The sequence below is a fragment of the Phocaeicola abscessus CCUG 55929 genome, from assembly GCF_000312445.1.
In the GTDB taxonomy this organism is placed as follows: domain Bacteria; phylum Bacteroidota; class Bacteroidia; order Bacteroidales; family Bacteroidaceae; genus Phocaeicola; species Phocaeicola abscessus.
Genome location: NZ_HE997186.1, coordinates 135042 through 192712, shown reverse-complemented (window position 1 = coordinate 192712; position 57671 = coordinate 135042). Strand labels below are relative to the sequence as shown.

Below are 57671 nucleotides of genomic sequence, written 5' to 3'. Positions count from 1 at the left end.
CAAGTTTGCTCTGGAAAGAGGGGCGTAGTGTGCCGATGTCGCCGAAGTCCACAATGTCGCCGTTCTCTACATGCTTCTTGGCGATTTCGGCTGCGAGTCGCATCACCGCTTCCACTTCCGCACCCGTGAAGGTTGTCGCCCTGGCCACCTCTTCGCAGAATGCTCGGTGGTCGATACGTTTGCGCCCCGTGGGATTCGCCTGAATCACGGTCTTGCCGGCCAGTGCGCCGACGGTTGCCTTACGCTCGCTGAGCGTGTAGGCCAATGGTCTGTTTGCCATAATGCTTGATTTTTATAATTTGTAATGTTATTGAACACTCCGTCTGATTTCTCGAAAAACCGCCCTCTTTCTGCCTTCCTTCCCAAACCCGCGAGGGTTTTCCCGAAAATGGTCGAGGGTTTTAGCCGAAACCCTCGTGGGTTTTGAAAGGGTGGTTGGGCAGCGGTGACGCTGCGTTTGCCGATGTTATTTTGAAGAGGTAATAGTCCAGCGATACCCCACCGTGGGTGACACCCATTCGTACAGCACAGTTACCTTTCCGTTGTCCGGTACCGTAAGGTTATGGGTTGTAGAGACTGTTGCATTTTGGGGTTTCAGTTCCAGATTATACGTTCCGGGCTTTACCTTTATCGTGTAGGCAGGGCCTCCGGTGATGATTTTTTCTTCGTAGTAGTGAAGTTCGGCTGTCTTGCTGCGGTCGTACAGGCGCAGATAGGTGATGTAGTCGTATGCGTGCGTGTCGTTGACTTTTACCTCGATGGTGCCGTTTCCGCCCAACTGGTCGAACGGATTGACGTATCCCAATGTCTGCACCGTTCCGTCGGTTTTCAGGATAAGGCTGTGCGTGCGACCGACACTTACGGATTTCACACCCGAGGCGATTTTGATGAACTTCGGACAATTATCGTCGCTGCCTGCCACGAGCTGCCTGTAACTGTTGTCGCCCGCCGCCCAGAGTGTTCCGTCGGTTTTAAGGGCGAAACTTCGGGAGTATCCAGCGAAAATCTCCGCCACATCACGGAGAGGTGTCCCGGAATTCTCGACCGCCTGCGTGAAAGCCTTGACTTGACCTGTACTGCCGGTTCCCGTCTGTCCGTAGCCACTGCCGCCGGAAGCATACACCGTTCCGTCGGTTTTCAGGATAAGGCTGTGTTCGGCTCCTGCGGCGATGGCTTTCGCTCCCGAGAAGATTTGTACGAATGAAGGATTTTCTGCGCTCGGGGCATCAGCTCCGAGCGCACCCACGTAACCGTAACCGGCGCCCCATACGGTGCCGTCTTTCTTCAAGGCAAGGGAATGGCTTCCGCCGGCGGCAATGGCGGAGACATCGGCCGTCAGGTTCGTGGCGGTAAATTGGTCTCTGGCAGTCATATCACCCACGCCGAGTTGTCCGTAAGCATTCCAGCCCGTCGCCCATACCGAACCGTTGTTTTTCAGGATAAGCGTAAATGAATTGCTCGTAGCTACCGAACGGACATCGTTCATAGGTATGGGCGTGAAGGCGTGATAGTTTTTCTTGTCTCTGAGACCGAGTGCGCCGTCTAAATTACTGCCGCTGCCTAAGAGGCTTCCGTCCGTCTTGAGAATGACCGAAGTATAGATGCCTGCAAATACGGCAGATACACCTGAGGCGACTTGTGTCGGCGACCACACATCGTTCGTGTTGCCGGTGCCGAGTTGTCCGGTGCTGTTGTGTCCCAAAGCGAACAGCGTCCCATCCTGATTCAGGATGAAATAACCGTGATAACCCGATGCAATGGCTTTTGTGCCCGTCTGGGGCTGGGAGCCTTTCTCTTTCCACTTCGCATACAGCGTAAAGTTCGCCGTTACGTCGCTTACGTCGTAGGGGAAATCTACCTTATTGGTAAGAGCTGCTTCCTTGTACCATCCCTCAAAAGTATGGTTCGCCTTTGTCGGCGGAGCGGGTTCTGCCAACGTGCCGCCCTTGAGCACCTGCGTAGCGTGGTTGTCGCCCTCGGCGGGCCATGCGCCACCGTTCAGATCCCACGCCACCTGCCAGTATTCGGCAACGGCTTCCGCCTGCCACTTGGCACGCAGGGTGAGGTCGCGCGTTACGGGTGTCTGGAAATTGTAGGCATTTGTGCCGTCGGTTGTCCACGCTACGAACACAAATCCGGTTTTCACCGGTGCGGGAGACGGAGCGACAGCCGTCTTTCCTTCTTCTACCCGCTGTGCCTCCGGCACGGGTGTTCCGCCGTCGGCGTCGAACGTTACGGTAAAGTACGTTTTCACCTCTTCCTTGTCTCCGCAGGAAGCAAGCCCCATTGCAACGATGCCCATCAGGGCGATAAACAGAATCTTTTTCATCGTCTTGTATTTTAATATGTGTTATGTAATTCAATATACTGTTGCAAAATTACAGCCTCTTCACAAGCGTCAATACCCCACTTGTGGGAGTTTTTACCGTCGGAAGACAAAAAATGCACCTGAAAGCGGGAAATCGGAGAAAAGTTTCTCGGTTACGGACGAAAAACAGTATCTTTGTAACAAAATAATTGGTTGTGGACGAAAGATTGCCATTATGATAGACAATAAGCATATTCTTCATTACAGCAAAAGCATCGACTTGCTTTCGGATGCCAGACAGATCATCGATGAGGCAAGAACCGTCGCATACTCTGCGATCAACCTCACTCTTGTCCAAAGGAACTGGCTTCTGGGGAAAAGAATATCCGAAGAGTCATTGAAAGGAGAGGATAGGGCTAAGTATGGTGCGGAAATCATCAAGAAGCTAGCAAAGCAGCTTACCGCCGAGTACGGCAACGGTTTTACCAAAACCAATCTATACAGTTTCATGGACTTCTACCGTGCCTTTCCTGACATTTTCCACACGCATGTGGAAAATTCCCTCCATTGGTCGCATTACAGGACGCTGCTTCAAGTGACCGACCCCGTTGCAAGGGAATGGTACATGAATGAAGCCATCCGGGAGACTTGGAGCGTGCGGACGCTCCAGAGAAATATCTCCTCGCAGTATTATCACCGCCTCCTACAATCGCAACACAAGGAGTTGGTCGAGAAAGAGATGCTGCAAATCACCGCTCCGCTACAGAAGACCGATAAACTGGAGTTTGTCAAGAATCCGGTTGTGGCGGAGTTTCTCGGACTTGCTTCCCTGCCCGACTTTACCGAGACAGAACTTGAAACGGCTATTATCAATAACCTCCAGAAGTTTCTGATGGAACTCGGCAAGGGGTTTGCCTTTGTCGCCAGACAGCAGCACATCCATACCGGGAAAGATGACTACTACATAGACCTTGTGTTTTATAACTATATCCTTAAATGCTTCTGCCTGTTCGATTTAAAAACGACAAAAGTAAGTCATCAGGACATCGGACAGATGGATATGTATGTCAGGATGTATGACGAACTGAAAAGAAACGAGGGAGATAACCCCACGATGGGGATTATACTCTGTGCCGACACTGACGAAGACATCGCACGGTATTCCATCCTTCATGGGAACGAACAGTTGTTTGCCTCCAAGTACAAACTTTATCTGCCCTCAGAGGAGGAACTCCGTGCGGAAATAGAAACCCAGAAGCAGTTGTTCTACCTTCAGCAGGAAGAGAGGAAGAAATTTTCCGGAATAAAATAATCGGTTATGGACGAAAAATTGCAAACGCTCAGGAAATACAACCTGTGGGATTCCGCCCCGTTTGACTTCGGATACGAGCGAAGCGGATATACGGACAAAATTGCGGCTTACACGGGCAACCGCCTCATCAAAGTGCTCGTGGGACAGCGGCGTGCAGGCAAGAGCTACCTGCTGCGCCAAGTGGCGCGGCGACTCGTGGAGGACGGCGTGAAGGCGGAAAACACGCTCATCATCAACCGCGAGTTGTCGGACTTCGACTTCCTTGTCACCCATCAAGACCTCGAAGAGTTGCTCAGGCTCTATAAGTCGGAGCTGAAACCGGAAGGGAAAGTCTATGTCTTCATCGACGAGGTGCAGATGATCGAGGGATGGGAGAAAACCGTAAATTCCTGTTCGCAGGACTATGCCGAGGAGTACGAGGTGTTCGTCAGCGGTTCCAACTCCCGCCTGCTCTCGGGCGAACTCGCCACGCTGCTCTCGGGTCGCTATGTCTGTTTCGAAATACTCCCTTTCAGCTTTTCGGAATACGCCGGCATCAGTGGCAAGGTGGCGGACAAGGCATGCTACACGGAATACATGAACGGCGGCGGACTACCCGAACTCTTCGCCCTGCCGCACCCCGAACTGAAACGCAACTACGTCGCTGCCGTCAAGGATACGGTGCTGCTGCGCGACATCATCCAACGCCGCAGCATCCGCGACCCGAAGCTGCTCGAAGACATTTTCGTGTTCCTGGTGAACAACGCCTCGAACCTTGTATCGGTGAGCGGCATCGTAAACTATTTCAAGAGTCAGGGACGCAAGACGAGCTACGATGCCGTGTCGAACTACATCGGCTACATCGAGGACACATTTCTGGTACATCGCTGCGACCGCTACGACATACGGGGTAAGGACACCATCGCGGGCAATGCGAAATACTATGTCAACGATCTCGCCTACCGGAACTATCTCTATCCGGGCTATGGCTACGGTTTCGGCTACCTGCTCGAAACCCTTGTTTACTTGGAGTTGCGCCGTGCGGGATACGATGTCTATACGGGCGTGGCGAAAGGGAAGGAGGTTGATTTCGTCGCCCGTAAAGCCGACAGGATCGTCTATCTGCAATGCGCCTACCTGCTTGCCGACGAGGCGACGGTGGAGCGGGAATATTCTGCGCTCGAAGCCATAGCCGACAATTTTGAGAAAGTCGTCGTTTCGCTCGACGACCTGACGCTCCCGCTGCGTGAGGGCATCCGCCATGTGCAGGCGTGGAAATTGGCGGAACTGTTATAAGGAAAACGGCAATTGTAACGCAAAAACTCCCACAAGTGGGGTATTGCGTTTCGGACGAGGAACATAATTTTGCAAAACATTAAACATCAAATTCCCTGCAAGATGAAGAGAACAGCCGCCATCCTCCTGCTCGCGCTCGTCGCTCTCTCTGCTTTTGCGGAAGAGAAGAACCGCTATGCCGACTCGCTGCTGCACATCGTGCAGACGAAACGGATGACCGACCTCGAACGGGCGAAACTATATGCCGACATCACCGAGTCGTACTGTGCCCACGACATGCCCAACACCTTCAAATACGGCACGATGGGCTTGGAGGCGGCCCTGCGGTGCGATGACAAGGCACTGATATTCCGTTTCTACAACTACATCGGCTCGACCTACACCTACCGTTGCTCCTACGACACCGCCAAGGTATATCTCGACCTGCAAGTCGCCGCAGCAGAATCCTCCGGTAACAAAAAACTCGTGCAGAAAGCATGGCAGGCGGCGGGCAACTTCTACGCACGCCAAGGGCAATTCATCCTCGCCGTGGAGAGTTATATTAACATATTGAAATATTTCGACGGCGACGAGAGCAGCCGCGACTACATCATTGCCCATGGCAATATCGGCGAGTGCTACCGCCGTATGGGCAATCCCAAGCGGGCATTGCACTATTTAGAACGGGAACGTGTACTGGCGGAGCAATACGGTGAACCGACCGGCATCGGGCAGTCGTACCGCGAACTGGGCTATGTGTATCTGGCATTGGGCGATGCGGACAAGGCGCTGGAATGCATGCTGAAAGTGAAGCCGAAAGAACGGTCTGCACCGGTCAATTATGCAGACCTCTGCGAAGCCCTTGTCAAGGCCTATCTGATGAAAGGAAAGTATCAGGAAGCCCTCGCGTGTGCGGCCGAATGCAAGTATGCTGCCCAGTGGTTGGGCGACCCGTATATCCATACGCTCACATGGAACATCTATGCCGACATCTACCGTGCGCAGGGTCGTTACGACGAATGTCGTACTGCCGCACTGAAAGCGTGGAGCATCGACTCGGTGTCGATCAATACGGCACCCGTTTCGGCGTTTAACATCGCCTTCGCCTCAGCAATGCTCGGCAGACGGGACGAGACTGCCCGTTTCTTCGGCTTGTATGACCGCATGATGAACGAGCGAACGGACAGGAACTACCACGAGGCACTCTCACAAATGGAGGTCGTGTATGAAACCGAAAAGAAACAGCAGCAAATAGCCTCTCTCGAGAAGGAAAGGGACTTCTATATAGTAATGGGAGTGTCGGGCGCGCTCATCTTCCTGCTTGTCTTCGGGTTGCTTTTCTACCGCCATCGCCTCAACCGCGGGAAGCGTGAACTTGCCGAACGGAAGGTGAAGCAACTGGAACAGGAAAAACAGCTTGTCGCCACACTCGCCCTCTTGGACGGCGAGACGGCCGAGCGTACCCGCTTGGCACGCGACCTGCACGACGGATTGGGCAGCATGCTCTCGGTCATCAAGTTACACCTGCATGGCATCCGGAATTTCTCCACACTGACGGAAGCGGATACCGAACGACTTGCCAAAGCTCGTGTGATGCTCGACGAACTGGCGGTAGAACTTCGCCGCGTGGCGCACAACCTGATGCCCGAATCGCTCTCACATTGCAGTCTCAAGGCTGCATTGGAGGATTTTTGCCGCTCCATTCCGATAGCAGACTTCAGGTTCTTCGGAGAGGATACGCACCTCGACAACCGCCTCGAAGTACTCATCTACCGTTGCGCCTACGAACTTGTCAACAATGCAATGAAACATGCCGAAGCTTCACGTATCAATGTGCAACTGACCGTCGATGCACGCCTCGTGTCGCTTTCCGTGCAGGACGACGGCAGGGGTTTCGACCCCGATACGGTAACCTATGGGGCAGGCTTTACCAACATACGCAACCGCATCTCAGCCTACAACGGCAAAATCAGCGTCTATTCCTCGCCCGGCGCAGGCACGGAAGTAACCATCGAAATAGAACTCGCATCATGATACGGATACACATCGCGGACGACCACCGCATGCTGGTCGAGGGGTTGCAGACAGCCATCGAGGGGTCGGGCATAGCCAAAGTCATCGACACATCGCATACATTCGACTCCTGCCGCAAAACGCTCCTGTTCAGACGTCCCGACGTGCTACTTCTGGACATTTCCATGCCCGACGGCAGCGGTATCGATTTCTGCAAGGAGATGCACGAGGCATATCCCGACATGAAGATTCTGATGCTCACCTCCTACGATGAATACACGATGGTGAGTCGCGCCGTCGCCGCCGGAGCATCAGGCTACATCCAGAAGAACGCCCTCTCGGAAGAAGTGGTGAAAGGCATCGAGACCGTCATGACGGGCGACACCTATTTCAGCCGCGACATCGACCGCATGATGAAGAAGCGCATCAATCATTCCGTGTGGCTCACCGCTCGCGAGCAGGAGCTGCTGCGCCACATCGTGGACGGCTGCACCAATCAGCAGATTGCCGACCGGATGTTTCTCAGTGTCGAGACCATCAAGACCTACCGCAAGAACCTCATTTTCAAACTCGGCACCAAGAATGCAGCGGAACTGGTGCAAATCGCCATACACGACAAATGGGTGTGAAAAACGGTTCTCCTTTTTCAAGCGAATGGGATATGCATAAAACAGCATATCCCATTCGCTTTTCTTTCTTTCCGAAACGCCACTTCTATCCATATCGAAGCCACAAGTACGCAGTCAATTCAGAATTCTAACAATCTCTGTTTCTTTGGTTTACTTTTGTTCTTACACCCGCTGTTGGTGTTTTAAATGTAAGTGATAAAAGAAAGAAGAAGACAGGCTTAGGAAAAGTTATTAAAAACTACTACCAGCCTATTTTCAAATTCAGTTGTACCATCTTTCTTTCTTATAATACACAAATAGTGGTGGACTTGTTTTCTTCTTCTCGGTCAGTCTTCTGATTATCCATTTACGGAAACTCTTGGCTTGTAGGGAAGCAAAGCGAAACGACAGCATCGTTATCATTTCAATGTTGTATAAATCCACTGCACCGCCCTTGAACGATAGCGTTTGCATCACCTCATCTTCTCTGAGCAAGCCCTCTTTGAGGATAGACTTGATGTGGCTGCTTACCTTGCCGGAGAATACACCGAACAAGGTGGCTATTTCGCAAGCCGACATCCAAACGGGAGTTGTCGGGATATGTACTTTTCCGTTCTCTCCAATGGTTATGATTTCTCCTTTCATAGTATATTTCAATATTCATTGTTTTTTCTTCTTTCGATTAACCTATCCATATCCTCTGCAATCTTCTTCTCGGAAATCTTCGCATAGGTCTGCGTACTGGTGATGGAGGCATGTCCCATCATCTTGGCGATACTCTCCGTACAAATCCCCTCGGAAATCAAAAACGAGCCGAAGCTGTGTCGGGCTTGATGGTAGGATAGGTTCTCCTTTCGCCCGATGATAACACCCAGTTCGTGTATCTCGAACCACATAGAGTCTCTGCTCGGCAGAGGAAAGACCGGCTGCGTATCATCGGTCGTATTGTACAAATCAAGTATCTGCTCGGCTATCGGATGCAGGGGAATGAAGGACTCTACTTTCGTCTTCTTGCGGTTGATGCGAATGTATCTTCTATTGTCGGTAGTCTGCCCGATATGGTGCGGATACAGCAGTTGGGTATCGACATAGGCGAGTCCCGTAAAACAGGAGAAGATAAAAGTCCGTCGAGCCAATTCCTTCAAAGGGTCATTGACGGGCAGTTTCAGTTCCAGCAGTTGTTTCAGTTCCGCCCTGCTGATATGCATCCGCTTGGAGGGTGGTTTCTTCTCATACTCCAACTCTTCCAGAGGATTGGCACGGATAATCTCATGGTCTACGGCAAGATACATCAGTCTGTTCAGCCAACAAAGGCAATGGTTGATCTGCGATGCTCCGAAGTTCTTGTACCGCTTCAGGTAGACCTTATATTCCCGTCCGAATTCCTCGGTGATGTCCGAAAAGGCAATATCCGTCTTACCTTTCGAGTCCAAGAACTCACGGATATAGCTCTGGTAATACCGAGAACTTCTGTAGGTCGAAGTGGAGTCGATTTCCTTGGAATGGACGGCAAGGTGTTCCCGTTCCCTTTCTCCCATTTTGAGCAGATGGGTAGGAATGACCGCCTGACCTGCTATCCTGTTTTTCAGCAATTCGGCACCGACCACACCCTGCTCTTTGAGCATTTCATCATAGAGCCGTTCCGCATGCTTGCGGAACTCTTTCAGGCGGTTGTTCGTCCGCACGTCAGTGGTCTCCGCCTTTTGGGCATTCCACTGTTTGGAATTACAGGAGATACCCGTGGTTATAACTGTACTTTTCCCATCGATGGAAATTCGGCAAAGTACGGCGGTCGTACCGTCCGCACGGACTTTGCTTCGATTGATGTATAACAATAAAGAGAATGTGCTGCGCATGGTTATTTCATTGTTCTTTGATTTTCATTCTGTTTTCTATATGTCTGTGTGTTTATAATACGAGTTTGAGGTCTTTTGTCGCCTCGATATATTTGTCCATATCCTCGAAAAGCTTCTTGGGCGTAACCTTCGCATAGATCTGCGTAGTTTGCAGGTTGGAGTGTCCCAGCATCTTGCAGATTGTTTCAATAGGGACGCCGGCTTCCAAGGTAATCAGCGATGCAAACGAGTGCCTGCCAGCATGGTAGGTCAGGTCTTCCCTGATGTCGGCAAGGACAGCCAGACATTTCATGAGGCGGCGCATGTTGGGATAGTGCAGCATCGGGAAGAGTGTAGGACGGTTGTCGTCCCGGTACTTCTCTATCAAGGTAAGGGCTTTGGGCAGCAGCTTGACACAGGCACGAAGCTCGTTTTTCTTGCGGCGGTATTTAAGCCACAGCCCGCCATTGTCATCCGTGAACAGATTGTCACGCGTAACGGAAACGGCATCGGCGTAGGCTGTTCCCGTATAGCAGGCAAAGAGAAACAGGTCTCTTGCCAAGATATGGGAGGCACGATGTTCGGGGATTACCAAGTCACGGATTTTCTCGAAGGATTCCCGGCTTAGGGCTTTCGGCGTTTTTTCCTTTGATTGGGGAAGGCTGAAGTGGGCGAAGAAGCACCTGTTGGCATGTCCCTCCTTGTAGGCTTTTCGGCATACTTTCTTGACGATAGCCAGATAGTGCCGGCAGGTATCTATGGCAAGTCCTTTCTCGTCCAAGATGAAACTCTGGTAATCGTGGATGAACTGCTCCGTCATCTGACCGAAAGCGACGTCTTTGGAGTGAAACTCCTTTTCGATGAACTCTGCCAAGGTTCTCCGGGTATAGATATAGGCAGGATAAGTTCCCTTTGCACGGTCTATCCCGATACGCTTTCTCAATTCCTCACAGACGATGTCCGCCATCCCCAACAGGGTCATCTGCGTTTCGAGGCTTCCCTGAAACAGGTTCTTGATCTCTTCTGCATCAAAATTCATCTTGCGTTCCACCAAGGTGTCGAATGCTGCATGAATGGAAAGCAACAGCTTGTCCAATTTGGCATTGACCTCTACGGCTTCATTGCTTTTACCGTTCAATCGACTCTCACGAGGATTCCATAAGTCAGGAGTACAGGAGAGTTTGCAACTGAACTGCACCATCGAACGATTGACGGTAATGCGTCCCATGATAGGAGCTTTGCCCGACTTGTCGGGTCTGCTCTTTTTCAGGTAGAGCAACACCTTGAATTTTTCTATTTTCATACGCTTTAATTTTATGGGCAAAATTACCCGTTGTTAAAGCGTTCTTTGATAAGCAAGACGTTGTGGAACAGAGAGATAGAACCTACTCCAGAAAAATCTTTCCTTTTTCGTTACCTCGCCCCACTGGGGAAACTGGCGGATAACGGTTTGGTAACTGAAAGGATTCAATATTCCGTGCCGAATTGCTTTCCTGCCACACTCGCAGCATATAGAAAATCGACTAATTTACAACATGTTACCGGTTTATTCTCTATATTCTTCCAAATCCTTAAATGGACGATATTGTTCCATTGCTTTAGACACACATTTGCTACCCTCCAACTTGCAAATGGAACAGACATCTATACCGTAAGCAAGATGTTAGGACATACAAATGTCAAAACGACCCAAGTATATGCTAAGGTTGTCGATGAAAAGAAAAATAAAGCAGCTAATGCTATTCAAATAGATATTGAAAATAATAAAACTTAATTCGACAACATAATATGAATACCAAATATTTTGAACATATCGTAGTATATCTGTCCGTTCTTGTTGTTTGTGTCATCATTGCTTTGTTCGCAAGAGTGGTTGCCTTACGTTTAGGGGTTGATGAATTTACTGCACAAATAGTCTTTTGGAGTGTTGTTGCCATAGGCATTATCATTTATTCTATATTGTCTATTTTGGTTGAGGGACTATTTACGGCATTAGTTAAGTTTTTCTTTCCAAAGAAACAAGAAGAAAAAACAAATGATAATGCGTCCGACATTGAGGCTAGACAAGTAGTAGACGGTGTGGGCAGTTCTCCTTATGCACAACAGCAACAACCAATGGACTTTGACTCAATTCGGCAACAGCAACAAAAGATAATGAACCAAAAGGAACAGGATAAACGTACGATAGCCATTAAATATACTCAACAGCAGTTCGCACCTTATGTTTCTGACAAAGATTTACTCAGACTTTGCAAATATATAGAGTTGTACTCCGCTAAACTTCCCTTATCACACATTGAGCCAATTAATATCAAAGAGTTAGTTGCCTTAGACCTGTTTCATTTTGGTTGGAATATATGGAACCATTTTAGAGTTGGCAAACAAGATGAAATTTCGCAGTTCCTTAAGCAGGTTTTTGCCATCACATTTAAAGATGTGGAAGTTGGAAGCATAAAAAGCCATCTTCGTGATGATGAAAAGAAAGGTATTATTCCTATTGTACAAAGCCTTTCAGACCGCCAAATAACAGAATAACACACAACCCTATTGTGTTTTTATAGTGTTTCTTCAGTGTCTTAGGACACAGAGGAAACACTTTTTTCATTTGCACCGTAAAAATCAATAAGAAGTATTATGGTACAAAATGAAATTACTTTTGAGAACTTGCCAAAGGCTGTTGCTCACTTAGTCAGCGAAGTTGCTGAAATCAAGAATTTAGTATGTAAAGGACAAACACCTATTGTCCCTCCCAAACGTATTCCTATTGGAATAGATGATGCGTGTAAACTTATAGGGAAAGCCAAACCCACGGTTTACACCTTAGTACGTAAACGCTTACTACCTTGCTATAAGAATGGTAAGCATCTCTACTTTTTTGAAGATGAGTTGTTGGCATGGATTGAAGGAGGTAAGAAAAAGACTGTTGCCGAAATCAACGAGGAGGCAAAAACTTTTATCTCTGATAAACATTCTGATTCTTCCCTTTTATAAAGCCTATATCATGAAAAAGGAAAAAACAGAAGCAAATACAAAACAATCCAAGAATGAACGTATAGAACAATTCTTGAAAGAGCATTATGCTTTTCGCTATAATACCGTGAAAAGCAGAACAGAGTTTCGGGAAAAAGAGTCTGACACATCATTCCGACCTCTTACTAAATATGACATCAATTCTATGCGCCGTTTGGTAGATGGGACTTTGGGGATATATACTCCAGCCGATAATATTCGCGCAATATTAGAGAGTGACTTTTGCAATAAAGTTAACCCAATTCGTGAGTTTTTGCAGAACCTGCCAAAACCTAAAGGCGAAGATGATTCTGAAATCATAAGGTTGGTAAATTGTGTTACGGTGAAGAATCCTGAGAAGTGGAAGCACTATTTTGTGAAATGGCTGGTTGCGGTTGTAGCCAATGCTATGGATGATTTACAGTGTCGTAATCATACATGTTTAGTTCTTACAGGTGAACAAGGAAAATTCAAAACAACTTTCCTTGATTTACTCTGTCCAGAAGAACTGAAGAGTTATCTTTTCACAGGAAAGATAGACCCGCAAGGAAAAGATGTGCAAACCCTGATAGCAGAATACCTTTTTATCAATATTGACGACCAGCTAAAGGCACTCAATAAAAGAGATGAGAATGAGTTGAAGAATCTGATAACAACGCTAAGAGTAAAATATCGAAGACCATACGATACTTACATTGAAGAGTATCCTCATCTGGCAAGCTTTATGGCATCAGTTAATGGCAATGATTTTCTGACGGATCCGACAGGAAGTCGTCGCTTTCTGCCTTTTGAAGTTGAGCACATTGACATTGACGCAGTTAAAGAGATTAATATCACCAAGGTGTACTCCGAAGCTGTTGAATTGTGGAGAGTTGGGTATCATTACTGGTTCAATGAAGAGGAAATAGCCGAACTGCATCAAGAGAGCGAAGGATTTCATGTGCAGACTGTTGAATATGAAATGCTTCTAAAAGGTATGGAAAAGCCTGCAGTAACCGAAGAAAGTTATATGACCACTTCTGAAATCTTGAATTATTTACGAGCTTACACCACGCTTAACCTAAGTGAAAGGAGAATGGGAGAGGCCTTGAAAAAAGCTGGTTTCTTGCGGAAATCCAAAAGGATAAGTGGCAATCCAATGTATGTCTATCATATACGCAAGATTGTTCCCAATCCTTTTATCCAAAGTTACAATACAAATTATTAATACTACTTTACTACAAAGAGAGTTAAAGCATTGAAAGAAAAAAGGTTAGACCGTAGTAAATAATGATATAAGGTATTACTACCTCATTACTACCAACCTACCATATACATGTGCTATGATTACTACAAAGATAGTTAGTACTACATGTTTTTCTTTCATTGTCAATGACTTACAAAACAATAACATTGTAGTAAGTAATAGGTTTAAAAGCTACAAGTATGACAATAGATGAAATTAAAGCAATATCAATTAAAGATTACTTAGGTAGCATGTCTATATACCCTATAAAGAATTATGGCTATTACGGAATGTATAAAAGTCCATTCCGAAATGAACATACTCCAAGTTTCAAAGTTGATTATAATCAAAATCTATGGTACGACTTTGCCCTTGATGAAGGTGGGAGTCTTATAGATTTAGTTATGAGATTACATAATTGCAGTTTAATACAAGGTATAGAGTTGTTTAATGGCAAACAAAATATCCTGCCGAAATTATCCATAGCTAATAGCAAAACAAATTCTCCAAGCCAATCACGTATAGAGGTTATCGGCTCTACCAACTTATGTCATCCGAATCTCATAGAATATTTCACACATAGAGGAATCAATCTGAACATTGCGAAAAAATATTGTAGGGAAATCCATTATAGAATTGGTGATAGGAGTTTTTACGCAATAGGCTTTCCAAACAATTCTTATGGGTATGCGTTGCGCAACCCATACTTCAAAGGGTGTTTGCCTCCTTCCGATGTGTCGTATGTTCCCAGTCCTTCAGAACAAATCAATCTGTTTGAAGGTTTTATGGATTATCTTAGTCTGCTTACGATGAGTCCAGATGAAGAGAAGAAAGCTGCACTGATACTTAACTCGATTAATAATATCAAAAAGTCAAGATTTTTCCTTTCAAAGCACAAGCTCATCTATTCATATTTAGATAATGATGAAGGAGGAAAGCGAACTTTAGAACAACTCAAAAGAGACGGTTTTGATGTTCAAAACTGCTCTTCCGTCTTCCAGAATTATAAAGACCTAAATGAGTACTTATGTGCTGAATTCAAGCATTCAGAGAAAGCAAAAAATAAGAAAACCAAAGGGATTAAGCTATGATTGTAGGATTTGCTTTGCATAATCTATTTTTCGGGGAGCAAGTTTATGTTTTGGACATACCAAAACCACTTGCTCCACCTCCTGACAGTCGTTGCAGAGGATTATCCCGCTGGTCTCCATCAAATCAAATTAAAGAAACAGGTATGATAAAAACAGAATATAAAAAAGGTGGTCGTCCAACCAAGGGCGTAGCCGAAAAGAAGAAATACCGTATCACGGTGAAACTGAATACGCAGGATTACTATACGCTCAAAGGCAAAGCCCAAAGCGCAGGAGTAACCATGAGTGAGTTTGTAAGAAAAGTTCTTGATAAAGGAAATGTCATTGAACGGCTGACCGTAGAGCAAGTAGACTTCATTCGCAAGCTGTGTGGCATGGCAAACAATCTCAACCAATTGGCGCATCGTGCCAATGTGAAAAGGGGTGTATCGTTACTCATTTTCATCAAACTATCATTGACAAGGTAGAGGAAATTCTAAACTTGATATGAAGAAGTATGAGTGTTACTATTGGTATGCATTGTGGCTTTTAAGCGAGTAAATAGGACGCCGTGGAAGGAAGTTTTATATTTTTGTGCTAAAAGTTCCCTGCGTATATCTACAGACCATCATTATGTTGGATTTAATTTTGATTTGTCAAGTATTCTGTGTAAATAACTTATAAAATGAAGCTGTTCAAGACATTCATTTTTTGTTATTTGATAATTCAACTTGTGTGCATGAGCATTTCTAAAAGCCATTATGGCTCCTGAAAATAACCACATAATACCTTGTTGTATGTCTTTACTTTTGGATATCTTTAAGATAGGCTTATTAGGCGAAAAAACATTTTGCATAAGCGGAGTATTGTCTAACTCATAGCATTGTGATTTCTGTTTTACTCGATTTACCAAACCTATTGTCGCATCTAAAACAGCTTGTCTATAATACCCATCTATGAATAATTTAGATGAAGTCTTGATAATATCTTCATGCAAAGTTATTAATGATTTGTCTTCTTGAAAGGATTCTACATTGTCTATATTATCAATAGCGACATTAATCTTTTTTTTCGCTTTTAAAATACACGGTTTTATTTCGTGTGAGAAATATTCGAAACTATGGGCAACAAACGCTTTGCCATTGATAGAAACCTTGAATGGCTTTTTAAAAACAATAAATTGTCTTATATCACTGCTAATCGCCATATTCTCCATATCTTCAATTGTACCTCTGTATGGATAATATTCACGTTTATTAATCTCACTTAAAGGAATCACACTTCCCTTCGGGTAATATCTAAATTCACCTCCATCCTTATCGTAAAGAATTACAGGAATCTTTCTGTATTCAGGTAGCTCTGCATCCGCATCGTATCCATAAAGTTCATTAACGCACAATTGCTTTAGTGCTATGTTCCCCGTTCTTTGAGCAAAATCAATTATTGATGGTAATACATCGGATAGTTTCTTAGAATTAAGCTCTTTAACTATTTGACTTTTAATGCTATTGAAATCTTTCATTTTCATTTTTGGTTGTTTATAATAATGTTGTTTTAGCTCTTTTCACATAATGGAGAGAGGATATCGCAAAATTAAGAAAAAAATAATACCATTATGTACAAATACGTATCAAAGAGGAGGATAGTAAGTCGATTGATAAGCTGGTGACAGATATACAGGTTTGTAGAGTAAAGGAGCGGAAAGAGCTTCCAAAACAACAAAAACATTTCTATAGACATAGCTTTGACATTAAATCCTCGAAAGTCTTTACCTATGTGGTTATTACGACTGTTGTATGTTTTGCTTCTTTAGTTGGCAACTATTTACTATGGCAAGGTAAACGGGAATATGAGGACGATGCTTTGAAGTTCCGTATTATCCGCGTATGGCGTGGTTGTAGCCCAAAGGAGGTCTTGTGGCTCAATGATGTATTTGATATTAATCGTGATGCTACCATGATTAAAAGTATCCAGAGGCACAGATAATTATAATATAGAACTAAAAGCAAAAGCAGATAGCCTGATGCAGAATAACCTACAAAATAAGAAAAACAAATAGTGTTGAATATATAAACTTTAATAAGAGGAGAATTTTCTCCTCTTATTAAGAATTTTATATAAGAAAATTTACTATATTTGCAAACTATCATATATCATTTATGAAAAGTCCAACCAACAGAATAAAAGAGGTGCTTAACGAAAAGGGGATTAAGCAGACATGGCTTGCGGAGAAACTTGGTAAGAGTTTCACTATTGTGAATTCATACGTTTGCAATCGTCGACAGCCAAGCCTTGAATTACTATTCCAGATTGCAGAGATCTTGCAGGTGAATCCAAAAGATTTGATTAACACCCCAGATGAGTAACGTTTTTATTATGACAGAACATAAAGAGCAACATAAAAAATCTATTCGTTTTTTCAACGACCGTGAAGTAAGGGCGGTATGGGACGACGAACACAATAAGTGGTGGTTCTCTGTGCTGGACATCATTACTGCAATTAACGAGCAAGATGATTACCAAAAGACCAGAAACTATTGGAAGTATCTCAAAACAAAGTTGAAGAAAGAGAATAACGAACTGGTTAGTGCCACTAACCGGTTCAAAATGCAAGCCCCGGATGGGAAACAGCGATTGACGGATATGCTGGATAGCGAGGGTGTAGTCTTATTGGCAAAGGCTATGCCTAACAGCAAGGCAATGGGATTTCTTGATTGGTTTACCTACAGCGACAACACTATTGATGGACAGAGCAAGAAAAAGGCTTATCAGCTTTTTGAAAGTGGTGTCTTAAAGACTGTAGACCCAGGTACAATCAAATGTTTACAACAAATACACGCTTATCTCTTTGGTGGTCTTTACGATTTTGCTGGCCAAATCCGTACGAAGAATATTTCAAAAGGAGGCTTTACGTTTGCTAATTGTATGCACTTCCCCGAAACCCTGCAAACAATAGAGCGAATGCCCGAAACAACCTTTGATGAGATTATGGATAAGTATGTAGAGATGAACGTAGCTCATCCATTTATGGAAGGTAATGGTCGCAGCACTCGCATTTGGCTAGACCTCATGCTGAAACGTTCTCTCAAACGATGTGTGGATTGGAGTCAGATAGATAAGAACGAATATCTGACCGCAATGCGTGAGAGTATTTCTGATAGTACGCACATTAAGTCTTTAGTACAGCCTGCTCTCACCACCAAGATTCATGACCGAGAAATGTTTATGCAAGGTATTGATTATTCATATTATTATGAGCAGAATGATTGATAGCATTTGAAAATAATAAAAGTAAATAAGTATTCATAGAAAACAAGACAAATGAAAACATTTGACGAGATACTAAATTTATTCCGTGAATATTCTGCAACGGAGTTAGAAAAAGGGCATAAGTTTGAACAGTTGATACAGCGTTGGCTTCTTTCTGACCCACGTTATAGCAATACCGTAAAAAGAGTGTGGCTTTGGAATGAATTTCCTGCTAAAGCCGAGTTCGGGACACACGATTTGGGCATTGACCTTGTTGCAGAGACTGATCAAAAAGAGTTTTGGGCAATCCAATGCAAATGCTATCGTGAAGATGCTGTTATTGATATGCCTAAAGTTGATTCTTTTATTTCACAAGCAACACGCACATTTACGCATCCTGACACGAAAGAAAAGATTTCTTTTTCCGAAATGATTTGGGTTTCAACGACATCGAAATGGAATCCTCATGCAGAGCAGAAAATCCAAAATCAGCTCATTCCTTTTACTCGTATCAATCAGTTTGAATTGCGAAATGCTGCGGTTGATTGGGAAAAGCTCAATAGTGGCCAACAGGGACAGAATGCTGTATTACCGGGGAAAAGTCCTCGCGCCCATCAAATAAAAGCGATGGAATGTGCTCAGAATCATTTCATGGAGCATGATCGTGGCAAACTCATTATGGCATGTGGCACGGGTAAGACTTATACCTCACTGAAAATCGTTGAACAGGAGACCAACAAAAAAGGACTTGTTTTATTTCTTGTGCCGAGCATCGCCTTATTAGGACAAGGATTAAATAATTGGATGACCGACACTTCTGCCGTCATCAAACCGATATGTATTTGTTCTGACTCAAAAGCTTCTAAACTCAATGAAGACATCGATGTAAGTATTGTAGATATGCCATATCCGGCTACCACCAATATTCCTACTACTGTAAAGCATTTGTTGCAATATAGAAAGAGTGATGCGTTGATTGTGGTGTTTTCCACTTATCAAAGCATTGACGTGGTAGCTGAAGCACAACGGCAGATACTCGAAGAGACCAACGGAACTTTTGGTGTATTCGACATGATCGTATGCGATGAGGCACATCGAACCACCGGTGCAAAGAGCAAGTATAAGGAGGAAAGCAATTTCACAAAGATTCACGATAATAACTTTATTCAAGGGCGGAAGCGTATGTATATGACGGCAACGCCACGTTATTACAATGCTAACATCAAAGAAACGGCCAAGGAAAAAGACATGCTTCTATGGAGTATGGATAATGAGGATTTCTTTGGAAAGGAGTTTTATCGTATCGGGTTTGGTGAAGCGGTTGATCTTAAGTTGCTTACCGATTATAAGGTGCTGGTGCTGACGTTGAGTGAAGAAGATTTGTCAGAGGACATGAAAACGAAGATCAAAGGCAACGATGAACTTACGTTGGATGATGCATCTAAACTGGTGGGCTGTGTCAATGCGCTTTCCAAACGCATCAAAGGAGACAAAGGGATTACGGCGGCGGAAGACCCCGGAATGATGAAACGTGCTGTGGTATTTTGTTCTACTATCAATCGCTCAAAGCGTTTCAGTGGCATCGCATCAACCGACTTTGCCATGCAGTTCCCCGAATTGGCCAAATACTATAAAGAAAACGATGTCGAGGAAAGCGAACGTAATCAAGTGGTAAATGTGGAAGCACGCCATATCGACGGCGGAATGAGTGCCGAGATAAGGGCTGAAGCCATAGACTGGTTGAAGGATGAGAGCATTGCCGATGGTCAGTGCCGTATATTAAGCAATGTGCGCTGTTTGTCTGAAGGTGTAGACGTGCCGGCACTTGATGCTGTAATCTTCGCGTCGGCTCGTGATAGCCAAGTAGATGTAGTGCAGAGCGTTGGACGAGTGATGCGTAGTTTTAAAGACCCTAAAACTCAAGAACCAAAGAAATACGGATACATTATCATTCCGGTAGTGGTCCCGCCCAACACCGAACCTAATCTTATTCTTGACAACAACGATAGATTTAAGGTAGTTTGGGATATTCTCAATGCCCTCCGTGCGCACGATGAACAGTTTAATGCTACGGTCAACAAAATCAGTTTGAATAAAGAACGTCCTTCAAAGATTGTTGTGGCCGGAGTGCCAAGGGGTTCGTTCCAGATGCTTGGAGGTGACGCACGACCTACGCATGATGACAATGAGAAAGACCTTGCACAACTTTCCAATGAAGACGTGGCCACCCAACTCGAACTTCGATTTGGCGAATTGCAAGATGGCATATATGCCAAAATGGTAGAAAAGGTTGGCGACCGACTGTATTGGGAGAACTGGGCTGCTAAAGTAGGTGATATTGCCAAGAAGTTTATTTATCGTATCGGGCAACTTGTTCATACCGGTGTACACAAAGAAGAGTTTGACACCTTTCTACATGTGTTGCAACAAAACCTCAATCCTTCGATTACGGCAGAACAGACCATCGAAATGTTGGCGCAGCACATGATTACCCGTCCTGTGTTTGAAGCTTTGTTTAAAGAATATCATTTTGCAACCAACAACACGGTAAGCCAAAGCATGCAACGCATGCTGGAAATCTTAGAAAGCGAAGAAGTAAGCAAAGATACTTCTGTGCTTGAGGATTTCTACAGCAACGTAAGCAAATATGTGGGCACGATTGATAATTTGGAAGGAAAACAAGCCATCATCAAAACGCTGTACGAGAAGTTCTTTAAGGGGGCTTTCCCTAAAACGGTAGACAAGTTAGGCATTGTCTATACACCGATAGAATGTGTCGATTTTATTGTACACTCGGTGAACGATATTCTGAAAAAGGAGTTCAACTGCTCATTGACCGATGAGCATGTGCACATTCTTGACCCCTTCACAGGCACAGGAACTTTCATTACGCGCCTACTGCAAAGCGGACTGATTCACCCTGAAGACATGGAACGTAAGTATCTGCACGAGATTCATTGCAATGAGATTGTGCTGCTGGCTTACTATATTGCCGATGTTAATATCGAGAGCGTGTTCCATGAATTGACGCAGCGTGCGGAATATCTGCCCTACAATAATATATGTCTTACAGACACCTTCCAGACCACTGAAAATAGAGAACCTGTTTTTGATAAATCGTGGTTTGCGGGGAATAGCGCCAATGTAGAGCAACAACTCAAAGCGCCTATACGTGTTATTATAGGCAATCCACCTTATTCTATCGGTCAGAAGTCTGCCAACGACAATGCGCAGAACCAAAGCTACGAAATGCTTGACAAGCGCATAGCAGACTCCTATGTGAAAGAGTCAGCTGCAACGAGTACAAAATCCATTTACGATCTTTATATCAAAGCCTTTAGATGGGCGTCCGACCGTCTTTCCATGAATAAAGAAGAAGGAGGCGTAGTGGCATTCATCAGCAATGGCGCATGGATAGACGGTAATGCCAACGATGGTTTCCGCAAATGTTTAGAGCGCGAGTTCTCTGCTATCTATGTATTCAATCTGCGGGGAAACCAACGAACCAGTGGAGAATTGTCAAGAAAAGAAGGAGGAAAAATATTTGGTTCAGGTTCTCGCACTCCTATAGCCATTACATTGTTGGTCAAGAAACCTCATCAGACAGCTGACAATCGTGCTACAATATACTATCACGACATCGGCGACTACCTATCGCGCGAGGAGAAATTGAAGATAGTGCATAATTTTAAGAGCATCTGTTCACCGAAACTCAATTGGACAATACTCCAGCCTAACGAACACGGCGATTGGATTAACCCGCGCAACGAAGGTTTTTCGGAACTTATACCCTTGGCACCTGAAAAGAAGTTTGATACCAAAACGCAGAGTGCGTTTAACACATTTTCATTAGGTGTGGCAAGCGGTCGTGATAGCTGGGTATATAATTTCTCTATTGAGAGCATTAGAAAGAATGTTAATTCTACCATTAATTTCTATAATGAACAGAGAGAATTGCTAAATAGACAAGAAAAAACAGAGATTGATAGAAACTCCACAAAAGGGGTGTGGACAGATTATTGGTTGGATAGTATTTCTAAGAATAAAGTTTTTAGGTTACAAGAAAAAGGCTTTAGATGTGGCTTATATCGTCCTTTTGTTCAAAGCAACTTTTATTTTGAATACCAATTAAATACACGTCAATATCAACAAACAAAACTCTTCCCAACTCCTGAAAGCAAGAATTTAGTCATCTGTCTATCGGGTATTGGTAGCAGTAAGGATTTCTCGGCATTGATAACGGATAAGATACCAGACTTGCAACTAATGTTTAATGGGCAATGTTTCCCTCTCTATTGGTACGAGGAAAACAAGCAACAAGGTTTATTTGCAACAGAGAGTGGAGATTGTATCTGCCACGATGGCATCAGCGATTGGATGTTGAAAGAAGTAAGGAATCGTGTGGGCAATAAGAAAATCACCAAAGAAATGATATTCTATTATATCTACGGTTTGCTACATTCGCCCGATTATCGCAATACCTTTGCATCGGATTTAAAGAAATCGCTGCCTCGTATTCCTATTATTACGGACGAAACAGAGTGGCTGAACTTCTACTATGCGGGCAAGATGTTGGCAGAGCTACATTTAAATTACGAAAGTGTAGAGCCATACGAGGTAACCATCAACGACAACTATGCAGGAGAAGACGAATACGCACACTATGCAGTAAGCAAGATGCGTTTCCCAAAGAAAGGCGAACAAAGCACGATTATCTACAACGAATATCTGCGCATTGACGATATTCCCGCACGCGTTTACGAGTATGTGGTGAATGGCAAGAGTGCGGTGGAATGGATCATGGAGCGGTATGCTGTGACTATCGACAGGAAAAGCCTTATCAAGAACAACCCCAACCTTTGGAGCAAAGAGCATGAAGAGCCGCGCTATATTTTCAATCTGTTGTTATCGGTGATGAACGTAAGCCTGCAAACAGCTGACATTATGGAGCGATTGCCACGACTACACTTCGATGGCAGTAATGTTACGATCACAGAGAAAGGCCACGATATGCTACCCATGGAGGAAGAAGACCCTAACACCTACAAAGGTAGCGATACGCTGAAGTTGAGCATCAAGCAAGTGTTCTTTAATCAGATTGTGGCAGGAACAAAGAAAACGGAATACCGCGAGATATTCAATGCCTATACAGCCAATAAGTACCTTGCCACCGATGTGCATGGAACGCCGCTATGCGACCCGAAGCATACGGTTGAGGGGCGCACCTATCATCCCGATGAATACAACAACGGACACTTCTCGTTTGTGGCACGTCCTTACAAACGCATCCGCCTCTCGGTAGGTCCTTTTGGCGACAGTTGCATGGTAGAGATAACGCATGTAACCTTCAGCGTCGCTCGACAGAAAGGTAACGGCTTAGTAGTATGGCAAGCGGAATATCATTGGGGAAAGGTAACGAATGTGAGAAGAAAACATAAGTAAGAGAATGCAAACAATTTTAGAACTTTCAGATATAAAGGCCAGACGGTATTTCTTGGAATCACAGAATTACTGTAATATGCAATTACCTGTTTATATAGACTTTAAACCTGTGTTAGATTATGTTCAGGCGATTGTAGGTACAAAAGAACTTAAAGCTATTCTCAAAAATACTGATAATCCTCCTTCCTCCTTTGAGAATGTAAATCACAAGATATTAATAAAGAAAGATGCACCATATTCTTATAGGCCTATTCAACTGATAAATCCTTATCTATATTACCTCCTTGTCAAAGCAATGACAAACAGGCGTAGTTGGAAAGAGATAAGAGATAGATTTGCAGCACTTAAAGTGCCTAACATAGAAATTGCGAGCATTCCAAAAATTAAAGGAAAGACATACAAATCACATTTATCCGCATCGATAAACTCTTGGTGGGAGAATGTGGAACAAAGAAGTCTCGAGTTAGCATTGTCGTATAGGTATATGTTTGTTACAGATATTACAAATTGCTATGGTGTTATATATACCCACACTATTGCATGGGCTTTAATGGGGAAAGAAGAGGCTAAACAAAAACGTGACAAACATGGGTTGTTGGGTAACCTGATAGATGACTATATACGGTATATGCAATATGGTCAAACTAACGGTATTCCGCAGGGTAGTGTGTTGTCAGATTTTATAGCAGAAATGGTACTTGCATATGCAGATAAAAAACTTGGTGATAGATTAAGTGCTGAAGATATAAATAACTATCGTATTTTAAGATACAGGGATGATTATCGCATCTTTTGTAATTCTAAAGAGGAATCAGAACGTATCGCATTCTGCCTCCAAGAAGTCCTTGCAGAACTTAATTTTCAATTAAATGCTAAAAAGACATATTTGACGGAAGATGTGATAACCGAATCTATAAAGCCAGACAAGGTGGCATATATTTCAGGAATACCCATGTATAGAAAAACACAGAAGAGAATATATTCTACAATGTCGAATCTTCAACAAGAGGCTCTTTATATCCATCAGTTTTCAAAGAAGTATCCTAATAGTGGTACTCTTACTAAACTATTAACAACATTTACTTATAGATTAGCTAATAAATTTGCAGATTGCAATAATATCCATGTTTTAATATCCCTTTTCACTGACATTGCCCTATTTAGCCCAAAAGCGTATAAGATTGCTTTAGTTATCATCAGCAAACTTGTTGATAAAATTCCTATACCTGATGAAAGGGAGCAAATTGTCAATAATATTTATATGAAATTTCAGAGATTTCCAAATATTGGTGAAATTCAAATTTGGATGCAACACATTACTTTCAATTTGCCTCATCCTATTGCATATACTGAGGATATATGTAAAATCGTGAACAACGAAGCTGATGTAGAATTATGGAATAATGATTGGGTCGCTGATGCTTATAAAAATGCGTTTCCGCAATATGATATTTGTATCAAAAGGATAAGAAACAAAATTACTCCTATAATTAATATTGATGAAGTTAGTTTGTTCGACATATATTAAATAATACTCAGATTAGCAAAAGGGACATTTAATTATCTTCATAATCAACAAAGCGATAACATCCAAGATGTTTTCTAATCAATGCTACTCAAATTGAGGAAACATTTTTGTACCATACAAATATAAATCATTGATAATCAATATAGAATATATTTGAAGAAGAAACTAAAAGAGAGGAAATAGACGATGAAGTACGTAACATTGAACAACGGAGTACAGATGCCGCAACTGGGTTATGGCGTGTACCAGGTGGATCCGGCAGAAGCCGAACGATGCGTAAGCGATGCGCTCGGCGTGGGCTACCGGATGATCGACACGGCGCAGGCCTATTACAACGAAGAAGGCGTGGGCGCAGCGGTGAAAAAGAGCGGCATCCCCCGCAGCGAGGTCTTTCTGGTCTCCAAAGTATGGATCAGCCACTACGGGTACGAGCACGCCAAGACGAGCATCGACGAGAGTCTGCGCCGTTTGCGGACCGAATACATCGACCTCATGCTGCTCCACCAGCCTTTCTGCGACTACTACGGCGCCTACCGCGCACTCGAAGACGCCTACCGCAAGGGCAAACTGCGCGCCATCGGCGTGAGCAACTTCCAGCCGAACCATTTCATCGACCTGGCCACCAATGTCGAAATTGTGCCGGCGGTGAATCAGGTGGAGACGCACGTCTTCTGCCAGCAAATCAAAGCCAAGGAATACATGGACGGGTTCGGCACGCGCACCATGTCGTGGGGGCCCCTCGCCGAAGGGCGCAACGGCCTCTTTACTAACCCCGTATTGGAAGAAATCGGCAAGGTGCACGGCAGGAGCGTAGCGCAGGTCGCCCTCCGCTACCTCACTCAGCGCGACGTCATCATCATCCCCAAATCCACGCACCGGAAACGGATGGAAGAGAACTTCAGCATCTACGATTTCGAACTCACCGCCGAGGAGATGGAGCGCATTCGGTCGCTCGACTTGGCCAAGAGCGCTTTCTTCGACCACAACGACCCCGAGACGGTGAAGATGTTCATGGGCTGGAGGAACGGATTCGCAGGAAGATGAAAAAACAGAGCACGTTTATTGCTCCTGCACGGACAATCACGCAGGGCATGGACTCGCCGAAAAACGACGTAGGTCGATGGATCGAGTCCTTGAAAGAAATGACCTGATAAGAGATAAGATAAAAGATAACTCCTCATAAATAATGTGTATGAAACCATTGAAAATATTCATCGCTTTCGCCGTATTGCTGGTTTCCACAGCTTGCAGCGGCAGCACAAAAGAACCGCAGTATAATATGGAAAAAGGAAAAGCATTGATCGTATTCTTCTCCCATGTGGGCGAGAACTACGCAGTCGGAAACATCGAAGTGGGCAACACGAAGATCGTGGTCGACTATATTCAGGAACAGACCGGAGCGGATGTCTTCGAGATCGTCGCCGAAAAGAACTATGATATGCCCTACTCGGAACTGATCAAAGTAGCGCGAGCGGAGAAGGATAACCACGAGCTGCCTGCATTCAAGGGCGCGGTGGACAACATCGACCGGTACGACACCGTCTTCATCGGCGGCCCCATCTGGTGGGGCACCTATCCGCAGGTGATGTTCACTTTCTTCAAACGATACAACCTGAACGGAAAAAAACTCATCCCCTTCACCACCCACGAGGGTAGCGGGCTGGGCAGTACGGTCAAGGACGTGAAGAAACAATACCCCGAAGCCACCGTTACCGGCGCCTTTTCCATCTACGGCCACGAGGTGAGAACGGAAAAAGCAAAGGTACAGCAGTGGCTCAAAGGACTGGGATATTGACAGAAAGGAACAAAAGCATGACTGTATTTGAAGAACTGCGCAGCGGAAAACCTTACGACATACGCGACGAGAAATATCGCGAGGAAGTACACGGCGAGATTGCTCGTTGCCGACACTTGTGTTATGTGATTAACAATACCGACCCCGACGAGCGAGAAAAGATTGCAGAGTTGGAAAACGAACTTTTCGGCGTAAAACTTCAGGAAGGAACATTCTTCACCCCGCCGTTCCAAATAGATTGCGCCTGCAATGTGCATTTAGGCAAAGACGTGTTTGCCAACCACGGACTCACCGTGATGTCGGCAGGTACGGTCATCATCGACGACGGCGTGATGATGGGCCCGGAAGTGGGATTGTTCACCGTGAACCACGATCCGTCGGATGTCCGCATCATCATGACCAGGGAGGTACACATCTGCCGCAACGCTTGGATAGGTTCCCGAGTAAGCGTCATGCCGGGCGTGACAATCGGCGAAGGGGCCATCGTTGCCAGCGGGGCCGTCGTCACTAAAGATGTGGCACCCTACACGTTGGTGGCGGGAGTCCCGGCAAAGTTTATCAAGAAGTTGCGATGAGACGCAAACTATTCCTATCGCTGTCCCTCACTTGTATCCTTTCGGCATGCGGGCAAGGAACAGTTGTTCGTCAAAAATCAACGAAAATGAATGACTCAGACAGGAAACAAATCGAAACGTTATACGGGCGGATGTACAAGGCTTTGATTGAAAAAGACTCGGCTGTGCTCGACGAAGTACATGCCGACGATTTCGTACTTGTGCACATGACCGGCTTGCATCAGTCGAAGTCGGTTTATATTCGTGCCATCATGGACGGAACGCTCAATTATTATAAGGCCGAAGTGCAGCAACTTGACTGCCAAGTGAAAGACAACGAAGCCACGTTTGTTGGCAGAAGTAGAGTGGAGGCGGCTGGCTTCGGCGGCGGCAGACACACGTGGCCCTTGCAACTGAGCTTCCGCTTGAGGAAAGAAAACGGGGAATGGAAATTCGTTCACGCCGAAGCGTCCACCTATTGAAAGAAATATCCGCGAGATGACATCGCACGATTAATAGAATAACAAATGAAGAAGTTTTTTATATTGATTGCGTTCTGTGCGCAAGCCATTGCCGGTCTGGCGCAAACGAAATACCCCGGAGACAAAGGTTGGCAACCAGGACCGCCCGCATTCGGGGCTGAAATAGAGAAAGACGTGCGCATACCCATGGAAGATGGTGTGGTGTTGGATGCCAAGGTGGCTTATCCCACCTCGCTCGCAACGGGCAAACGCGCCGAAGAAACTTTTCCCGTACTGGTGGAATTTACACCTTACGAAGGAGAAGGCGCAGCAGAACGACTACCCTACACCTATCTTACCCAGCGCGGCTACATCGTTGCGCTGGTGCATCCGCGTGGCTCGGGCAAATCCACGGGCGTGCTTCAACAGTTCTCCAGTCGCGATGGCTTAGACGGAAAGGCCGTTGTAGATTGGGCTTCGAAGCTCGACAGCAGCAACGGAAAGGTGGGATTCTACGGCGCATCTTATCCTGGGGCCTTAGCTTTGGCAACCGCTGCCAAGGTGGGAAAGAGCTCTCCGCTGAAAGTCATCATGGCTGGCGCCATCGGTTTGGGTGCCCAATATCGACAGGCATGGACCAACAACGGACTTCCCACCGTGCTGATGATGGGCTATGCCCCACGCGCAAAGGCTTCGATGGGCGGCAACGAGGGTGCGGAAAAGCATTTTGCAGACTTCGACAAGGCCTTTTGGGCTGGTGGCGACCCTGCCTACGACGGGACGTTCTGGCAAGACCGCATTCCCTTGAGATGGAGTCGCGACATTGTAGAGAATGGTATTCCCGTGTTGCAATGGGGCGGTTGGCAAGACCTTAACGAAACGGGAGCCGTTCGCGGGTACGTGGCTTTCCAAAACGCAGTAAGCGGTAGGCCCATCGACAAGCCCATGCAGCGAGGTCAAAAGGTGTCTCCACGCTATCAACTCATCATCGGCGACTGGGGGCACGGCTTGGGAATGGACATCGGCGTTTACCTCGAATGGTTCGATACGTGGCTCAAAGGCAAAGATACAGGCCTTACCAACACCGCCACACCCCTGCATTTATACGAAGCGGGCAGTGAACGCTGGGTTAATCTTGCCGCCTATCCCGCGGTAGATACCTACACAACGTGGTACTTAGGCAGCAATGAAAGCATTGCCCGACGCATGCAGGACACTGGCGAAAGCCGCTTGCGATGGGGAAAACCCGAAGAGAAAGACGGCAAGCTGACCTTCGAAAGCGCAGCGATTACAAACGGAATGACCATCGCCGGCCCGCTTTCGCTGCAACTCTATGCCAAGTCGAGCAACACCAACATGGAGATTTTGGCACGCCTTTACGATGTGGCACCCGACGGAACTACAACCGTTATCACCAAGGGAGCCATGCTGGGGAGCCTCAGCAAGCTGGATCGTCAAGCCACATGGACAGATAAGAACGGCAAAATGGCATGGCCTTGGCCCACGTTAGACAAGGATGTGTATCTCATGCCCAACGAAGTGCAACGCTTCGACATGGCGTTAGAACCCATTCAATACGGCTTGCGGCCCGGGCACAAACTGTGCCTGGGTACTGAGCACGCAAAGTTTGGGCGACAAAAACGTGAACGGTTTCCTATCAGCCGACCCCGGCGACCTCACCGCTCCGCAAAAGAACACCCTACCCGGGGGTACATATACCATTCTTTTCGGTAAGGGCACGCCCATCGCACTCAACATTCCGCAACTGCCATACAACGTCTTCCCCACGGCCAAGTCGGGACGCACGCCCACGGCATGGAGCGAATTGATCCGCGATTTCGATACCGATGGGAAGTTCACCTTGCCTCTGCAATGGTGATTACACCTTAATATAGAGGAGGCACATACACAAGATGAAAGGAAACGAAATACATTACGCCTACGCCATAGTAGCCTGCTGTTGCCTTATCATGGGCATTAACGTGGGGCTGGTTATGAGCTGTGCAGGCATCTTCTATCAGCCTGTGAGCCAAAGTTTGGGCATCTTCGTGGGTGCGCTCGGCCTTTACATGTCGTTCAACTATCTGTTTTCCACGCTCACGCTTCCCTTGGCCGGCCGGCTGATAGAGAAGTGCAGCGCGCGCCTTTTGCTCACGGTGGCCTCGTTGGTGCTGGGCCTTGCGGTGACTTCCATGTCACTTTTCACCGCTGCTTGGCAGTTTTACGCGGCAGGAAACGTCATCGGTATCACCATGGCTTTTCTGCTCTACCTCAGTTTTCCCACAATGGTCAACCGTTGGTTTTGCTCACGCGTGGGCTTTTTCATCGGCGTATGCAGTGCGGCATCGGGCATCGGCGGCATCCTTTTCAACCCCTTGGGCGCATGGCTCATATCCGATTACGGTTGGCGTACGGCCTACGTGGTGTTCGGAGCCATGATATTGTTCATCGTTACGCCGCTCCTTGCCTTCTTCTTGCGCAACTATCCGTCCGAGAAAGGACTTGAACCGCATGGCGAAACGTTGCAAAACACCGCGACGGCAAAGCCTACCGAGGGCGTGGCATACGCCCAAGCCGTGCGTATGCCTGTCTTCTACTGCCTGTTGGTCTTCGCTTTCCTCATGATTTCGGTGTCTACGCTCAACTTGTTCATCCCCAAATACATCACCGACTTGGCCTTCTCGCTCGAACAGGCATCGTTCGTGGCGTCGGCGGTAATGATTGGCGTAACCGTAGGCAAGGTGGTATTGGGGATCATCAACGACCGCAACGCCACGCTGGGCGTAACCGTTACGGTATCGTTAGGCATCTTGGGGCTTCTGCTTCTCATCTTTGGCAAGGCGGGCATAGCCGTTGTTCTCGCTGGCGGTTTTCTCTTCGGGTGGGCCTATGCAGGCGTTACCGTACAGACACCCATGCTGGTGCGCGAAGTGTTTGGCAACCGCAACTACGCCAGCATCTACGCTAACATCTCCATGGCCTTTGCTGTGGGCGGCGCATTGATGGCTGGCGCGTGGGGGCTTCTGGCCGACATCACCTCTTTTCAATTCATCCTCATTCTCGGCGTTGTTTTCCTCGCGCTGTGCGGTATGCTTGGACTGTATGCCCTGAATGCAGGTAAATGCAACAGATTTTAAGTCAAAAAGAGGAGGACCGATGGGACCAAGTGCAACAACTTACAACTAAAAAGAACGAAACAAAGGTACAGACCTACCGCAGTCAAGATTGGATCGCGTTGTTCTCTACTTTATATATAATAACTTAAAACAAAAAGAGATGAAACGATTATTAATGATTTTACTGTGCGTCGTTGCTGCATTAGGCATTTCGGCACAGTCGAAAGTTTACTTTACGAAAGAAATTTCGCCCGAGTCGCTTGTCAAGATATACAAGGCTTTGGGTGTGCCGGCTCACGGGCGCGTGGCCGTGAAAATCAGTACCGGCGAGTCTGGAGGACGCAATTATCTGAAACCGGAACTCATCCGCAGTCTCGTAGACGAGGTGAAAGGCACTATCGTAGAATGCAATACGGCCTATCCCGATAGCCGGAATACGACCGAAGCTCATCGGAAGACTATCCGCGAACACGGTTTCGACGCCATCGCGCAGGTCGACATCATGGACGAGGAGGGCGATATGCGTATCCCCGTGCAGGATACGACGCATATCAAGTACGACATCGTGGGCAATCATCTGAAGAACTACGACTTTATGGTTAATCTCGCTCACTTTAAAGGTCACGCCATGGGCGGTTTCGGCGGAGTGTTGAAGAACGCCAGCATCGGCGTGGCTTCCTTGGCCGGTAAAACTTACATCCATACCGCCGGTAAAGTGCAAAGTCCTGACGAGCTGTGGCAGAACCTACCGGCGCAGGATTACTTCCTCGAGTCGATGGCCGCTGCTGCACAAGCCGTACACGATCATTTCGGAGCGGGAAACATCGTTTACATCGACGTGATGAACAACATGAGCGTAGACTGCGACTGCGATTCCCATCCGGCCGATCCCAAGCTGAAAGATATGGGGATTTTGGCAAGTGCCGATCCCGTAGCTTTAGACCAGGCCTGCCTCGACTTGGTGTTCAACCACAAGGCGGCTCCCGGCGACGACAATAAACCGCTCATCGAACGCATCAACCGTCAGCACGGCATCCACATCGTAGACTATTCCGAGCGGATTGGGCTGGGCAGCAGACAATACGAGCTGGTAGAGCTGAAATAATTCTCTTATGAAGAGATGCTATATGTTAGTTGCCGCGGCCGGCATCGTCCTTTCTGCGTATGCCGATGGAAACCCCATAGACACGACAATCTATCGGCTGAATGATGTCGTGGTGACGGGAACGCGCAATCGTACCGACCTCCGGCACCTGCCGATGACGCTCTCCGTGATCGGGCGCGAGGCGCTGACGCAGGATTACCGGCAGTCGGTACTGCCCACGCTCACGGAACAGATAGCTGGTCTTTTCATCACCTCGAGAGGGCTGCTGGGCTACAGCGTGAGCACCGGCTCGGCGGGCAGCATCAAAGTGCGCGGCGTGGGCGGCGGAGCCTCGCTGCTCGTGCTTGTCGACGGACTGCCGCAGTATGCCGGCCTGTACGGCCATCCCGTTGTTGACACCTATCAAACCATGCTGGCCGAACGAGTGGAAGTACTGCGCGGTCCTGCCTCGACGATCTATGGCAGCAATGCGATGGGCGGCGTGGTGAACATCGTGACGCGACAGATGCGTGAAAACGGCATGGCTTCCGACATCAATCTGCAAGGCGGCTCGTACGGAACGCTCGAGGGGAGTGCCACCATGCGTTTCCGCAGCAATAAGTTTTTCGGTATTGCCGGAGCGAACTGTGGTCGTACCGATGGCCATCGGACGAACTCGGCATTCGAACAGACGGCCGGATTCGTGAAACTCGGCTATGACCTCACGCCCGCATGGACATTGAGCGGCAATGTGGACGTAACCTATTTTGAAAGCTCCAATCCGGGCGAGACATCCAATCCGTACATCGACAACGACATGAGGATAACCCGCGGAATGGCCGCCCTGTCGCTCACCAACGATTACGGAAAGACGTCGGGAGCCCTGCGCGTGTTCAACAACTGGGGGCATCACCACATCAACGACGGATACCATCCGGGCGGAACGCCACGCACGGCCTATTACATCCATGACGACAAGAGGGCGGGCTGTCGCTCTATCAGTCTGCATCGTTCTTCACCGGCAACCGGATTACGTTGGGTATGGACTTTCAACATTTCGGCGGCGAGGCTTGGAACAAGGCCATGAGCGGCGACAAGCGCACGGAGCTTGCCCACAAGACCGTAAATGAAGTGGCCGGATATGTCGACTTCCGCCAAGATCTCGCCTCGTGGATTACGCTCGATGCCGGCATACGGCTCGATCATCACTCGGTAGCCGGCAATGAATGGGTGCCGCAGGGCGGTTTCACTTTCCGATTACCTCACGTAGAGCTACGAGCAATGGTCAGCAAAGGTTTCCGCCATGCCACGTTGCGCGAACTCTATATGTTCCGGCCGGCCAACAGCGCGCTTAAACCCGAACGGCTGATGAACTACGAACTCTCTTACAAACAGCGACTGTTGCGGGGCCGTCTGTTGTTGGGAACTAATGTGTTTTATCTGAAAGCCGACGAACTCATTTCCACGGTAATGGTCGGCGGCAAACCGCTCAACATGAACACGGGAAAAACGGAGAATACGGGCTTCGAGTTGGAGGTCGACTATTCCGCAAACCGACATCTGCGGCTGAACGGCAATTACAGCTATCTGCACATGAGCCGTCCGCAAATAGCGGCTCCTCGGCACAAACTCTATGCAGGGGGGCGATACGAAGCCGGCCGGTTCGGACTGAACGCCGGCTTGCAGTGGATCGACGGACTTTACACGGCCGTGGGCAACGACGAACAGAAGGAGAATTTCGTCTTACTGAACCTGACGGCCGACTGTCGCATGGGCAAAGGAGTACGTCTCTTCGTCAAAGGAGAGAACCTATTGGCACAGCGATATGAGATTCTGGCGGGCTTCCCTATGTCGCGAGCTACGTTTATGGGCGGTATTGGCTGGGTGTTCTGAGCACCGCTTGCCGGAACGCGAGCTGCTGACCGATATAAATGAAGCAGGATTGGATAGCGGATGCATCCGAAAGGAGCAGCTCTTTTCAAATAGATAAAATTTTAATTTGAAATATGATTGAGATGAAGAAAGACGTAATGATACTGACCGGTGCCGGTCAGATTGGTATGGCGATAGCCCGTCGTATAGGCTATGATATGAAGATCGTCGTGGGTGACAGACGCAAAGAGAACGCCGAAGCCACAGCCGATGTGATGAACAAAGCAGGCTTCGATGCGGTGGCTGTGGAGACGGACATCGCTTCGAGAGCATCCGTTCTCGCTACGATAGTCGATGCACAAAAATACGGTGACGTGGCGATGCTCGTCAATTCGGCAGGCGTGTCGCCGAGTCAGGCACCGATAGAAGCGATATTGAAAGTAGACCTTTACGGCACGGCGGTGCTACTCGAAGAGGTGGGCAAGGTCATCCGACCGGGCGGTACAGGCATAACCATCTCCAGCTAGTCGGGCCACCGCATACCTATCCTTACGGCGGAGGAAGACGAACTGCTGGCTGTTACTCCGACGGACGAATTGCTCGCCCTCGATATGCTGCAGCCTGAAAACATCAAGGACACGCTGCACGCCTACCAGATGGACAAGCGCTGCAACGTGAAGCGCGTCATGGCTGAGGCCGTCAGATGGGGTGCACGCGGCGCACGCATCAACTCCATCTCGCCAGGTATCATCGTCACGCCGCTGGCGCTCGACGAATTCAACGGTCCGCGCGGTGATTTCTATAAGAATATGTTCGCTAAATGTCCAGCCGGACGTCGAGGAACGGCTGATGAAATAGCCAATGTGGCCGAATTGCTGATGAGCGACCGCGGCGCTTTCATCACCGGAACCGACTTTCTCGTCGACGGCGGTACCACGGCTTCCTACTTTTACGGCCCGTTGAAGCCTTAAACAGGAAAAAGAAGCGATAACCCATCCCGGAAAAATCATCGATCATCCCAAGGAAATTAGATCGAAGATCAGCTAATGTACGTTCATCTTCGAAAACAGATTGATGACGATTACGCCCGCGACGATCAACAGCAGGCCAATGGCAGCCGGAATGTCCAGAACCTGTTTGAAAACGAAAATTCCGACAAGCATAACCAATACGATACCGAATCCTGCCCAAATGGCATAGGCGATACCCACAGGTATGGTGCGTAAGGCAAGGCTTAGCGTATAGAACGACAGGCAGTAGCCGACAAGTGCCAGAACGGTAGGTATCAGCTTCGTGAACTGTTCCGATTTGTTGAGCATCGACGTGGCGAACGTCTCGCTGGCGATTGCCGCTAAAAGGAATAAAAAATTCTTCATCTTAATCTGAGTCGACAGAGAGAGTGGGGAACGGATGGCCGACCTCGAACTTCACTTCGAGGTCTGGTTAATCCAGTTCGCCACATCCTCGAGTACTTCGGGGGCAATGGTTTCTTCGATATTGGCATATTCCGCCGGATTGCCCGTTTCACTGTGTTGGAAGAGATGATTCAATCCCGGATATTCCTTTATCAGGTTTTGCGTATTGGCTGGCAGTAAAGTTTGGATAGCTTCCAAATTGGTTTTCGCATCTATTTGCATATCCTTGCTCCCATTGATGGCCATGACGGGGCAATGAGTCTTTGCTATGTCTTTTCCCGGGTCGTAACTGATGAAATAACGGGACCATGGATTGCTCAGTTTGATCACCATGACCAGATTTTGTTCTAAGGAAGGAGGGAGCTTGGCTTGGGTCTTTTCGATCAGTTCCTTGACAAGTTCTTTCGGATTGGCGATATCGGGTTTAGCCAATTGCGCCTGAAAAATCTCTTTCAGTACGTTGCAGTAGTCCGTACAAACCTGATCGGGAATGCCGGACATACTTAACAGGGTTTTGTTTTGTGTCAATAAAACAAGGTCTCCCCGCACGCTGCTTCCGGCTAAACTGACCACGAAATCGACTGATTTTCTGCTTGCCAGCATGAATGCGATACTTCCGCCCTCGCTATGTCCTATCACTCCGATCTTACCGAATTGGCCCGATTTCTTTAAGAAATCTATCCCGGCAAGGGCATCTTTCATGAAGGTTTCCGTCGTGGCTTCCATAACGTTTCCTGTCGATTTCCCGAAGTTCCGATCGTCGTAGCGTAGGCTGGCAATGCCGTGCTTGGCCAAATAGTCGGCGATGACTAAGAAGGGTTTATGTCCGAACAGTTCTTCGTCTCGATTCTGCAAACCGCTGCCCGATATCATCAAAACGACAGAGACGGCATTCTTTTCCATCTTTTCATATCCGAAGGGATAGGAGAGTGTTCCTGAAAGGACGGCATGGTCTTCCGCGTTGGTGAAACTGACCTCTTCCGTAGCGTAGGCGTAAGGAGGGAGAGGTGTTTGCTTCTTTTCCTGTCCATGGACACCTAAGGCCATGAGTACCAAAATGATGCTGAGAATAATTTTTTCCATAAGAACGATGTCTTGATTGAATGATAATTATTTAATTAACTGTTTTCTTGTTCATTGGATGTTTTCGGCGACAAAGACATCCTTTTGTCTTTTCTCAATCTGCCGTTTTTACGTAACGCCTCGGTGATGATCCATTGCAATTGTCCGTTGGTAGAGCGGAACTCCTCGACCGCCCACTTCTCGATGGCATTCATCATTTCGGTATCCATCCTGAGAATGAAGTTTTTCGTCGTTTCTTTCTTCGGCATAATGAAAGGTTTACATGTTCAGTGTTCCTGAGTTCACCACCGATTGTACCGGTTCGTCGGTGTAGAAAATCATCCTTAGGTTGCCCACCATCGCCGTTTTCTTATCTTCGTCCAATTCGACGATTTTCTCGGCGGATAATTTATCGAGCACCGTTTTTACCATCGATACGGCACTTTCTACGATTGTCCTCATATCTTTATCGTTTTAATATCATTTTGATATTACAAATTACAAGAGTTTTATCCTGATAAGCAAACGAATCGGTTATGTTATGCAGCATAAAGACGAAAATAGTCTTGCCTGTTTCAATGGTATTTGTCGGAAGGGCTTGCTTCGTTTCAATAACGATGATTTCTCGATTTCACGGACGATAAATGCGGAAGGTTATGGTCGGGAGCATTTCTCCTTTTCTGTTTTATTGCCTATCTTTACGAGGCAGTTCGTTTGGTAGCGTTTGAGAGAGAATGAAAGCAAGCCATAAGGATAAGACCCGTAAAGTAGTACTGAAATTGATAGAGACTACCGACGTGCACGGTAACTTTCTGGGGTATGATTTTATCAATGATCGTGCCTACCAAGGAGGATTGGGTAAAGTGGACGCCTACGTTCGCCGGCAACGGAGATTGTGGGGAGAGGAGCATTGCGTGCTTTTCGACGGAGGCGATATCTTAGAGGGACAGCCTTGCGCTTATTATGCCAATTTTATTGACAAAAGTACCTGTCATTTGGCTGCGGATGTGATGAACTTTATGAAATACGATGCGGTAGTCTTTGGAAATCATGACTTTGAAGTCGGCCATGAGGTGTATGATAAATGGTTGAACGATATGCAATGTCCCGTATTGGGAGCCAACATTCTTCGGCAATCGAACGGCCGTCCCTATACGAAACCTTACACCCTCATCGTGAAAGATGGTGTCCGTATCGCCGTGTTGGGATTGATTACTCCCGCTATCCCAATGTGGCTGCCGGAAAAATTTTGGTCAGGCATTTACTTCGGTGATATCGTAGGTTCCGCACGGGAATGGGTTTCGAAGATCGAAGAAGAGGAGTGTCCAGATGTGATGGTCGGGTTGTTTCATACCGGTTTGAAGGAAGAAGGGTTCAACGGGTTCAATGAGAATGCTGCCGAAGAGATCGCTACGGAAGTAGCCGGGTTTGATGTCATCTTCTTTGGACACGATCATCGTTCTTGTTCGAAAGAGGTTTTGAATAAGGCGAACGGGAAGACGGTCTTGCTTTTGAATGCGGGCGGGACGACCACTCATGTCGCCGAAGCGTTGATTACCTGCGTCGTTTCGGACACCGGTGCGGAGATGCTGTATAAAAGCGGACAGATAGTATCTGTGATGGCTTATCCGGTAGATTTGGCGTTTGCCAGGCGATATGCGAACTATAAGAAAGCAGTCAAACGCTTTGTCGGGCAAAAGATCGGGCGACTGACGACTCCCATTTACGCTGTGGATTATTTTTTCGGACCGTCCCCCTTGGGTGATTTGCTCCATGAGGTACAAATGAAAGGGATGGATGCCGACATCTCTTTTGCCGCTCCGTTAACGTACGATGAGGTCGTCGCTGAAGGAGAGGTATGTATCCGAGATACATTCCGTCTTTACCGTTATGAAAACTTGATCGAGCTCGTGCGTTTGACGGGAAGAGAAGTGCGGGGAGCGTTGGAACGCTCGTACGACTTGCTGACGGATGCCGGAGCCGAAGGATCGGTGGGTAAGGTTTTGCATATTATTTCCGTACACAAAAATTATTTTTTGGGAGCCTTCAGCCCTTTCTTGATCACTGCCGCCGGCATCGTTTACGAAGTCGACTTGACGAAACCGATGGGAGAGAAAGTGCGTATTCTCCGCCATGCGAACGGTACTCCTTTCGATTACGACAGGGAATACCGCGTAGTCGTGAATTCCTACATCGGAAGCGGCGGCGGCGGTATCCTTACCTGCGGCGCCGACCTGACGCTGGAAGAACTTGCTTCGAGAATCATTCTGATTACGCAGCGAGACATCCGTTCGCGCATCATCGATTTCTTCAAAGAGACGAAGGAACCTGCGGCGATACCCTCGCGGACCGACTGGCGGTTCGTTTATGATCAGGAAACCGGCGACGCACTTCGCTCGGATAAGAATTTGTTGATTCGCCCGAAGAGGCGGGCAAAACAGGAGGAATGAATTCGGAAAGTTACGAAAGGAACCTGCGGGAACGACATCGGATTGTCATTATGTCAAAAAATCGATGATTTTTCGAACTTGACCTTTTGCCGGCGGATGTGCGGTGAAGTTCAGTATGCCGGCTGAAACTCTTTCAGGAAGCGGATATCGTTTTCGGAGAACAGGCGTAAGTCGTTTACGCGATATTTCAGGTTCGCAATGCGTTCGACACCCATTCCGAAAGCATAACCGGAATAAACATGACTGTCGATGCCGTTCGCCTCGAACACATTCGGGTCGACCATGCCGCAACCGAGGATTTCCACCCAGCCCGTACCTTTGCAGAAAGCGCATCCGGCTCCGCCGCAGATATTACAGCTGATATCCATCTCTGCGCTCGGTTCCGTAAAGGGGAAGTAAGAAGGGCGTAGACGAATTCGGGTGTCCGGCCCGAACATTTCCTGCGCGAAAAGCAACAACACTTGTTTCAAATCGGCGAACGACACGTTCTTGTCGACATATAGCCCTTCTACCTGATGGAAGAAGGCGTGAGCGCGGTAACTGATCGCTTCGTTGCGATATACGCGTCCGGGACAAATCACGCGAATGGGTGGTTTCCGTACTTCCATCTCGCGCGCCTGTACGGAGGAAGTATGGGTGCGGAGGAGGATGTTCTTGGAGATTTCGTCGGGGTTGGACTCGATGAAGAAGGTATCTTGCATATCGCGGGCAGGATGGTCTTTCGCAAAGTTCATGGAAGAGAATACGTGCCAGTCGTCTTCGATTTCAGGACCAGTAGCGATGGTAAAGCCCAAGCGATTGAAGATGTCGATGATCTGGTTCTTCACGATGCTTAACGGATGGCGGGTGCCGAATGCAATCGGGTAAGCCGTGCGGGTCAGGTCTAAGTGACTTGTGCCGTTGTCTTTCGCCTCGAAAGATTGCTTCAGTACAGCGATTTTTTCCTGAACCTGCTGTTTCAGTTCATTCAATCTCATGCCGACTTCGCGTTTCTGGTCGGCGGCTACGTTTCGGAAATCGGTCATCAGGGCATTGATCTCGCCTTTCTTGCTCAGATACTTGATGCGAAGGGCTTCCAATTCTTCCGCATTCGATGCATGAATATCTTTTATCTCTTGAAATAATCGCTCTATTTTATCGATCAGCATAGTGTTATTTTTTATTGGGTGCAAATGTAAGGATTTAAACGGAATATTTTGTGGAAAAGGAGAAAAAAGGATATTTTTGTATCGAATTTGTCGAGAAAAATGAGAGGATTAGTATGGAGTGTCGTCGCCGTTTTGCTGATGAACTCCTGTAAAAATATCAATAAGGCGAACGATTCGATAGGTGCTGCGGCCGATTCGTCCGGATTGGCCGCAATTGATGATTCTTTGGCTGAAATCGGCATCGGGCAGGAAGAGCGTATTCCTCTTACCGTCGACGAGAGCTTTACCGATTTTATCTACAGCTTTACGCGGGATGCCAAGATGCAGAAGTCGCGTATAATTTTTCCTTTGATTTGTAGAGATGCTGTTCGGAAATCGTTTATCGATAAAAACGAGTGGGAATTCGATCCTATTTTCAGTCGCATGGAGGTCTATACCATTATTCGTAACGAAAACGCCGATGCCGGGGTGGAAAAGGATACCACCGCAACGAATGCGCAAGTGGAATGGATCCTCTTAAAGAAGAGAGAGATTAAACGCTATTCGTTCGAACGGACGAAAGGGGGCTGGATGCTGCATGCCATCGATTTCGTGAATCTGGCAGAGAGGGATTCAATAGCGGACGGCGAAGAGTTCTACAACTTCTATTCTCGTTTTGCCAATGACAGCGCTTTTCAGGCCGCCCGCGTGGCCGACCCGTTGAAATATGTCACCTTTGATCCGGACGATGAATTCTCCGTATGGGAGACAACCCTCGATGCCGGACAGTGGTTTGCCTTCTCTCCGCCCATTCCGAAAGATACTTTGACAAATGTGATTTATGGCCGGCCTGAACCTGCCGAATCGAACCTGCGGATTATGGAATTGAAAGGGAACGGCAACGGCTTCGACAATACTCTCTATTTTAAACGTCGCAAAGGCCGGTGGAAATTGGTAGAGTTCGACGATCTGAGCGATTAAACATACGCAAGGATGAAGATAACGATATTAGGAACCGGAACATCGACCGGCGTACCCGAAGTGGGGTGTACGTGCCCCGTTTGTACCAGCAAGGATTCGCATGACAATCGGCTTCGCTGTTCCGGGATCATCGATGTGAACGGAGTACGTATACTGATTGATTGCGGCCCCGATTTCCGGGAGCAAATGATACGCCTGAATGATTTCAGAGCCATCGATGCGGTATTGTTGACTCACGAACATTACGACCACGTCGGAGGGATAGACGATCTCCGCCCTTGGGGACGGCTCCGAGATATTCCTCTTTATGCGGATCATCGCACTTACGCCCATCTTCGTCAACGTATTCCCTATTGTTTCGGAGACCGTCTTTATCCGGGTGTCCCGAAGATTACGCTGACCGAGATATTTCCCGATATCCCTTTCAAGGTGAGCAGCGTGAGCGGCGCTGAAGCGGAGATCTTGCCTTTGCTCGTTATGCATGGCGAGATGCCGATCTTAGGTTATCGCATCGGCAAGATGGCATGGATCACCGATATGCTTGCAATGCCTGAGGAGGAGTACGAGAAACTTCATGGATTGGATCTGCTGATTATGAATGCTTTGCACTGGGCAGCGCATCCTGCTCATCAAAATTTGGAACAGGCTTTGCAGAATGCCCGGCGGATAGGCGCTGAGGAAACCTATTTCATCCACATGAGTCATAAGATGGGGTTGCATGCCGTGATCGACGAACAGTTGCCTCCGCATATCCATCTCGCCTACGATGGTCTGACGTTGGAAAAGCCTGATTTACGGTACATGCGCCGTTAGGGAATACTTGCAAATCCCATTTAATCCGCACACTTCACATTTGGGTCGGCGCGCTTGGCAGATGTAGCGTCCGTGCAGCAGCAACCAATGGTGAGCGATCGCAATTTCTTCGGTAGGGATGTATTTTTCCAGGTATTTTTCGGTGGCTAAAGGAGTGGTGCAGGTATCGGGAACCAATCCGATGCGATGACTCACGCGGAAGACATGCGTGTCGACCGGCATGACGGCTTGTTTGAAGACGACGCTCAACATCACGTTGGCCGTTTTCCGGCCTACTCCCGGCAACTTGATCAAATCGTCCATATTATCGGGTACTTCGCTATGGAAATCTGCGACCAACATCTTCGCCATCTCGACCAAATGCTTCGCCTTGCTGTTCGGATAGCTCACGCTGCGAATATATGCATAGATCACTTCGGGGGTTGAGGTGGCGAGCGCTTCGGGGGTGGGGAAGTCGCGATAGAGTGGAGGAGTAATCAGGTTTACTCGCTTATCGGTACATTGAGCGCTCAGAATGACGGCGATGATCAATTCGTACGGATTCTTGAAATGAAGTTCCGTCTTTGCTTGCGGAATCTCCTCTTTTAAATAGGAAAGGGTCTTGCTGTATAATTCTTTCTTATTCATAGCATCTGACTTTATCTCGCAAAGTTAGTATAATTTTAATCCCATTCGAACGTGGTGACGAGAAACTTTTCTGCACATCAAATTTATTTCCAGACCTGGAGTTTGGATCCGGAAATAAAATATATTCAGGAAAGAGAGAAGAATATCTCTGAGTTATTTTAACACTTTCTCATTCAATACTTTTGAACGCGTAGAGAACGTAATGTCCTGACGCTCGATAGGGTATTCACCCATTCTTTATCATTACATCCGCTCAAAGTTACAACGAAAGTATGGAGGAATACGATAATAACTTTTTTTACATATCGTCGTGTTTAACAGTTTATGAAATTCTGTAATACCTGGATTTTCGAAATACTGCGTAAGGAAGTGGATTATTTTTTGTGATGTTCGATTTTTAAGTAAATGTAAAAAGCGAGTTGGACCGATTATGAATAATGTGTAACTTTGCAGCGTCGAGAAGATGCCGTGAATAACGGTCGTGTAATCCAGATTAACCACGAAAAAACAGGAATGATGAATAACGAAGATGCATTGGTAGTATTCAGCGGAGGACAAGATTCTACTACTTGTCTGTTCTGGGCGAAGAAATATTTTCGTCGTGTATTTGCAATCACATTTATTTACGGACAGAAGCATGTGAACGAGGTAGAGATCGCTAAGGCTATCGCCGCCAAGGCTGATGTCGATATTTACGTGGTGGACGTCTCTCTTATCGGGAAGTTGGGAGCCAATTCGCTCACTGATGCTTCCATCGTGATGGATCGGGAGAAACCTGCTGACACCTTCCCCAACACATTCGTCCCGGGGCGTAATCTCTTTTTCTTGAGTATCGCCGCCATCTATGCTCGTGAAAAAGGAATACGCCATTTGGTGACTGGCGTTTCGCAAACTGATTACAGCGGGTATCCCGATTGTCGAGATGCCTTTGTCAAGTCGTTGAATGTGACGTTGGACTTAGCTATGGATGCGCAGTTTGCAATTCATACGCCACTGATGTGGATAGATAAATCGCAGACTTGGGAATTGGCTGATAAATTGGGAGTGCTCGATTTGGTCCGCCATGAAACGTTGACGTGTTATAATGGCATTCCCGGCGACGGATGCGGTCATTGCCCGGCCTGTAAGCTGCGTCGCGAAGGATTAGAGAAGTATTTGAAGATAAAAACAGAACGCGAAACAAAATAGATGATCGATGGAAAGAAGAGATGAATTAACTCAATTGGGACGGCAGACGGCGTACAGGACGGATTATGCCCCTGAAACGTTAGAGACATTTGTGAACAAACATCCGGAGAACGATTATTGGGTTCGGTTTAATTGTCCCGAGTTTACCAGTTTATGCCCGATTACCGGTCAGCCTGACTTTGCCGAGATACGCATCGAATACCTGCCGGATGTAAAGATGGTGGAAAGCAAGAGTTTGAAGCTATACCTTTTCAGCTTCCGCAATCACGGCGATTTTCATGAAGACTGTGTGAACATCATCATGAAAGACTTGATAAAACTGATGGATCCGAAATATATCGAAGTAGCAGGGATATTTACTCCACGAGGCGGCATCAGTATTTATCCGTATTGTAACTACGGTCGTCCCGGTACCAAATACGAGGAGCTGGCCGCATACAGGCTGAAGATTCATGATAGGTAGGAGTAACCGATAGGAATATACGCCTCAATGAACAGTAACCATTGTGGCTCCGAACCCGTATTCGCGGAAGGAGGCATCTTGGCTACTGCATTTTTTATATTTGTAATTCAGTTCTTTCAATAACGCATTGCGGAGGGTGCCGTCGCCTTTCCCATGGATGAAGACGATGCGTTGTCCTTGCTTATTTTTGTATGTTTCCATGGTTTTTCGGAATACATCCAACTGATAGTCTAAGATATCCCCGCTACTCATTCCTATGGTCGTCTCCAACAGTTCATGGGCGTGGAGATCTATTTCGAGGATGCCGTCTTTCATGCTTTTTGTTTCCTGTTTCCGGTGAGAGTGTCGTTCCGTCGGTTGCTTTTGCAGCAACGATTCTCTGATTTCGTAGGCGTTCAGGGCGATTTGCTGGGCTGGGATATCGTCTTTGACGATGTCGTAGATCAGCGAAGGTTCCTCAAAGTAAATGCTTTTTCCGAAAGTGTGCAATTTGTAGAACTTGATCGTATCTATACGCCATTGAACGGAAACGGCCGGTTTCAATGTAAACCCTTTGTTATCCTTAAAGGCGATGAGTTGCACGGCTACGTGTTCCAGGTCGTTGAGCTCTGTGATTCCGAATTCCTCGAGATGAGATTTCGTGTTGGGGGCGATCGATCCCTGATTGCGGATTTTCCAACTTTGTCCTTCGGCGGAGAGATAGGTGTAGCAAATGGTATAATTGCTGTCGTTGATCAAATAGGCATCGAAAGTGGTGGTCGTAATCATCTTTACATCTTCAGGCACGAAAGCCAGAAACACATTCAAGGCATCGCCGCCTTTTCGTTCAGCGGGACGATAGGCGATTGGATGATTTTCTTCTTCGCGAAAGATCTTCTGCGAAGTTTTCACTTCTTGTACTTGGGCAGAATGAGGGACGTTCGTCGTCGGATTTACCTGATAGTTGTCGCTGTCGATGACGATTAAATCTTTAATAGGAGTAGGTATTTCAAACCCGTCTCCATCTTCGACCAATACAATGTTTTTACCTTGAAAGCCGGTTATTTTCCCTCCCCCTACTTCACTAAGGAAGCGCACTTTATCTCCTATTTTCATCTTATTTCCCTTTTGCTTTTATATTAGCGCAAAGATAGATATTTTTGCATGAAAATGAAAACATTCATCATGGAAGATACGAAGCATATCAAGATCAGCGATTTCAATTACGATCTGCCAAACGAACGGATCGCCAAGTTTCCTTTGGCCGAGCGGGATCATGCTAAGCTGTTGCTTTATCGTCGTGGAAAAACAAGCGAGGACATCTTTACTTCCTTACCCGACTATTTAGATTCTGGCGAACTGATGGTTTTCAATAATACGAGGGTTATTCAGGCGCGGCTTCTCTTCCGCAAAGAGACGGGGGCGTTGATTGAAGTCTTTTGTCTGGAACCGGCTCAACCGAACGATTATGCCTTGAATTTCCAGCAGACCGAATGCTGCGGTTGGTGGTGCATGATCGGTAATCTGAAGAAATGGAAAGACGGTCCATTGTGCAGGAACGTCGAAGTAAGAGGAAAACGGATCGTGCTTACGGCGGTGCGGAAGCAAGCGCATGGAATCAGCCATTGGATCGATTTTCGTTGGAATGAGCGGGGACTGACTTTTGCCGATATCTTGGAGGAGGTCGGAGAACTTCCGATCCCTCCGTATTTGAATCGAAAGACGGAAGAGAGCGATAAGACGACTTACCAGACGGTGTACTCGAAGATTAAAGGTTCGGTGGCTGCTCCGACCGCTGGACTTCATTTTACAAACCGCGTTTTGAAAGCGTTGGATGAGAAAGGCGTCGACCGAGAGGAATTGACGCTGCATGTCGGAGCCGGAACGTTTAAACCGGTCAAAAATGCGGAGATTGAGGGACACGAAATGCATACCGAGTGGATCTCTGTCAAGCGCAGCACTCTTATGAAACTGTTGAATCATCGCTGTGCCGCCGTAGCCGTAGGAACTACCTCGGTCAGGACATTGGAGAGTTTATACTATTTGGGCGAGATTGTAAAAGCTGCCCCCGATACCGCTCAGGATTCCCTGCATGTCGGGCAGTGGACGCCTTACGAAGGAACGCATACTTTGACCGTGTCTGAAGCTTTGCGAGTGCTTTTGGATTATATGGACCGCCATCAATTGGAGGCGCTTCATGCGAGTACGCAGATCATCATTGCTCCGGGCTATGCGTTCCGAATCGTCAAGAAGATGATTACCAATTTCCACCAGCCGCAGAGCACGTTGCTCTTATTGGTTTCCGCCTTTGTCCGCGGCGATTGGCGAATGATTTACGATTATGCTTTGCATCACGACTTTCGTTTCTTGAGCTATGGAGACAGTTCTCTCTTAATCCCCTGACTGTTTGGATCTCATAGGCGATGTTGTAGTGCTGTCGACCGACTCTTTGAGATGACGTACCGCTTGCGAGGCCAATCAGAATTGAAAATAGATGAACGGTTGGACGGCGGCGCTTTTGATTTGAATTACCAGATAGATCAGTGCGATGAGGAGGAATGCTTTGCATGTAAGCGGCATTCGGATTACTGTCCTCGTGCAGGCATCCTGCCAGCTGTCCGGCGCCCAGTGCAGGAGGTAACCGATGACCATCAACAGGAAGACCGGTTTGTACCCTGAGACGAGTTGGGTAAATACTCCCGGTCGGAAGTCGGCAAAAACTTGCGTGAGCATCGTCACGGAGCTCTCGAACGTGCTGTTACGGAAGAATACCCAACAGAAGCAGGCGAAGTGGAAGGTGACGACGATGGAGACTATCTTCTTCCAGCCGTGCGAAACGGCTGTCTTCGGCTTGCCTTTCAGATTGCGCCACCACTTATGGCCTGCCAACGCTATGCCGTGCAATCCGCCCCAAACGACAAAGTTCCACGAGGCGCCGTGCCATAAACCGCCGAGCAGCATGGTAGCGATCAAATGGAGGTAAGTACGGAACTGTCCCTTCCGGTTTCCTCCTAAGGAAATGTAGAGGTAATCGCGCAGCCAGGTGGAAAGGGAGATGTGCCAGCGTCGCCAGAAATCCGTTACGCTCTCCGACTTGTAAGGCGAACGGAAATTGAGAGGAAATCGGAAGCCTAAGAGCAGGGCGATGCCGATAGCCATATCGCTGTAGCCGGAAAAATCACAATAGATTTGTAAGGCGTAGCCGTAGATACCGAAGAGATTTTCTACGCCCGAGAATAACGCTGGATTGTCGAAGATGCGTTCCACGAAATTGATACTGATGTAATCGGAGATGACGGCCTTCTTGAAAAGGCCACTGAGGATAAAGAATATGCCTTGACCGAACATCTCCTGCGTAACGAGTAGCGGCCGGTGTATCTGGGGAATGAAATCCCGTGCCCGGACGATCGGGCCGGCCACCAACTGGGGGAAGAATGATACGTAAAACGCATAGTCCAATAATCGGCGGAGCGGGTGGAGCTGTCGACGATAGATATCAATGGTATAGCTCAGCGATTGAAAGGTGAAGAACGATATGCCTACGGGCAGGAAGATATCCAACGCATGGAAATGCCCTCCCCATAGTGGGCTCAGCAACTCGTAAAAGAAGTTAGTATATTTGAAGTAGCAAAGCAAGCCCAGATTGACTACGAGGCTCGCTGCAAGCAGCAATCTTCTTTTCCACTTCGTCTCGATCGTTGCCATCCTCCGGCCGATGAGATAGTCGCTGATCGTGACGATTCCCAAAAGGAAGAAATAGCATCCGCTGCTCTTATAGTAAAAGTAATAAGAGAAGGCCGTGACGAACGCGATGCGAGCCGCATCCCGCTTGTGCAACAGCAGATATATGGCTACAAAGGCAAGGAACAGCCACAGGAAGATTCCGCTGCTGAACAGCATCGGCGCTTCGGCATCGTATGTCAGAACATCAGTCAGTTTGTTCCATACTATTCGCCACATATTCGTTGTATACTTTTATAAAGGCCTGATACAATAAAGTTCCTTGCAACCGGTATCCCTCGGGGGTGAAATGGATGCCGTCCCTGCGGAACAGGTTACTTCGTTTCCAATTCCGGACAGCATGCTTTCCGCTGCCTGCAATAGTATACAGATCCCATGATGCTATCTTTTTCCGTTCAGCGTATTCCGTGATGACTTTCGCCGCCTGGCGCGTATTGGGGTTGATGCGCCGGGCGTATCTTTTTCCGATATAAGCGCCCGGAGGGGTGGTCAGCAGGATGGTGGCGTTGGGACATGCCTGCCGTATGGAGGTAATCAAGTTGTCCAGTTCCACCCGATGATCGCTTGCCGCATACTTGCCATGCGCTTCGTTGGTTCCGAACGAGACGATGATCAGATCGGGGTTGAGAGATGCGACTTCCCGGATATGCTCCTCTGCGTGGAATGAAGCGGCGGTCGCCCCGTTCACGCCGAAGATATGAAAAACGAGACCGGGATTTCCCGTTTCTCGGGCGATGCCGCTCGTTCGATAAGTTATAGTATCGGGATAAACGGCTCGGTCGGAAAAGTCCTTTTCCAATAATAAGCGGGTGGTGTAAGGGTATACATGTCCCCTCACGTGTGAATCGCCGATGTGCACGATTCGTACCGGTGCTTCGCAGAGCAGCAGTCTCTCGAAGAAGGGGAACAAGGTATGTGCTTCGTCTACAATCTTGTTTTCAACTGTCCCTTGAAAGGCGGCAGGAATTGCTTCTTCGACCGGGATGAAGTGCAAGGGTGCAGTGAACGGTTTCGGATCGTTGGAGTGGTATAAGGGCGGTTGCGGGCTCGTCGGCTCTGGGACGACATCCTGAGCGACCGTACGGAAGGGAAGCAGCGATGTTGCTGTGAGACAGACGAGAGCGATGATGTTATTTTTTTTCATACACTTTCCGTTTGTTGTACTGTTCCTTTCCGTATTTCAACGCTTCGAACAGAAGGCTGGCCAAATGTCTGCCCCCTTTGAAATTGATGTGCGTATAATCCAGGTTGGCCATTTTCTTCTCCGCCATTTTCACGATGCTTCCTTCCCCGCCCATGGCTTCGTACATGTTCCAGAAGGCGATTCGGTTCTCGGCGGCGATCGCCTGCTGGAAGCGAATCAGATTTTTCACGCCAGGCATGGTATACAGTTTGCCATCTTCCTCGTTTCTGTATTCGCGGTCTCCCACGCCGACCAGCAGGATGCTGATGTCTGAGAAGGCTTTTTTCAGGTGATCGATGGTTTTTTTCATGCTCTCCTTGTAGACGGTATAATCCGTCGTGCGTTTGCTCGCCACGTTCAAGCCGAATTGCAGCACGATCAGGTCGTATGGACGCAACCGATAAAATGCCTGTAATGTTTCGATCGGGATCGTACTCAGGTGGATGCCGCTGCTTCCGCGTATGCTGAAATTGTCTACGCCCACTCCCGGATGACTTTCCATCGTCACGCCGTAGAACGTGGCGGAAGCGCACTGATCTACGCTCCACCGCACTTGTCCGATGCGTCCGTCGATGGCGATTGCCTGCAATTCCCCTGTGCCCGTCGGCTCGAAATGTGTTTGCTGTGTCCCGTTCACAGCGGCGGTGATCTTTAATCCACCCTCGTTTCGGAAGTAGATCATCGACGTGCTGCACGTATCCAAATGCAGCGCATAATGCTTTTCCCCTTTCAGCAACACGTACGCTCCGGGGGTAGGCACGAAGTAGTTGCCGGCGATGTCCTGGTATTTGTCGACGAATCCGATGGGATCAGTTTTAGTATGACTCTCCCAACCGCCGAACGATTGGTGGACGGTAGGTCGGAACCCTGTCATGTTGTATGTAATAGGGATATAGCCCACGCCGCTTCCTCCGTATTCATCCTGTAACATGCTCCGAAGGTCACCGGTGAAGATATCCGCTTCGATGAACGAATCGCCGTAATAAGCCACGCGGACTGGCCGGGGTATCGTATTCCGTTCCGAGAGCGCTTCGTAGAAATGATCCATGCTGAAAGTACGGACGGAATCCGAATAGTCTTCGATACAGGTTAATCCGGTTTTGCAGGTATCTATGAAAACCGGTTTCGGAGCGACGAGCAACGAATCTGATGCGACGAAATCTTTCGTAGCGATTTTCGATGGACGCAGGTCGGAAAGAATGTCTACCTTGCGCAGGGTATGTCCGTGAAAAGAGAGCGAAGGCAGGAAATACATCGCCAGCAGTGTTCCGACGACGATCAGAAGCAACCAGAAAGTATGGGATAGGTAGTTCTTCATCTCGATGATGTGTGCGATGAAGAAGTGGACAGCTTTTCTTTCAAAGAACGGCCCGTGTGCGAGGCTTCGTATCGGGCGACCTCTTCCGGCGTACCGCAAACCACCACATCGCCGCCCTGATCTCCTCCTTCCGGTCCCAAATCGATAACATAGTCGGCGCATTTGATCATATCGAGGTTGTGTTCAATGATGACTACGGTATGCCCCCTCTCGATGAGCGCATGGAAGACTTCCAACAGTTTTTTTATATCGTGGAAATGCAGGCCGGTGGTAGGTTCGTCGAACACGAAGATCGTCGGTTGTGCTTTTTCCGCACTCAGGTAAGAAGCCAACTTCACGCGTTGGTTCTCTCCGCCCGAAAGCGTAGAGGAGGATTGTCCTAGTTTGACGTATCCCAATCCGACCTCTTGCAAAGGCTTCAGTGCATCTGCGATTTTATTTTGCCGATATGTCGTAAAAAACTCGATCGCCTCGTCGACGGTCATCTCCAATACGTCGTAGATGTTGTTCCCGTGGAATTTTACCTCCAGAATGTCTTTCTTGAAACGTTTCCCGTGGCAGGATTCGCATTTCAATACCAAGTCGGCCATGAATTGCATTTCCACGGTGATGACGCCTTCGCCCTTGCATGCCTCACACCGTCCGCCCTCTGTATTGAAAGAGAAAAATGCCGGGGTGAATCCCCATTGCCTCGATAAGGGTTGGTCGGCATACAACTTGCGAATCTCGTCGTACGCCTTGAGGTAAGTTGCGGGGTTGCTGCGGGTGGATTTGCCGATGGGGTGCTGGTCGACGAACTCTATATCCTTCACCGCACGCATATCGCCTTCTAGAGACAGGTACTCGCCCGGACGGTCGCCCGCTTCGCTGTATTCCCGCTTCAAAGCCCGATAAAAGATGTCGCGCACGAGCGTGCTTTTCCCCGATCCGCTCACACCAGTGACTACCGTGAGAACATTCAGTGGAAATTTCACGTCGATACCTTTCAGGTTGTTCTCCCGGGCTCCTTTTACTTCAATGTAGTTGTTCCATGGGCGGCGCGAGGGGGGAAGGGGGATCGTTTCTTCACCGAGCAGGTAACGGACGGTGTAGCTGTCCTTGTCATTCGGTTTCAATTCTTTCATGTCGCCTTGATAAACGATGCGTCCTCCCGAGCGCCCAGCTTGGGGACCGATGTCGATGATGTAATCGGCCGCTCGGATAATTTCTTCGTCGTGTTCGACCACGATTACGGTATTTCCCAGGTCACGCAAGGCTTTCAGCACCTTGATCAGCCGATTCGTGTCCCGGCTATGCAACCCGATGCTGGGTTCATCCAAGATGTACAGCGAACCCACCAAGCTGCTGCCCAACGAGGTGGCCAAGTTGATTCGCTGACTTTCCCCGCCAGAGAGTGTGTTGCTCAACCGGTTGAGGGTGAGGTATCCCAAGCCCACGTCTATCATGAACTGCAAGCGGTTGTTGATCTCGGTGAGGATGCGTTTACTGACGGCCGCATCGGACGTATCGAGTTGTAGCCCATCAAAAAACGCTTTCAGGCTTGAGACGGGCATATCCACTAATTCGGTGACGGATTTGCCCCCTACCTTGACATAATTCGCTTCTTTCTTCAACCGCGTCCCGTGACAGACGGGGCACACCGTCTTCCCTCGGTAACGTGCCAACATGACCCGGTACTGAATCTTGTACTGATTCTCTTCCAACATTTTGAAGAAGGAGTCGATACAGATTTTCTCCCGAGGGCCGTGCCACAGGTACTCTTTTTGTGCCGGAGTCAGGGCGTAATAGGGGGTGAAGATTGGGAAGTCGTGGGCGGGAGCCTCCTCGATAAAAGCCTTCAGCCATTCGCCCATCTTTTCGCCCCTCCAGCAATAGACAGCTCCGTCGTAGACGCTTAATGTCCGGTTGGGGACAACGAGACGCTCGTCGATGCCGACGATTTTTCCGAACCCTTCGCAGACGGGGCAGGCACCGACAGGCGAATTAAAGGAGAACAGTTGGTCGGTAGGTTCTGAGAAGGTGATCCCGTCTGCTTCGAAGCGGGTGCTGAAGGTGAAGAGACATGTGCTTCCGTCACCCTGGTAGCTGCGCAGCAGGCAATTGCCGTCGCCCTCGTACATCGCCGTTTCAGCGGAGTCAATGAGACGGCTGACGCTCTCTTTCCCGTCGTCGGCCGTTAAACGGTCGACCAACAGGTAAATAAGTTGTTTCGACGGTTTCGGGGAGGCTTGTTCCGTCGCGGCGTTCATCGTTTGCAGGTAATCCTCGATGCGCACGATTTCGCGGTTCACTTCGATGCGTGTGAATCCTTGTTTCAGTGCAATGTTCAATTGTTCAAGCAATGAGCGGCCTTCGCGCAACAGGACAGGAGTAAGGACCGTGTATTTCGTCCCTTTGGGGAAAGAGAGCATGCAGCGTACCACATCGTCCGTACTGTGTTTCTTCACCAGCTGCCCGCTGACGGGCGAATAGGTTTTTCCGATCCTCGCATAGAGCAGACGAAGGTATTCGTAAATCTCGGTCGAAGTGCCCACGGTGGAACGTGGGTTGCGGCTGTTCACTTTCTGTTCGATGGCGATAGCGGGGGGAATGCCCTTGATGAAATCGCATTCCGGCTTGCTCATTCGACCGAGGAACTGACGGGCGTAACTCGATAAGCTCTCTACGTAACGGCGTTGCCCTTCGGCGTAAAGCGTATCGAAGGCTAGTGAGGACTTCCCTGAGCCAGATACGCCGGTGATGACTATCAATCGGTTGCGGGGGATGTCCGTGCTGATGTTTTTCAAATTGTTTACCCGTGCGCCTCGGATGGATATATGGTTGTTTTCCGACATGGATCGTTGTATTTGATGATTCGTGCAAAGATACGGAATACTTTCAGTAACTTCGGATAAAATGCAAACTTTCTCCGATTCCCTTCACGTTTCTTTTCTCCTGAAAAACCGATGGGAGGAGGGTGTAACGAACTCTGCATCTTTAATAAAAACCGGTGTGATGTTAACCGGTATTCTTATCGGTTAATGAAAACCAAGGCGATACCTTGTCGGGACACTCTGTAGGGAAAATATTCCTCGTTTTTCCCGTATGTTCGGAACGAGCAGGACGGATTTTCCATTTCATTCGATGCGACCTGCGGGAATCTTTTGAGATTCGAGCGATTTTTCCACCGATTTTTCTACCTTTGTGCGATAACTAACGTCAAGCTGGTAAATTATGAGATTAAAAATATTTTTTTTTGCAGTGATGGTGTGGGCGAGTCACTGCGCCGGGGCACAGCAGGGATTGCCTAAGCGGGAGTTTCGTGGGGCATGGATCGCTACGGTGAATGGACAGTTCCAGGGGATGTCGACGGAGGCCATGCAGCAGTCGTTGATCGAGCGATTGGACGTATTGCAAAAGGCGGGGATCAACGCCGTCATCTTTCAGGTTCGTCCAGAGTCGGATGCGTTCTATTCCTCGTCCATCGAACCGTGGAGTCGTTTCTTAACGGGCGTACAGGGGCAGGCACCTTTGCCGTTTTGGGACCCGCTGGCGTTCATGGTGCGCGAGAGCCATCGGAGAGGCATGGAGTTCCATGCGTGGATCAATCCGTATCGGGCGCGTACGAAATCGGTCGTGACGTTTTCGCCCTTGCACCCCTACGCACAGCATCCTGAGCGGTTCATCGCCTACGGCGGACAACTTTTCTACGATCCGGGATTACCCGAGAACCGCAAGCACATCTGCCGGGTAGTACGCGACATCGTGGAGCGTTATGACGTTGATGCCATCCATATGGACGACTATTTCTATCCCTATCCGGTGAACGGCGAAGATTTCCCCGATGACGTCAGCTTTGCCCGCTACGGTCGCGGCTACGCCGGGAAGGCGGATTGGAGACGTGAGAACGTGAATCGTCTAATCGAGGACATCCACTGTACAGTGCGTGCGACGAAGCCGTGGGTGAAATTCGGCGTATCTCCCTTCGGTATCTATCGTAACCGGAAGAACGATCCCGACGGTAGTCTTACCGACGGTCTGCAATGTTACGACGACCTGTACGCTGACGTGCTGGCATGGATCCGGAACGGATGGATCGATTACACCATTCCACAGCTGTATTGGGAGATCGGACACAAGGCAGCCGATTATGCCGCGCTGATTCGGTGGTGGAACGATCATGCGGGAGGGCGCCCCCTCTACATCGGCGAGGACGTGCTGCGCACCGTCCGAAGCGTCGATCCCACCCGTTCGGACGAACATCAACTCTTTGCGAAGAGACGCTTGTACCGGTCGCTCCCAAAGGTGGGCGGGAGTTGCCTGTGGTATGCGGAGGCGCTGTTCGACGACCCCGGCCGTTACCGCACGCTGTTGGAAACGAACTATCATCGATATCCCGCCATTCCTCCCGCTTCGCCGTTCATCGATAACAAACCTCCCAAGAAGGTAAAGAAACTCAAACCCATATGGACGGCCGACGGGTACATGTTGTTCTGGACCGCTCCGAAGGCGAAGATCGAAATGGATCGGGCAGTGCGCTACGCAGTGTACCGGTTTGCCTCCGGCGAGAAGGTAGATACGGACAATCCCGCCCGTTTGTTGACGCTCACCTCGGATACGTTCGTGCAGCTCCCCTACGAGACGGGGACGACGAAGTACACGTATGTTGTCACTGCCTTGGATCGGCTGCACAACGAGTCGGCCCCCGCAAAGCGGAAAGTAAAACTGTGAACCTTTGGCCGAGCAGGTCAGTCCCTGCGGAAGATGTCGCGGGTATAGACTTTATCTTTCACGTCATCGAGGCAACTGTCGTAGCGGTTGGCGATGATAGCGTGACTGAGTCGTTTGAATTCCTCCAGATCGTTGATCACGCGACTGCCGAAGAAGGTGGTGCCGTCCTCGAGTGTCGGCTCGTAAACCACGACAGTCGCCCCTTTGGCCTTGATACGCTTCATCACCCCCTGAATGGAGCTCTGACGAAAGTTATCGCTGTGACTCTTCATGGTGAGGCGGTATACTCCGATGATAACCTCGTGTTCCCTCTTCGCTTCCCACGCACTGTTAGCCTCGTAATAACCGGCCATACTCAGTACACGATCGGCAATAAAGTCCTTGCGTGTGCGGTTGCTTTCTACAATCGCTTGGATGAGGTTTTCGGGCACGTTCGAGTAGTTGGCCAAAAGCTGTTTGGTGTCTTTCGGCAAACAGTATCCTCCGTAACCGAACGACGGGTTATTGTACTGCTCGCCGATGCGAGGGTCTAAGCAAACGCCCCGGATGATGTCTCGCGTGTTTAGTCCTTTGATCTCGGCGTACGTGTCAAGCTCGTTAAAGTAGCTCACGCGCAAGGCGAGGTATGTGTTGGCGAAAAGTTTCACGGCCTCTGCTTCGGTGAACCCCATGAAGAGGGTCTCGATATCTTGCTTGATCGCTCCCTCTTGGAGCAGCTCGGCGAAGCCGTGTGCTGCTTTGACCAGTCGCACGTCGTTCGGATCGGTGCCGATGATGATTCGGCTGGGATAGAGGTTGTCGTAGAGCGCCTTGCTCTCGCGGAGGAATTCCGGGGAGAACAGTAGGTTCTGGCTACCTGTCTTTCGACGGATGTTTTCGGTATATCCCACAGGAACGGTGGATTTGATAACCATGACAGCTTCGGGGTTGTGGTGCATGACCGCCTCGATGACAGCTTCTACGGCGGAGGTGTCGAAGAAGTTCTGTTTCGTGTCGTAATTGGTGGGCGTGGCGATGACTACGAAGTCGGCGTCGCGGTAAGCTTCTTTCGTATCGCCGGTGGCGCGCAGTTTCAAGTCCTTCGTAGTGAGATATTCTTCGATTTCTCTATCTGCGACGGGTGATCTGCGGCGGTTAATCAGGTTCACTTTCTCTGGAACGATGTCTACTGCTGTGACGTGATGATGTTGACTGAGCAACGTAGCGATGCTCATTCCGACATAACCTGTTCCTGCTACGGCAATTTTCATATCTTTGTTTCTTTTAAGGGGTTTTTTCCCGATTGATACCATTCGACGAATTTCATGATGCCTTCGTGCAATTTTACTTGAGGTTGATAGCCTACTTCCTTCTTCAGCTTCGTCGTGTCCGCATTGGTTTGGTATACGTCGCCCTGTTGCATAGGCAGGAAGCGTTTGACGGCCGTTTTGCCCAAGGCCGTCTCTATCTCGTTAATGAAATCCATCAATTTGACGGGGTGGCTGCATCCGATATTGTAGACTTTCGTCGGAACTTGATTCGGGCATTTTTCCGCATCCGGAATGTGATCGATTGCCTGGATGGTTCCGTTCGCAATGTCGTCGATGTAAGTGAAATCGCGGATCAGGTCGCCATGGTTGAATATGTCGATCGGCTTTCCTTTACTGATCGCTTCGGCGAAGAGCATGGGAGCCATGTCCGGACGTCCCCACGGTCCGTAGACCGTGAAGAATCGGAGTCCGGTGGACGGGAGACTGTAAAGTTTTGCGTAGGCGTGGGCCATCAGTTCGTTGCTCTTCTTAGTAGCGGCGTAAATACTGACGGGGGAGCTTACTTCATCGTCTTCGCTGAACGGTGTCTTGCTGTTCAGGCCGTATACGGAACTGGAACTGGCGTAAACCAAGTGTTTGACTGGATAATGCCGGCAACATTCCAGGATATTCATGAATCCCATGACGTTGCTTTCGATGTAGGCGAATGGATTCCGAAGGGAGTAGCGCACTCCCGCCTGGGCGGCTAAGTTCACCACGACGTCGAATCGCTCGTCTTTGAATAGCTCGAGAAGGGCTTTCGTATCGACAATGTCCATGCGAATAAAGCGGAGACGGGGGATTTTTGTGCTTGGTATCTTCATGCCGAAGGGCATTTCGGGGAAAGTGACTTCTGTCCCGTCGTTGCCCGTTTCCGGAACGGCTTTATTCAACGGGCAGTCGGGAGGGAGTTCAATGCCTGTTTCCGCCAACCGTGCGTATTTCAGATTGGGATTGTAATAGGTATTGATGTTATCGATTCCTGTTACCGTATCACCGCGCTTGGCCAGCAACTCCATCAGCTTACTTCCAATAAATCCGGCCGCTCCTGTTACTAATACTTTCATCTCTTATGGATTAATGGTTGATTCCGTGGTAATTTTTCCGTACCTCTTCATAACTTTGCAGGTCCCCGATATCGTATCGCCTGCCCGGCATCTCCATGGCGTGAACGATAGTCTGTCGACAGAGCCAGGCCATGTAACTTCCCGGAGCATCCGTGCCACAACCGCTATCGATTCCTTGGCGAATAAGTCGCGCATCCTGTTTCGTGTAGTAGTAGAACGGAGGGCAACACCAATTCGTGGCGGGAGCGGCGGATTTTTCCGTCATGAGCAATACTTTATCGTGCTTGTCTATCGTGACTACACCGCATTTCAGTAAGTTCCGCTCGTCTGGCTCGTAGAAACGCATGATGCAGGAGGTTTGCTTTTCCTTAGCATAGGCGATGAATTTCGTCAAACTGAAATCGAGGACATTATCGCCGGCGACGACGAGCATGTCGTCGTCGAGTTGCAACCGTTCGATGGTATACTGAATGTCGTTGACAGCTCCGAGACGGGTTGCGTTCGTGGACGTACCATCGTCGAC

Annotated in this window: 45 protein-coding genes and 6 pseudogenes (2 of these 51 cut by a window edge); 31 read left to right on the top strand and 20 right to left on the bottom strand. The window is 48.0% G+C overall.

Going from position 1 to position 57671, the window contains the following annotated elements:
* Positions 1-280 carry the 5' portion of an HU family DNA-binding protein gene (locus BN102_RS09995; protein ID WP_019209009.1) on the bottom strand. It extends 194 nt beyond the left edge of the window, so 280 of the gene's 474 nt are visible here — the first part of the coding sequence; its start codon is at positions 278-280; the stop codon falls past the left edge of the window.
* A gap of 186 nt (positions 281-466) precedes the next feature.
* Positions 467-2329, bottom strand: coding sequence for an RCC1 domain-containing protein (locus BN102_RS09990; RefSeq protein ID WP_019209008.1), 1863 nt, complete (start codon positions 2327-2329; stop codon positions 467-469).
* Positions 2330-2543: 214 nt separating this feature from the next.
* Here BN102_RS09990 and BN102_RS09985 point away from each other — a divergent pair, with 214 nt between their 5' ends.
* The 4 genes from BN102_RS09985 (at position 2544) to BN102_RS09970 (ending at position 7516) form a co-directional block, all read left to right on the top strand.
* Positions 2544-3620 carry a PDDEXK nuclease domain-containing protein gene (locus tag BN102_RS09985; protein WP_036788007.1) on the top strand — a complete coding sequence of 359 codons (1077 nt, stop codon included), beginning with the start codon at positions 2544-2546 and terminating at the stop codon, positions 3618-3620.
* 6 nt (positions 3621-3626) lie between these two features.
* Positions 3627-4895, top strand: a complete 1269-nt coding sequence (locus tag BN102_RS09980) for an ATP-binding protein (protein ID WP_019209006.1) — start codon at positions 3627-3629, stop codon at positions 4893-4895.
* A 102-nt stretch (positions 4896-4997) separates the two neighbouring features.
* Complete coding sequence (locus BN102_RS10600; RefSeq protein WP_019209005.1) at positions 4998-6908, top strand: tetratricopeptide repeat-containing sensor histidine kinase; 1911 nt, start codon at positions 4998-5000, stop codon at positions 6906-6908.
* Entirely contained in the window at positions 6905-7516 is a 612-nt protein-coding gene (locus BN102_RS09970; RefSeq protein ID WP_019209004.1) for a response regulator, read from the top strand. Before BN102_RS10600 ends, BN102_RS09970 begins: the two co-directional genes overlap by 4 nt.
* Positions 7517-7777: 261 nt before the next feature.
* Here the strand turns inward: BN102_RS09970 and BN102_RS09965 are convergent, their stop codons facing one another.
* The 3 genes from BN102_RS09965 to BN102_RS09955 are packed head-to-tail and all read right to left on the bottom strand — an operon-like array spanning position 7778 to position 10633.
* A complete protein-coding gene (locus tag BN102_RS09965) occupies positions 7778-8140 on the bottom strand; it encodes a virulence RhuM family protein (RefSeq protein ID WP_019209003.1) in 363 nt (120 codons plus the stop codon).
* An 8-nt stretch (positions 8141-8148) separates the two neighbouring features.
* Positions 8149-9351: a site-specific integrase gene (locus tag BN102_RS09960; RefSeq protein ID WP_036787966.1), complete on the bottom strand. Its 1203-nt coding sequence runs from the start codon at positions 9349-9351 to the stop codon at positions 8149-8151.
* 52 nt (positions 9352-9403) lie between these two features.
* Positions 9404-10633 carry a site-specific integrase gene (locus BN102_RS09955; protein ID WP_019209001.1) on the bottom strand — a complete coding sequence of 410 codons (1230 nt, stop codon included), beginning with the start codon at positions 10631-10633 and terminating at the stop codon, positions 9404-9406.
* A 285-nt stretch (positions 10634-10918) separates the two neighbouring features.
* Between BN102_RS09955 and BN102_RS10970 the strand changes: the two are divergent.
* From BN102_RS10970 to BN102_RS09925, 6 genes and pseudogenes are all read left to right on the top strand, one after another.
* Positions 10919-11104 (top strand): annotated as a pseudogene (locus tag BN102_RS10970) (tyrosine-type recombinase/integrase); the annotation flags it as partial.
* A gap of 14 nt (positions 11105-11118) precedes the next feature.
* On the top strand, positions 11119-11865 hold the full coding sequence (locus BN102_RS09945) for a hypothetical protein (protein WP_019208999.1): 747 nt from the start codon (positions 11119-11121) through the stop codon (positions 11863-11865).
* Between the two features lie 99 nt (positions 11866-11964).
* A complete protein-coding gene (locus BN102_RS09940; protein WP_019208998.1) occupies positions 11965-12321 on the top strand; it encodes a helix-turn-helix domain-containing protein in 357 nt (118 codons plus the stop codon).
* Positions 12322-12331: 10 nt separating this feature from the next.
* A complete protein-coding gene (locus BN102_RS09935) occupies positions 12332-13546 on the top strand; it encodes a virulence-associated E family protein (RefSeq protein ID WP_019208997.1) in 1215 nt (404 codons plus the stop codon).
* A gap of 218 nt (positions 13547-13764) precedes the next feature.
* A complete protein-coding gene (locus tag BN102_RS09930) occupies positions 13765-14655 on the top strand; it encodes a DUF8464 domain-containing protein (protein WP_019208996.1) in 891 nt (296 codons plus the stop codon).
* Positions 14656-14798: 143 nt separating this feature from the next.
* Positions 14799-15145, top strand: a pseudogene (locus tag BN102_RS09925) (plasmid mobilization protein).
* A gap of 120 nt (positions 15146-15265) precedes the next feature.
* Here BN102_RS09925 and BN102_RS09920 read toward each other — a convergent pair.
* Positions 15266-16162 (bottom strand): TIGR02391 family protein, encoded by an 897-nt coding sequence (locus tag BN102_RS09920; RefSeq protein ID WP_019208994.1) that lies wholly within the window; start codon positions 16160-16162, stop codon positions 15266-15268.
* An 80-nt stretch (positions 16163-16242) separates the two neighbouring features.
* On the opposite strand from BN102_RS09920, the pseudogene BN102_RS11190 reads away from it, so the two are divergent.
* From BN102_RS11190 to BN102_RS09855, 14 genes and pseudogenes are all read left to right on the top strand, one after another.
* Positions 16243-16693 (top strand): annotated as a pseudogene (locus BN102_RS11190) (hypothetical protein); the annotation flags it as partial.
* Between the two features lie 100 nt (positions 16694-16793).
* Positions 16794-17000 (top strand): helix-turn-helix domain-containing protein, encoded by a 207-nt coding sequence (locus BN102_RS09915; protein ID WP_019208993.1) that lies wholly within the window; start codon positions 16794-16796, stop codon positions 16998-17000.
* Positions 16993-17904 (top strand): protein adenylyltransferase Fic, encoded by a 912-nt coding sequence (gene fic, locus BN102_RS09910; RefSeq protein ID WP_019208992.1) that lies wholly within the window; start codon positions 16993-16995, stop codon positions 17902-17904. The genes BN102_RS09915 and fic overlap by 8 nt, the downstream gene beginning before the upstream one ends.
* Before the next feature lie 51 nt (positions 17905-17955).
* Entirely contained in the window at positions 17956-23325 is a 5370-nt protein-coding gene (locus tag BN102_RS09905) for a DEAD/DEAH box helicase (protein ID WP_019208991.1), read from the top strand.
* Positions 23326-23329: 4 nt separating this feature from the next.
* Positions 23330-24853, top strand: coding sequence for an RNA-directed DNA polymerase (locus BN102_RS09900; RefSeq protein ID WP_036787961.1), 1524 nt, complete (start codon positions 23330-23332; stop codon positions 24851-24853).
* Between the two features lie 186 nt (positions 24854-25039).
* Complete coding sequence (locus BN102_RS09895) at positions 25040-25897, top strand: aldo/keto reductase (protein ID WP_019208989.1); 858 nt, start codon at positions 25040-25042, stop codon at positions 25895-25897.
* Between the two features lie 148 nt (positions 25898-26045).
* The gene (locus tag BN102_RS09890; RefSeq protein WP_019208987.1) at positions 26046-26648 is read left to right on the top strand and encodes a flavodoxin; all 603 of its coding nucleotides are present in this window, start codon (positions 26046-26048) and stop codon (positions 26646-26648) included.
* A 17-nt stretch (positions 26649-26665) separates the two neighbouring features.
* Complete coding sequence (locus BN102_RS09885) at positions 26666-27223, top strand: maltose acetyltransferase domain-containing protein (protein WP_019208986.1); 558 nt, start codon at positions 26666-26668, stop codon at positions 27221-27223.
* An 86-nt stretch (positions 27224-27309) separates the two neighbouring features.
* Positions 27310-27684: a nuclear transport factor 2 family protein gene (locus BN102_RS09880; protein ID WP_019208985.1), complete on the top strand. Its 375-nt coding sequence runs from the start codon at positions 27310-27312 to the stop codon at positions 27682-27684.
* Between the two features lie 45 nt (positions 27685-27729).
* Positions 27730-29397, top strand: a complete 1668-nt coding sequence (locus BN102_RS09875) for a CocE/NonD family hydrolase (RefSeq protein WP_036787960.1) — start codon at positions 27730-27732, stop codon at positions 29395-29397.
* Between the two features lie 179 nt (positions 29398-29576).
* Positions 29577-30800: an MFS transporter gene (locus BN102_RS09870; RefSeq protein ID WP_051007725.1), complete on the top strand. Its 1224-nt coding sequence runs from the start codon at positions 29577-29579 to the stop codon at positions 30798-30800.
* Between the two features lie 139 nt (positions 30801-30939).
* On the top strand, positions 30940-31884 hold the full coding sequence (locus BN102_RS09865) for a DUF362 domain-containing protein (protein WP_019208983.1): 945 nt from the start codon (positions 30940-30942) through the stop codon (positions 31882-31884).
* Positions 31885-31891: 7 nt separating this feature from the next.
* Positions 31892-33756 (top strand): annotated as a pseudogene (locus BN102_RS11310) (TonB-dependent receptor).
* A gap of 122 nt (positions 33757-33878) precedes the next feature.
* Positions 33879-34706, top strand: a pseudogene (locus BN102_RS09855) (SDR family oxidoreductase).
* Positions 34707-34778: 72 nt separating this feature from the next.
* On the opposite strand, the gene BN102_RS09850 reads toward BN102_RS09855, so the two are convergent.
* From BN102_RS09850 to BN102_RS09835, 4 genes and pseudogenes are all read right to left on the bottom strand, one after another.
* Positions 34779-35111 carry a DMT family transporter gene (locus tag BN102_RS09850; RefSeq protein ID WP_019208980.1) on the bottom strand — a complete coding sequence of 111 codons (333 nt, stop codon included), beginning with the start codon at positions 35109-35111 and terminating at the stop codon, positions 34779-34781.
* A 51-nt stretch (positions 35112-35162) separates the two neighbouring features.
* The gene (locus BN102_RS09845; protein ID WP_019208979.1) at positions 35163-36233 is read right to left on the bottom strand and encodes an alpha/beta hydrolase family protein; all 1071 of its coding nucleotides are present in this window, start codon (positions 36231-36233) and stop codon (positions 35163-35165) included.
* Positions 36234-36268: 35 nt separating this feature from the next.
* Complete coding sequence (locus BN102_RS09840) at positions 36269-36481, bottom strand: type II toxin-antitoxin system antitoxin (protein WP_019208978.1); 213 nt, start codon at positions 36479-36481, stop codon at positions 36269-36271.
* 10 nt (positions 36482-36491) lie between these two features.
* Positions 36492-36665 (bottom strand): annotated as a pseudogene (locus tag BN102_RS09835) (SPFH domain-containing protein); the annotation flags it as partial.
* A 281-nt stretch (positions 36666-36946) separates the two neighbouring features.
* Between BN102_RS09835 and BN102_RS09830 the strand changes: the two are divergent.
* Positions 36947-38662, top strand: a complete 1716-nt coding sequence (locus tag BN102_RS09830) for a bifunctional metallophosphatase/5'-nucleotidase (protein ID WP_019208976.1) — start codon at positions 36947-36949, stop codon at positions 38660-38662.
* Positions 38663-38772: 110 nt separating this feature from the next.
* On the opposite strand, the gene pheS is transcribed toward BN102_RS09830, so the two are convergent.
* Entirely contained in the window at positions 38773-39807 is a 1035-nt protein-coding gene (gene pheS / locus BN102_RS09825) for a phenylalanine--tRNA ligase subunit alpha (protein WP_036788000.1), read from the bottom strand.
* 102 nt (positions 39808-39909) lie between these two features.
* Here pheS and BN102_RS09820 point away from each other — a divergent pair, with 102 nt between their 5' ends.
* Both BN102_RS09820 and BN102_RS09815 read left to right on the top strand, forming a co-directional pair.
* On the top strand, positions 39910-40770 hold the full coding sequence (locus tag BN102_RS09820; RefSeq protein ID WP_019208974.1) for a DUF4348 domain-containing protein: 861 nt from the start codon (positions 39910-39912) through the stop codon (positions 40768-40770).
* A 12-nt stretch (positions 40771-40782) separates the two neighbouring features.
* Complete coding sequence (locus BN102_RS09815; RefSeq protein WP_019208973.1) at positions 40783-41583, top strand: MBL fold metallo-hydrolase; 801 nt, start codon at positions 40783-40785, stop codon at positions 41581-41583.
* On the opposite strand, the gene nth is transcribed toward BN102_RS09815, so the two are convergent.
* Entirely contained in the window at positions 41563-42210 is a 648-nt protein-coding gene (gene nth / locus BN102_RS09810; protein WP_019208972.1) for an endonuclease III, read from the bottom strand. The genes BN102_RS09815 and nth overlap by 21 nt on opposite strands.
* 516 nt (positions 42211-42726) lie before the next feature.
* Here nth and queC point away from each other — a divergent pair.
* Both queC and queF read left to right on the top strand, forming a co-directional pair.
* Positions 42727-43398, top strand: a complete 672-nt coding sequence (queC, locus tag BN102_RS09805) for a 7-cyano-7-deazaguanine synthase QueC (protein ID WP_036787999.1) — start codon at positions 42727-42729, stop codon at positions 43396-43398.
* A 7-nt stretch (positions 43399-43405) separates the two neighbouring features.
* Positions 43406-43861, top strand: a complete 456-nt coding sequence (gene queF / locus BN102_RS09800; protein ID WP_021311112.1) for a preQ(1) synthase — start codon at positions 43406-43408, stop codon at positions 43859-43861.
* 24 nt (positions 43862-43885) lie between these two features.
* Here the strand turns inward: queF and BN102_RS09795 are convergent, their stop codons facing one another.
* Positions 43886-44956 (bottom strand): DUF2027 domain-containing protein, encoded by a 1071-nt coding sequence (locus BN102_RS09795; protein ID WP_019208969.1) that lies wholly within the window; start codon positions 44954-44956, stop codon positions 43886-43888.
* Between the two features lie 66 nt (positions 44957-45022).
* On the opposite strand from BN102_RS09795, the gene BN102_RS09790 reads away from it, so the two are divergent.
* Positions 45023-46243 carry an S-adenosylmethionine:tRNA ribosyltransferase-isomerase gene (locus BN102_RS09790; RefSeq protein WP_198006562.1) on the top strand — a complete coding sequence of 407 codons (1221 nt, stop codon included), beginning with the start codon at positions 45023-45025 and terminating at the stop codon, positions 46241-46243.
* Positions 46244-46318: 75 nt separating this feature from the next.
* Here the strand turns inward: BN102_RS09790 and BN102_RS09785 are convergent, their stop codons facing one another.
* From BN102_RS09785 to uvrA, 4 genes are read right to left on the bottom strand one after another with little or no spacing between them, the layout of a single operon-like run.
* Entirely contained in the window at positions 46319-47800 is a 1482-nt protein-coding gene (locus BN102_RS09785) for an MBOAT family O-acyltransferase (RefSeq protein ID WP_019208967.1), read from the bottom strand.
* Positions 47769-48725 carry a GDSL-type esterase/lipase family protein gene (locus BN102_RS09780; RefSeq protein ID WP_019208966.1) on the bottom strand — a complete coding sequence of 319 codons (957 nt, stop codon included), beginning with the start codon at positions 48723-48725 and terminating at the stop codon, positions 47769-47771. The genes BN102_RS09785 and BN102_RS09780 overlap by 32 nt, the downstream gene beginning before the upstream one ends.
* Positions 48712-50082 carry an SGNH/GDSL hydrolase family protein gene (locus BN102_RS09775; protein WP_019208965.1) on the bottom strand — a complete coding sequence of 457 codons (1371 nt, stop codon included), beginning with the start codon at positions 50080-50082 and terminating at the stop codon, positions 48712-48714. Before BN102_RS09775 ends, BN102_RS09780 begins: the two co-directional genes overlap by 14 nt.
* Positions 50079-52916, bottom strand: coding sequence for an excinuclease ABC subunit UvrA (gene uvrA / locus BN102_RS09770; protein ID WP_019208964.1), 2838 nt, complete (start codon positions 52914-52916; stop codon positions 50079-50081). Before uvrA ends, BN102_RS09775 begins: the two co-directional genes overlap by 4 nt.
* A 379-nt stretch (positions 52917-53295) precedes the next feature.
* Between uvrA and BN102_RS09765 the strand changes: the two genes are divergently transcribed.
* Positions 53296-54792 (top strand): glycoside hydrolase family 10-like protein, encoded by a 1497-nt coding sequence (locus BN102_RS09765; protein ID WP_021311093.1) that lies wholly within the window; start codon positions 53296-53298, stop codon positions 54790-54792.
* Between the two features lie 17 nt (positions 54793-54809).
* On the opposite strand, the gene BN102_RS09760 is transcribed toward BN102_RS09765, so the two are convergent.
* The 3 genes in view from BN102_RS09760 to BN102_RS09750 are tightly spaced (at most 10 nt apart) and all read right to left on the bottom strand, a layout consistent with a single transcriptional unit that may run on beyond the window.
* On the bottom strand, positions 54810-56042 hold the full coding sequence (locus BN102_RS09760) for a nucleotide sugar dehydrogenase (RefSeq protein WP_036787998.1): 1233 nt from the start codon (positions 56040-56042) through the stop codon (positions 54810-54812).
* Positions 56039-57148, bottom strand: a complete 1110-nt coding sequence (locus BN102_RS09755; protein ID WP_019208961.1) for an NAD-dependent epimerase/dehydratase family protein — start codon at positions 57146-57148, stop codon at positions 56039-56041. The genes BN102_RS09760 and BN102_RS09755 overlap by 4 nt, the downstream gene beginning before the upstream one ends.
* 10 nt (positions 57149-57158) lie before the next feature.
* Positions 57159-57671 carry the 3' portion of a sugar phosphate nucleotidyltransferase gene (locus BN102_RS09750; RefSeq protein WP_019208960.1) on the bottom strand. It continues 225 nt past the right edge of the window, so only the last 513 of its 738 coding nucleotides appear in the window; its start codon lies beyond the right edge, outside the window — the gene reads right to left on this strand; the stop codon is at positions 57159-57161.

What these genes read in the sequence shown, in the direction of transcription:
- BN102_RS09990 (WP_019209008.1), bottom strand. Translation starts at nt 2,329, where the DNA reads ATGAAAAAGATTCTGTTTATCGCCCTGATGGGCATCGTTGCAATGGGG.
- BN102_RS09985 (WP_036788007.1), top strand. Translation starts at nt 2,544, where the DNA reads ATGATAGACAATAAGCATATTCTTCATTACAGCAAAAGCATCGACTTG.
- BN102_RS09980 (WP_019209006.1), top strand. Translation starts at nt 3,627, where the DNA reads ATGGACGAAAAATTGCAAACGCTCAGGAAATACAACCTGTGGGATTCC.
- BN102_RS10600 (WP_019209005.1), top strand. Translation starts at nt 4,998, where the DNA reads ATGAAGAGAACAGCCGCCATCCTCCTGCTCGCGCTCGTCGCTCTCTCT.
- BN102_RS09970 (WP_019209004.1), top strand. Translation starts at nt 6,905, where the DNA reads ATGATACGGATACACATCGCGGACGACCACCGCATGCTGGTCGAGGGG.
- BN102_RS09965 (WP_019209003.1), bottom strand. Translation starts at nt 8,140, where the DNA reads ATGAAAGGAGAAATCATAACCATTGGAGAGAACGGAAAAGTACATATC.
- BN102_RS09960 (WP_036787966.1), bottom strand. Translation starts at nt 9,351, where the DNA reads ATGCGCAGCACATTCTCTTTATTGTTATACATCAATCGAAGCAAAGTC.
- BN102_RS09955 (WP_019209001.1), bottom strand. Translation starts at nt 10,633, where the DNA reads ATGAAAATAGAAAAATTCAAGGTGTTGCTCTACCTGAAAAAGAGCAGA.
- BN102_RS09945 (WP_019208999.1), top strand. Translation starts at nt 11,119, where the DNA reads ATGAATACCAAATATTTTGAACATATCGTAGTATATCTGTCCGTTCTT.
- BN102_RS09940 (WP_019208998.1), top strand. Translation starts at nt 11,965, where the DNA reads ATGGTACAAAATGAAATTACTTTTGAGAACTTGCCAAAGGCTGTTGCT.
- BN102_RS09935 (WP_019208997.1), top strand. Translation starts at nt 12,332, where the DNA reads ATGAAAAAGGAAAAAACAGAAGCAAATACAAAACAATCCAAGAATGAA.
- BN102_RS09930 (WP_019208996.1), top strand. Translation starts at nt 13,765, where the DNA reads ATGACAATAGATGAAATTAAAGCAATATCAATTAAAGATTACTTAGGT.
- BN102_RS09920 (WP_019208994.1), bottom strand. Translation starts at nt 16,162, where the DNA reads ATGAAAATGAAAGATTTCAATAGCATTAAAAGTCAAATAGTTAAAGAG.
- BN102_RS09915 (WP_019208993.1), top strand. Translation starts at nt 16,794, where the DNA reads ATGAAAAGTCCAACCAACAGAATAAAAGAGGTGCTTAACGAAAAGGGG.
- fic (WP_019208992.1), top strand. Translation starts at nt 16,993, where the DNA reads ATGAGTAACGTTTTTATTATGACAGAACATAAAGAGCAACATAAAAAA.
- BN102_RS09905 (WP_019208991.1), top strand. Translation starts at nt 17,956, where the DNA reads ATGAAAACATTTGACGAGATACTAAATTTATTCCGTGAATATTCTGCA.
- BN102_RS09900 (WP_036787961.1), top strand. Translation starts at nt 23,330, where the DNA reads ATGCAAACAATTTTAGAACTTTCAGATATAAAGGCCAGACGGTATTTC.
- BN102_RS09895 (WP_019208989.1), top strand. Translation starts at nt 25,040, where the DNA reads ATGAAGTACGTAACATTGAACAACGGAGTACAGATGCCGCAACTGGGT.
- BN102_RS09890 (WP_019208987.1), top strand. Translation starts at nt 26,046, where the DNA reads ATGAAACCATTGAAAATATTCATCGCTTTCGCCGTATTGCTGGTTTCC.
- BN102_RS09885 (WP_019208986.1), top strand. Translation starts at nt 26,666, where the DNA reads ATGACTGTATTTGAAGAACTGCGCAGCGGAAAACCTTACGACATACGC.
- BN102_RS09880 (WP_019208985.1), top strand. Translation starts at nt 27,310, where the DNA reads ATGAATGACTCAGACAGGAAACAAATCGAAACGTTATACGGGCGGATG.
- BN102_RS09875 (WP_036787960.1), top strand. Translation starts at nt 27,730, where the DNA reads ATGAAGAAGTTTTTTATATTGATTGCGTTCTGTGCGCAAGCCATTGCC.
- BN102_RS09870 (WP_051007725.1), top strand. Translation starts at nt 29,577, where the DNA reads ATGAAAGGAAACGAAATACATTACGCCTACGCCATAGTAGCCTGCTGT.
- BN102_RS09865 (WP_019208983.1), top strand. Translation starts at nt 30,940, where the DNA reads ATGAAACGATTATTAATGATTTTACTGTGCGTCGTTGCTGCATTAGGC.
- BN102_RS09850 (WP_019208980.1), bottom strand. Translation starts at nt 35,111, where the DNA reads ATGAAGAATTTTTTATTCCTTTTAGCGGCAATCGCCAGCGAGACGTTC.
- BN102_RS09845 (WP_019208979.1), bottom strand. Translation starts at nt 36,233, where the DNA reads ATGGAAAAAATTATTCTCAGCATCATTTTGGTACTCATGGCCTTAGGT.
- BN102_RS09840 (WP_019208978.1), bottom strand. Translation starts at nt 36,481, where the DNA reads ATGCCGAAGAAAGAAACGACGAAAAACTTCATTCTCAGGATGGATACC.
- BN102_RS09830 (WP_019208976.1), top strand. Translation starts at nt 36,947, where the DNA reads ATGAAAGCAAGCCATAAGGATAAGACCCGTAAAGTAGTACTGAAATTG.
- BN102_RS09820 (WP_019208974.1), top strand. Translation starts at nt 39,910, where the DNA reads ATGAGAGGATTAGTATGGAGTGTCGTCGCCGTTTTGCTGATGAACTCC.
- BN102_RS09815 (WP_019208973.1), top strand. Translation starts at nt 40,783, where the DNA reads ATGAAGATAACGATATTAGGAACCGGAACATCGACCGGCGTACCCGAA.
- nth (WP_019208972.1), bottom strand. Translation starts at nt 42,210, where the DNA reads ATGAATAAGAAAGAATTATACAGCAAGACCCTTTCCTATTTAAAAGAG.
- queC (WP_036787999.1), top strand. Translation starts at nt 42,727, where the DNA reads ATGAATAACGAAGATGCATTGGTAGTATTCAGCGGAGGACAAGATTCT.
- queF (WP_021311112.1), top strand. Translation starts at nt 43,406, where the DNA reads ATGGAAAGAAGAGATGAATTAACTCAATTGGGACGGCAGACGGCGTAC.
- BN102_RS09795 (WP_019208969.1), bottom strand. Translation starts at nt 44,956, where the DNA reads ATGAAAATAGGAGATAAAGTGCGCTTCCTTAGTGAAGTAGGGGGAGGG.
- BN102_RS09785 (WP_019208967.1), bottom strand. Translation starts at nt 47,800, where the DNA reads ATGTGGCGAATAGTATGGAACAAACTGACTGATGTTCTGACATACGAT.
- BN102_RS09780 (WP_019208966.1), bottom strand. Translation starts at nt 48,725, where the DNA reads ATGAAAAAAAATAACATCATCGCTCTCGTCTGTCTCACAGCAACATCG.
- BN102_RS09775 (WP_019208965.1), bottom strand. Translation starts at nt 50,082, where the DNA reads ATGAAGAACTACCTATCCCATACTTTCTGGTTGCTTCTGATCGTCGTC.
- uvrA (WP_019208964.1), bottom strand. Translation starts at nt 52,916, where the DNA reads ATGTCGGAAAACAACCATATATCCATCCGAGGCGCACGGGTAAACAAT.
- BN102_RS09765 (WP_021311093.1), top strand. Translation starts at nt 53,296, where the DNA reads ATGAGATTAAAAATATTTTTTTTTGCAGTGATGGTGTGGGCGAGTCAC.
- BN102_RS09760 (WP_036787998.1), bottom strand. Translation starts at nt 56,042, where the DNA reads ATGAAAATTGCCGTAGCAGGAACAGGTTATGTCGGAATGAGCATCGCT.
- BN102_RS09755 (WP_019208961.1), bottom strand. Translation starts at nt 57,148, where the DNA reads ATGAAAGTATTAGTAACAGGAGCGGCCGGATTTATTGGAAGTAAGCTG.